The 57,671-nt window shown below is 70.4% G+C and carries 46 protein-coding genes (1 of these 46 running past the window's edge); 14 read left to right on the forward strand and 32 right to left on the reverse strand.

Annotated elements, in window-relative coordinates:
• Positions 1 to 154: 154 nt before the first annotated feature.
• The 15 genes from cysD to ABZ848_RS26870 form a co-directional block, all read right to left on the reverse strand.
• Complete coding sequence (gene cysD / locus ABZ848_RS26800; protein WP_360835896.1) at positions 155 to 1,090, reverse strand: sulfate adenylyltransferase subunit CysD; 936 nt, start codon at positions 1,088 to 1,090, stop codon at positions 155 to 157.
• Entirely contained in the window at positions 1,087 to 1,623 is a 537-nt protein-coding gene (gene cysC / locus ABZ848_RS26805) for an adenylyl-sulfate kinase (protein WP_360835897.1), read from the reverse strand. The genes cysD and cysC overlap by 4 nt, the downstream gene beginning before the upstream one ends.
• A 20-nt stretch (positions 1,624 to 1,643) precedes the next feature.
• Positions 1,644 to 2,354: a phosphoadenylyl-sulfate reductase gene (locus tag ABZ848_RS26810; RefSeq protein ID WP_360835898.1), complete on the reverse strand. Its 711-nt coding sequence runs from the start codon at positions 2,352 to 2,354 to the stop codon at positions 1,644 to 1,646.
• Complete coding sequence (locus tag ABZ848_RS26815; RefSeq protein WP_360835899.1) at positions 2,351 to 2,530, reverse strand: hypothetical protein; 180 nt, start codon at positions 2,528 to 2,530, stop codon at positions 2,351 to 2,353. Before ABZ848_RS26815 ends, ABZ848_RS26810 begins: the two co-directional genes overlap by 4 nt.
• Positions 2,527 to 4,224 (reverse strand): nitrite/sulfite reductase, encoded by a 1,698-nt coding sequence (locus ABZ848_RS26820; RefSeq protein WP_360835900.1) that lies wholly within the window; start codon positions 4,222 to 4,224, stop codon positions 2,527 to 2,529. Before ABZ848_RS26820 ends, ABZ848_RS26815 begins: the two co-directional genes overlap by 4 nt.
• Positions 4,225 to 4,353: 129 nt before the next feature.
• On the reverse strand, positions 4,354 to 4,437 hold the full coding sequence (locus ABZ848_RS26825; protein WP_313904670.1) for a putative leader peptide: 84 nt from the start codon (positions 4,435 to 4,437) through the stop codon (positions 4,354 to 4,356).
• A 127-nt stretch (positions 4,438 to 4,564) separates the two neighbouring features.
• Positions 4,565 to 5,137 carry a GNAT family N-acetyltransferase gene (locus tag ABZ848_RS26830; RefSeq protein WP_360835902.1) on the reverse strand — a complete coding sequence of 191 codons (573 nt, stop codon included), beginning with the start codon at positions 5,135 to 5,137 and terminating at the stop codon, positions 4,565 to 4,567.
• A 68-nt stretch (positions 5,138 to 5,205) separates the two neighbouring features.
• Positions 5,206 to 6,486 (reverse strand): hypothetical protein, encoded by a 1,281-nt coding sequence (locus tag ABZ848_RS26835; protein WP_360835904.1) that lies wholly within the window; start codon positions 6,484 to 6,486, stop codon positions 5,206 to 5,208.
• A 122-nt stretch (positions 6,487 to 6,608) separates the two neighbouring features.
• A complete protein-coding gene (locus ABZ848_RS26840; protein ID WP_360835906.1) occupies positions 6,609 to 7,916 on the reverse strand; it encodes a GAF domain-containing protein in 1,308 nt (435 codons plus the stop codon).
• A gap of 294 nt (positions 7,917 to 8,210) precedes the next feature.
• Positions 8,211 to 9,842 (reverse strand): acyl-CoA dehydrogenase family protein, encoded by a 1,632-nt coding sequence (locus ABZ848_RS26845; RefSeq protein WP_360835907.1) that lies wholly within the window; start codon positions 9,840 to 9,842, stop codon positions 8,211 to 8,213.
• Positions 9,843 to 9,963: 121 nt separating this feature from the next.
• Complete coding sequence (sbnA, locus tag ABZ848_RS26850) at positions 9,964 to 10,935, reverse strand: 2,3-diaminopropionate biosynthesis protein SbnA (protein ID WP_360835909.1); 972 nt, start codon at positions 10,933 to 10,935, stop codon at positions 9,964 to 9,966.
• A gap of 37 nt (positions 10,936 to 10,972) precedes the next feature.
• Entirely contained in the window at positions 10,973 to 12,004 is a 1,032-nt protein-coding gene (gene sbnB, locus ABZ848_RS26855) for a 2,3-diaminopropionate biosynthesis protein SbnB (protein WP_360835910.1), read from the reverse strand.
• A complete protein-coding gene (locus tag ABZ848_RS26860) occupies positions 12,001 to 13,002 on the reverse strand; it encodes a TauD/TfdA family dioxygenase (protein WP_360835912.1) in 1,002 nt (333 codons plus the stop codon). The genes sbnB and ABZ848_RS26860 overlap by 4 nt, the downstream gene beginning before the upstream one ends.
• A 14-nt stretch (positions 13,003 to 13,016) precedes the next feature.
• The gene (locus ABZ848_RS26865; protein WP_360836236.1) at positions 13,017 to 15,122 is read right to left on the reverse strand and encodes a non-ribosomal peptide synthetase; all 2,106 of its coding nucleotides are present in this window, start codon (positions 15,120 to 15,122) and stop codon (positions 13,017 to 13,019) included.
• 29 nt (positions 15,123 to 15,151) lie between these two features.
• The gene (locus ABZ848_RS26870) at positions 15,152 to 17,587 is read right to left on the reverse strand and encodes a Pls/PosA family non-ribosomal peptide synthetase (RefSeq protein WP_360835914.1); all 2,436 of its coding nucleotides are present in this window, start codon (positions 17,585 to 17,587) and stop codon (positions 15,152 to 15,154) included.
• 753 nt (positions 17,588 to 18,340) lie between these two features.
• On the opposite strand from ABZ848_RS26870, the gene ABZ848_RS26875 reads away from it, so the two are divergent.
• Positions 18,341 to 19,477, forward strand: a complete 1,137-nt coding sequence (locus tag ABZ848_RS26875) for a YihY/virulence factor BrkB family protein (protein WP_360835916.1) — start codon at positions 18,341 to 18,343, stop codon at positions 19,475 to 19,477.
• Positions 19,478 to 19,489: 12 nt separating this feature from the next.
• Here the strand turns inward: ABZ848_RS26875 and ABZ848_RS26880 are convergent, their stop codons facing one another.
• On the reverse strand, positions 19,490 to 20,326 hold the full coding sequence (locus ABZ848_RS26880) for an NAD(P)H-binding protein (protein ID WP_360835917.1): 837 nt from the start codon (positions 20,324 to 20,326) through the stop codon (positions 19,490 to 19,492).
• A gap of 81 nt (positions 20,327 to 20,407) precedes the next feature.
• Between ABZ848_RS26880 and ABZ848_RS26885 the strand changes: the two genes are divergently transcribed.
• Together ABZ848_RS26885 and ABZ848_RS26890 are read left to right on the forward strand one after the other, a co-directional pair.
• Complete coding sequence (locus ABZ848_RS26885) at positions 20,408 to 21,337, forward strand: AraC family transcriptional regulator (RefSeq protein WP_360835918.1); 930 nt, start codon at positions 20,408 to 20,410, stop codon at positions 21,335 to 21,337.
• Between the two features lie 81 nt (positions 21,338 to 21,418).
• Positions 21,419 to 22,099, forward strand: coding sequence for a DUF6597 domain-containing transcriptional factor (locus ABZ848_RS26890; RefSeq protein WP_360835919.1), 681 nt, complete (start codon positions 21,419 to 21,421; stop codon positions 22,097 to 22,099).
• Here ABZ848_RS26890 and ABZ848_RS26895 read toward each other — a convergent pair.
• From ABZ848_RS26895 to ABZ848_RS26910, 4 genes are all read right to left on the reverse strand, one after another.
• Positions 22,088 to 22,483 (reverse strand): VOC family protein, encoded by a 396-nt coding sequence (locus ABZ848_RS26895; protein WP_360835921.1) that lies wholly within the window; start codon positions 22,481 to 22,483, stop codon positions 22,088 to 22,090. The two genes, ABZ848_RS26890 and ABZ848_RS26895, sit on opposite strands and share 12 nt — an antisense overlap.
• A 74-nt stretch (positions 22,484 to 22,557) precedes the next feature.
• Positions 22,558 to 23,295, reverse strand: a complete 738-nt coding sequence (locus tag ABZ848_RS26900; protein WP_360835923.1) for a GAF and ANTAR domain-containing protein — start codon at positions 23,293 to 23,295, stop codon at positions 22,558 to 22,560.
• Between the two features lie 664 nt (positions 23,296 to 23,959).
• Positions 23,960 to 24,592, reverse strand: coding sequence for a VOC family protein (locus ABZ848_RS26905; protein ID WP_360835925.1), 633 nt, complete (start codon positions 24,590 to 24,592; stop codon positions 23,960 to 23,962).
• A gap of 146 nt (positions 24,593 to 24,738) precedes the next feature.
• Positions 24,739 to 25,761 carry a DUF5954 family protein gene (locus ABZ848_RS26910; protein ID WP_360835927.1) on the reverse strand — a complete coding sequence of 341 codons (1,023 nt, stop codon included), beginning with the start codon at positions 25,759 to 25,761 and terminating at the stop codon, positions 24,739 to 24,741.
• A 114-nt stretch (positions 25,762 to 25,875) separates the two neighbouring features.
• On the opposite strand from ABZ848_RS26910, the gene ABZ848_RS26915 reads away from it, so the two are divergent.
• Positions 25,876 to 26,523, forward strand: a complete 648-nt coding sequence (locus ABZ848_RS26915) for a ThuA domain-containing protein (RefSeq protein WP_360835928.1) — start codon at positions 25,876 to 25,878, stop codon at positions 26,521 to 26,523.
• Here the strand turns inward: ABZ848_RS26915 and ABZ848_RS26920 are convergent.
• The 7 genes from ABZ848_RS26920 to ABZ848_RS26950 all read right to left on the reverse strand — a co-directional run bounded on the left by ABZ848_RS26920 (position 26,520) and on the right by ABZ848_RS26950 (position 34,954).
• On the reverse strand, positions 26,520 to 27,563 hold the full coding sequence (locus ABZ848_RS26920; protein WP_360835930.1) for a substrate-binding domain-containing protein: 1,044 nt from the start codon (positions 27,561 to 27,563) through the stop codon (positions 26,520 to 26,522). The two genes, ABZ848_RS26915 and ABZ848_RS26920, sit on opposite strands and share 4 nt — an antisense overlap.
• Positions 27,564 to 27,726: 163 nt before the next feature.
• Entirely contained in the window at positions 27,727 to 29,370 is a 1,644-nt protein-coding gene (locus ABZ848_RS26925; protein WP_360835932.1) for a family 43 glycosylhydrolase, read from the reverse strand.
• Entirely contained in the window at positions 29,367 to 30,266 is a 900-nt protein-coding gene (locus tag ABZ848_RS26930) for a carbohydrate ABC transporter permease (RefSeq protein ID WP_360835934.1), read from the reverse strand. The genes ABZ848_RS26925 and ABZ848_RS26930 overlap by 4 nt, the downstream gene beginning before the upstream one ends.
• Complete coding sequence (locus tag ABZ848_RS26935; RefSeq protein ID WP_360835936.1) at positions 30,266 to 31,150, reverse strand: sugar ABC transporter permease; 885 nt, start codon at positions 31,148 to 31,150, stop codon at positions 30,266 to 30,268. The genes ABZ848_RS26930 and ABZ848_RS26935 overlap by 1 nt, the downstream gene beginning before the upstream one ends.
• A 19-nt stretch (positions 31,151 to 31,169) precedes the next feature.
• Positions 31,170 to 32,504, reverse strand: a complete 1,335-nt coding sequence (locus ABZ848_RS26940; RefSeq protein ID WP_360835938.1) for an extracellular solute-binding protein — start codon at positions 32,502 to 32,504, stop codon at positions 31,170 to 31,172.
• A gap of 288 nt (positions 32,505 to 32,792) precedes the next feature.
• Positions 32,793 to 33,878 (reverse strand): LacI family DNA-binding transcriptional regulator, encoded by a 1,086-nt coding sequence (locus ABZ848_RS26945; RefSeq protein ID WP_360835940.1) that lies wholly within the window; start codon positions 33,876 to 33,878, stop codon positions 32,793 to 32,795.
• 98 nt (positions 33,879 to 33,976) lie between these two features.
• Positions 33,977 to 34,954: a hydroxyacid dehydrogenase gene (locus ABZ848_RS26950; RefSeq protein ID WP_360836238.1), complete on the reverse strand. Its 978-nt coding sequence runs from the start codon at positions 34,952 to 34,954 to the stop codon at positions 33,977 to 33,979.
• Positions 34,955 to 35,498: 544 nt separating this feature from the next.
• Between ABZ848_RS26950 and ABZ848_RS26955 the strand changes: the two genes are divergently transcribed.
• From ABZ848_RS26955 to ABZ848_RS26985, 7 genes are all read left to right on the forward strand, one after another.
• On the forward strand, positions 35,499 to 36,848 hold the full coding sequence (locus ABZ848_RS26955) for an extracellular solute-binding protein (RefSeq protein ID WP_360835941.1): 1,350 nt from the start codon (positions 35,499 to 35,501) through the stop codon (positions 36,846 to 36,848).
• On the forward strand, positions 36,845 to 37,837 hold the full coding sequence (locus ABZ848_RS26960; protein WP_360835943.1) for a sugar ABC transporter permease: 993 nt from the start codon (positions 36,845 to 36,847) through the stop codon (positions 37,835 to 37,837). Before ABZ848_RS26955 ends, ABZ848_RS26960 begins: the two co-directional genes overlap by 4 nt.
• Positions 37,834 to 38,691, forward strand: coding sequence for a carbohydrate ABC transporter permease (locus ABZ848_RS26965; RefSeq protein WP_360835945.1), 858 nt, complete (start codon positions 37,834 to 37,836; stop codon positions 38,689 to 38,691). The genes ABZ848_RS26960 and ABZ848_RS26965 overlap by 4 nt, the downstream gene beginning before the upstream one ends.
• Before the next feature lie 33 nt (positions 38,692 to 38,724).
• Positions 38,725 to 40,251 (forward strand): glycosyl hydrolase family 28 protein, encoded by a 1,527-nt coding sequence (locus ABZ848_RS26970; RefSeq protein ID WP_360835946.1) that lies wholly within the window; start codon positions 38,725 to 38,727, stop codon positions 40,249 to 40,251.
• Positions 40,248 to 43,595, forward strand: coding sequence for a putative Ig domain-containing protein (locus ABZ848_RS26975; RefSeq protein WP_360835947.1), 3,348 nt, complete (start codon positions 40,248 to 40,250; stop codon positions 43,593 to 43,595). Before ABZ848_RS26970 ends, ABZ848_RS26975 begins: the two co-directional genes overlap by 4 nt.
• A gap of 36 nt (positions 43,596 to 43,631) precedes the next feature.
• Positions 43,632 to 44,891: an alginate lyase family protein gene (locus ABZ848_RS26980; RefSeq protein ID WP_360835949.1), complete on the forward strand. Its 1,260-nt coding sequence runs from the start codon at positions 43,632 to 43,634 to the stop codon at positions 44,889 to 44,891.
• A 137-nt stretch (positions 44,892 to 45,028) separates the two neighbouring features.
• Positions 45,029 to 46,615, forward strand: coding sequence for a carboxylesterase family protein (locus tag ABZ848_RS26985; protein ID WP_360835950.1), 1,587 nt, complete (start codon positions 45,029 to 45,031; stop codon positions 46,613 to 46,615).
• A gap of 46 nt (positions 46,616 to 46,661) precedes the next feature.
• On the opposite strand, the gene ABZ848_RS26990 is transcribed toward ABZ848_RS26985, so the two are convergent.
• Together ABZ848_RS26990 and mmuM are read right to left on the reverse strand one after the other, a co-directional pair.
• Positions 46,662 to 47,714 carry a LacI family DNA-binding transcriptional regulator gene (locus ABZ848_RS26990; protein ID WP_360835952.1) on the reverse strand — a complete coding sequence of 351 codons (1,053 nt, stop codon included), beginning with the start codon at positions 47,712 to 47,714 and terminating at the stop codon, positions 46,662 to 46,664.
• A gap of 156 nt (positions 47,715 to 47,870) precedes the next feature.
• Positions 47,871 to 48,809 (reverse strand): homocysteine S-methyltransferase, encoded by a 939-nt coding sequence (gene mmuM / locus ABZ848_RS26995; RefSeq protein WP_360835954.1) that lies wholly within the window; start codon positions 48,807 to 48,809, stop codon positions 47,871 to 47,873.
• Between the two features lie 130 nt (positions 48,810 to 48,939).
• Between mmuM and ABZ848_RS27000 the strand changes: the two genes are divergently transcribed.
• Positions 48,940 to 50,316: an amino acid permease gene (locus ABZ848_RS27000; protein WP_360835956.1), complete on the forward strand. Its 1,377-nt coding sequence runs from the start codon at positions 48,940 to 48,942 to the stop codon at positions 50,314 to 50,316.
• Here the strand turns inward: ABZ848_RS27000 and ABZ848_RS27005 are convergent.
• Positions 50,313 to 52,427, reverse strand: a complete 2,115-nt coding sequence (locus ABZ848_RS27005) for an autotransporter (RefSeq protein WP_360835958.1) — start codon at positions 52,425 to 52,427, stop codon at positions 50,313 to 50,315. The genes ABZ848_RS27000 and ABZ848_RS27005 overlap by 4 nt on opposite strands.
• A 189-nt stretch (positions 52,428 to 52,616) precedes the next feature.
• Here ABZ848_RS27005 and ABZ848_RS27010 point away from each other — a divergent pair, with 189 nt between their 5' ends.
• Both ABZ848_RS27010 and ABZ848_RS27015 read left to right on the forward strand, forming a co-directional pair.
• Positions 52,617 to 53,699 carry a glycoside hydrolase family 43 protein gene (locus tag ABZ848_RS27010; RefSeq protein ID WP_360835960.1) on the forward strand — a complete coding sequence of 361 codons (1,083 nt, stop codon included), beginning with the start codon at positions 52,617 to 52,619 and terminating at the stop codon, positions 53,697 to 53,699.
• 1 nt (position 53,700) lies between these two features.
• Entirely contained in the window at positions 53,701 to 55,110 is a 1,410-nt protein-coding gene (locus ABZ848_RS27015) for an RICIN domain-containing protein (protein WP_360835961.1), read from the forward strand.
• A 16-nt stretch (positions 55,111 to 55,126) separates the two neighbouring features.
• On the opposite strand, the gene ABZ848_RS27020 is transcribed toward ABZ848_RS27015, so the two are convergent.
• Both ABZ848_RS27020 and ABZ848_RS27025 read right to left on the reverse strand, forming a co-directional pair.
• Positions 55,127 to 56,200, reverse strand: coding sequence for a pectinesterase family protein (locus ABZ848_RS27020; protein ID WP_360835963.1), 1,074 nt, complete (start codon positions 56,198 to 56,200; stop codon positions 55,127 to 55,129).
• A 39-nt stretch (positions 56,201 to 56,239) separates the two neighbouring features.
• Positions 56,240 to 57,671 carry the 3' portion of a rhamnogalacturonan lyase B N-terminal domain-containing protein gene (locus tag ABZ848_RS27025; RefSeq protein ID WP_360835964.1) on the reverse strand. 248 nt of this gene lie beyond the right edge of the window, so only the last 1,432 of its 1,680 coding nucleotides appear in the window; its start codon lies beyond the right edge, outside the window; its stop codon occupies positions 56,240 to 56,242.

The following is a 57,671-nucleotide window of genomic DNA, read 5'->3' on the forward strand; positions in this document are numbered from 1 at the left end:
GAGGCGTGCTCGACGGCCTCCAGCTGGTCGGCGAGGACCGACTTGGAGTCGTGCAGCAGGCGGCCGACGAGGGTGGACTTGCCGTCGTCGACGGAACCGGCGGTGGCGAACCGCAGCAGGGTCGTCTCGGTGAGTTCCGTGGTCGTGCTCATGCTTAGAAGTACCCCTCGCGCTTACGGTCTTCCATCGCGGCCTCGGACAGTTTGTCGTCGGCGCGGGTCGCACCGCGCTCGGTCAGCCGGGACGCGGCGATCTCGGCGATCACCTGCTCCAGGGTCACCGCGTCCGAATCGACGGCGCCCGTGCAGGACATGTCACCGACGGTCCGGTAGCGGATGAGCCGCTTCTCGACGGTCTCCCCGTCCTTCGGCCCGCCCCACTCGCCCGCGGTCAGCCACATGTTGCTGCGCAGGAACACGTCACGCTCGTGCGCGAAGTAGATCTCGGGCAGCTCGATGCCCTCGCGGGCGATGTACTGCCAGACGTCCAGCTCGGTCCAGTTGGACAGCGGGAACACGCGGACGTGCTCGCCGGGAGCGTGCCGCCCGTTGTAGAGGTTCCACAGCTCGGGCCGCTGCCGGCGCGGGTCCCACTGCGAGAACTCGTCCCGCAGCGAGAACACCCGCTCCTTGGCCCGGGCCTTCTCCTCGTCGCGCCGCCCGCCGCCGAACACGGCGTCGAAGCGCTCGCTCTGGATCTTCTCCGTCAGCGGCAGCGTCTGCAGCGGGTTACGGGTCCCGTCCGGACGCTCCTTCAGCACACCCCGGTCGATGTAGTCCTGCACCGACGCGACGTGCAGCCGCAGCCCGTGCTTCTCGACCGTGCGGTCGCGGTACTCGATGACCTCGGGGAAGTTGTGCCCGGTGTCCACGTGCAGCAGCGTGAAGGGGACCGCCGCGGGGGCGAAGGCCTTCAGTGCCAGGTGCAGCATGACGATGGAGTCCTTGCCGCCGGAGAACAGGATCACCGGCCGCTCGAACTCACCCGCCACCTCGCGGAAGATGTGGACGGCCTCGGACTCCAGCGCGTCCAGATGGGAGAGCGCGTACGGCGAGGCCGTGCCCTCCGCCACGGTGGCAACGGTCGTCATGCCAGTCCCCTTTCGGTGAGCAGCGCGTGGACCGCGGCCGCGGACTCCTGGACGGTCTGGTGCTGCGACTCGATGCGCAGGTCGGGCGAATCGGGCTCCTCGTAGGGGTCGTCCACCCCGGTGAGCCCGGTCAGCTCGCCCGCCGCCTGCTTGGCGTACAGACCCTTCACGTCGCGTACGGAGCACACGTCGACCGGCGTGGCCACGTGCACCTCGATGTAGGGCGCCCCGCCCTCCTGATGGCGCTTGCGCACCGCCTCGCGGCTGTCGGCGTAGGGCGCGATCACCGGGACCAGCGCCTTGACGCCGTTGCGGGCGAGCAGTTCGGCGAGGAAGCCGATGCGCTGCACGTTGGTGTGCCGGTCCTCGCGGCTGAAACCGAGGCCCGCGGAGATGAACTCGCGGATCTCGTCGCCGTCGAGCACCTCGACGAGGTGGCCCTCCTCGCGCAGCCGGCCGGCCAGCTCGTACGCGATGGTGGTCTTGCCGGCACTCGGCAGACCCGTGAGCCAGACGGTGGCTCCGGTCGTCACGTGTGTCTCCTGAATCGTCGTCATCCGTGCAGCCCGCACTCGGTCTTCGCGCGCCCCGCCCAGCGGCCGGCGCGCGCGTCCTCGCCCGCCAGCACCCGGCGGGTGCAGGGGGCGCAGCCGACGGACGCGTAGCCGTCCATCAGCAGGGGGTTCGTCAGTACGCCGTGCTCGGCGACGTACGCGTCCACGTCGTCCTGGGTCCAGCGGGCGATCGGGGAGATCTTGACCTTCCGCCGCTTCTCGTCCCAGCCGACGACCGGGGTGTTCGCCCGGGTCGGGGACTCGTCGCGGCGCAGACCGGTCGCCCAGGCCAGGTAGTTGGCGAGGCCCCGCTCCAGCGGCTCGACCTTGCGCAGCTTGCAGCACAGGTCGGGGTCGCGGTCGTGCAGCTTGGGGCCGTACTCCGCGTCCTGCTCGGCGACCGTCTGCCGCGGGGTGAGGGTGATGACGTTGACGTCCATCACGGCCTCGACCGCGTCCCGGGTGCCGATGGTCTCCTCGAAGTGGTAGCCGGTGTCGAGGAACACCACGTCCACGCCGGGCATGGCCCGGGAGGCGAGGTGGGCGACCACCGCGTCCTCCATGGACGAGGTCACGCAGAAGCGCTTGCCGAAGGTGTCGGCCGCCCACTGGAGGATCTCCAGCGCGGAGGCGTCCTCCAGGTCGCGGCCCGCCTGCTCGGCGAGCGCCTTGAGATCCTCGGTCGTACGTTCTTCCTTCACCGCGGTCATGTCTCGTCTCCCCCTGCTTCGGAGTGCTGAAGGCCCCGGGCGAGCAGCCCGAGGAACTTCAACTGGAAGGCCCGGTTGCACGCGCCGCATTCCCACGCGCCGTGACCTTCCTCGGACGGGCGGAGATCCTCGTCGCCGCAGTAGGGGCAGTAGAAGGGGGCGGCCCGCTCACTCATGAGAGGGCCTCCTCGGACGCACGGGAGGCCCAGGCGGCGAACCGCTCGCCCTCCTCGCGCTCGGCCTGGAACCGCTTCAGGACCCGCTCGACGTAGTCGGGCAGCTCCTCCGAAGTCACCTTCAGGCCACGGACCTTGCGGCCGAACCCGGCCTCCAGGCCCAGCGCGCCGCCCAGGTGCACCTGGTAGCCCTCGACCTGCTCGCCCTTGTCGTTGAGGACCAGCTGGCCCTTGAGACCGATGTCCGCGACCTGGATACGGGCGCAGGCGTTCGGGCAGCCGTTGAGGTTGATGGTGATCGGCTCGTCGAACTCCGGGATCCGGCGCTCCAGTTCGTCGATCAGCTGGGAGCCGCGGGCCTTGGTCTCGACGATGGCGAGCTTGCAGTACTCGATGCCGGTGCAGGCCATGGTGCCGCGCCGGAACGGGGACGGCTTGGCCGTCAGGTCCAGCGCCTCCAGGGCCTCGACCAGCGGCTCGACCTGCGCCTCCTCGACGTCCAGCACGATCATCTTCTGCTCGACGGTCGTCCGCACCCGGCCCGAGCCGTGCGCCTCGGCGACCTCGGCGATCTTCGTGAGGGTGGCGCCGTCGACGCGGCCGACGCGGGGCGCGAAACCGACGTAGAAGCGGCCGTCCTTCTGGCGGTGCACACCGACGTGGTCGCGCCAGCGGTTGGTGGGCTCGGCGGGCGCGGGCCCGTCGACCAGCGTGCGCTTGAGGTACTCGTCCTGGAGGATCTGGCGGAACTTCTCCGGACCCCAGTCCGCGACCAGGAACTTCAGCCGGGCGCGGGTGCGCAGGCGCCGGTAGCCGTAGTCACGGAAGATGCCGACCACACCGGCCCAGACGTCCGGGACCTCCTCCAGCGGCACCCAGGCGCCGAGCCGGACGCCGATCTTCGGGTTGGTGGACAGGCCGCCGCCGACCCACAGGTCGAAGCCGGGGCCGTGCTCGGGGTGCTCGACGCCGACGAAGGCGATGTCGTTGATCTCGTGCACGACGTCGAGCAGCGGGGAGCCGGAGATCGCCGTCTTGAACTTGCGCGGCAGGTTGGAGAACTCCTTGCTGCCGATGTAGCGCTCGTGGATCTCGTCGATCGCCCAGGTGCCGTCGATGATCTCGTCCTCGGCGATGCCGGCGACCGGCGAGCCGATGACCACGCGCGGGCAGTCGCCGCAGGCCTCGGTGGTGGACAGCCCGACCGCCTCCAGGCGGTTCCAGATCTCCGGGACGTCCTCGATGCGGATCCAGTGCAGCTGGATGTTCTGCCGGTCGGTGATGTCCGCGCTGCCGCGCGCGAACTCCTGGGAGATCTCGCCGATCACCCGCAGCTGCTGGGTGGTGAGGCGTCCGCCGTCGATCCGCACCCGCAGCATGAAGTACTTGTCGTCCAGCTCCTCCGGCTCCAGGATCGCGGTCTTGCCGCCGTCGATCCCGGGCTTGCGCTGGGTGTAGAGGCCCCACCAGCGCATACGGCCGCGCAGGTCGTTGGGGTCGATCGAGTCGAAGCCCCGCTTCGAGTAGATCGTCTCAATGCGTGTCCGCACATTGAGACCGTCGTCGTCCTTCTTGAACTGCTCGTTGCCGTTGAGCGGGGTGTAGTGCCCCATCGCCCACTGGCCCTCACCGCGGTGACGGCTCACCTTGCGGCGGGGAGTCGCGGCGGCAGGGTTCTGCGGGGTGGCGGCCATGGTGATTACGTCCTTCGGGACAGGCGGAAATTCGGCTCTGACCTGCGCGTTCGGGCGCATGGGCATACGTGCGCGTCGTTGCGCCGGATGAGAGGGAATGTCAGAAGATGTCGGCTGTGCTGCGGCTCGTCAGCACGCCGGACAGATGGCGCTGGACATGCGGCCGAGGTCGACGTGCCGCCGACTCACCAAGGCAATTCCAGTTCCAGACATGACGGAAGCGTGGCACGGCAATCTGGACACAGTCCAGCTTCGTCCACGATACGGACATCCTTGTCCCGAAATGCGAGACAAGGGTGTCGTCGATCACATCGGCTGCCGAGTGTCTTGTCCATGCAGGTCAGGCGCGGTATGCCCCGGGCCAGGGACCGGGCGCGGCCACCTCTGCCTGCTCCTCGACCTTGGTGTCGAAGAGCTTGAAGCCCCGGCGCAGGTAGTTGTCCATCGCGTGCTTCCCGTCCAGGCTGCAGGTGTGCAGCCAGACCCGCTTCGTCGTGGCCAGCCCCGGCCAGCGTTCCGCGAGGTCCCAGGCGCGGGCGGCGCCGTACGACAGCAGGTGCCCGCCGATCCGGCGGCCCCGGAAGGCGGGGATCAGCCCGAAGTAGACGATCTCCACGACCCCGTCGTCCTGCGGCTCCAGCTCCACGTACCCGGCGGGCGTGCCCCGGTCGTACGCCACCCACGTCTCCACGCCCGGCCGCGCCAGGTGCTCCTCCCACTGCCCGTACGACCAGCCCAGCCGGTCGATCCAGCGGATGTCGCCGCCGACGGACGCGTACAGGAATCGGCTGAACTCGGGGGAGGGCACCTCGGAGCGGACGATCCGCACGTCCCCGTCGGGCGCGGCGGCCGGGAGGACGTCGGTCGGGGCGGTCTGCTCCAGGGACCAGGTGGTCACGGGGATGTTCGTCATGCCCGCCAGGGAATCATCCGCGCCGGAGATCTGTCGATCGCGATCTACGGAGGTCTGCCGTCCGCGCTCTAGTCCTCGTCGTCGTCCAGGGCCCGGTCGACCGAGCTCAGCGGCAGCGCGTAGAGCATCCGGCCCGACTGGGACCAGACCTCGCCGGTCTCCTCCCAGTAGGACAGGGAGCCCGCCCGGCCGCTCCAGCACTGGTTCGACTCGTCGGAGCCGCACTCGGTGGCCTGCGCCTCGCGCGAGGTCTGCCGCCAGAGTGTGCCGCGGCCGTCCCGGGTGTCGGACGCGCGGTCCAGATACCAGTTCTTCCCGTACGACAGGACACCGCTGACGCCCGTGGTCTTCGTCTCGTACGCCTGCGTCGCGACCGCGCGTCCGGCCGCGTCGGTGGCCAGCAGGCCGGCGCGGGCCGGGTCGCTGCTGAAGGCGTAGCGCCACAGCCGGGTGTGCCGGTCGCTGTCCGCGGCCACCCGCTCGCTCGCCACCAGGCTGTCCGGCGCGGTGCTGCGGTCCAGGGAGATCGCCGCGGCGCTCGGGGTCTTGCCGGTGAGCCGGTACGAGCCCACGGCCGGCAGTACGTACCGGGCGCCGTACGCCGACCAGCCGCCGCGCACCTTGCCGACCCGGCCGCTGTCCACGCCGGCCCGCTGGATGCGGTGCAGGTCGTAGACGTAGAGGCCGTCGGCCGTGGTGACCAGCAGCTTGCCCTGGTACCAGACCAGGCCGGAGACGGTGGAGGCGAGCCCGCGGTAGTCGCGGCCGCCGTCGACCGGGACGGTGAGCAGCACCCAGGTGTAGGTGAGGTGGGCGGGGTCGTCCGCGTTCACGAAGGCGACCCGGGCGAGGCCTGCGCGGCCCGCCGTCCCGGTGTCATGGGTCCAGCCGGAGAGGATCACCCGCTGCTCGCCCCAGTGGCCGTCGTCGTCGGCGTCCCCGGAGGTGGTGACCGCGCCGGCCCGCCAGCCGCGGGTGTCGGCGGCGTCCCAGCAGTACGCGCGCGTGGCGACCGGGACCACGGGCAGCGCCGAGCGGTCGGCGTTCGTGCAGTCGGCCGGGACACGCAGCGAGCGGTCGGCGTCGTCCAGCACGGCCCGCACACCGACGGGCTTGCCCATGGAGGCGGACAGCCGGTCGAGCGTGGCCTGCGGAACCAGCCGCTCCTGCAGCCGGAACCCGGCGGCGGACCCGGTGAGCTCCTTGACGCCTGCGTCGGCCTTGCTCACCGTGGCCTGCGAGGCGCTGATCATGGTGGCGGCCGCGGTGAGCGCGAGGGCCGTCCCGGCGAGGAAAGCGCGCAGCGCCCTGCCCCGCTTCTGCCGACGGTGCCGGCCACGCTGCTTCATAGGTCCTCCCGAGGCGAGCCAACTGCGTTCATTGGTCCGTGTGTTGACCAAAGGAGCAGGTGGGGTGGCCCGTAGAGGGATGCTACGGCAGTCCGGCGCCTACGGGGACGAAGACCTTGCAATTATGCGGAAGATGACGCCTCTTTGCCCCGTGATGTCACTCCGGGAGACGGGGTGGACACGCTCCGGGCGTGCGGCAGCAGGTCGTGCGGGTCGGCCGGCAGGAGCACCTCGATCTCCGCGTCCTCGGCGAAACGGTAGGGCCGGTGTTCCAGCAACCCCCCGAGATAGCGCCGTATTCGGGACATCTCGGCGCGCACGGTCACCGTACGGGCCGGGTCGCCGAACACGTCCTCGGCCAGCCCCGCCGCGCTGCGCCCGTCCCGGTGCAGGGCCAGCAGGTACAGCAACTCCGCGTGCCGGGGGCTCAGTTCGTGGCTCCAGGAGCCCGCGTACCCGGTCGCCGTCACCGACCAGCGGCGCGGCTGGGTCAGGTCGAGCACGACCCGGGTACCGACCCGCGGCGCCGGTTCGTCGCAGGCCCGGATCAGCCAGCCCTCGCCCAGCGGCTCCACCGAGCACGGCCCGAGCGGCGACAGCCACCGGCGGCCCGCCGACAGGGACTTGGGCAGGGACATCCGGTTCATGTACGGCATTCCGGTCACCGCGGCCGTCCAGCCGTCCCGGTCCACCGCCAGCGCCCGGCCGCCCAGCCGGGACAGCACCGGGGCGGCCACCGCGCGCAGCCGCTCCAGCGAGGTCAGATGCAGCTCGCGCAGCCGGGCCTCGGCGAGCTTGGCCACCGAGTCGACCCAGGCCAGCGTCGCCGGGTGCATCGTCTCCAGCGGTCCGCTGACGTCCACCACGCCGAGCAGCCGGCCGTCGCGCGGGTCCGTGATGGGGGCGCCCGTACACGTCCAGGTGGTCTGCGAGCGGACGAAGTGCTCGGAGGCGAAGACCTGCACGGGCCTGCGCACCACCGCCGGTGTACCGATGCCGTTGGTCCCGACGACGTCCTCGCTCCAGTCCGCGCCGAGTTCGAAGCCCAGCCCGTCGGCCCGGCGCAGCACCGGCGAACTGCCCTCCCGCCACAGCACCCGGCCGTCCTCGTCGGCGACCACCATGATGTGGTGGGCGACGTCCGCGACCGACAGCAGCCCCTCGCGCAGCACCGGCATGACGTGCCGCAGCTCGGTGGTCTCCCGGCGCCGGCGCACCTCGTCGGTGGACAGCAGCCCGGAGCGGCGGTCGTGTTCGGGATCGATGCCGCCGCGCAGCATGCGCTCCCAGGACTGCTCGATCACCGGGCGCGGCGCGATCGGGGCGCGCTGCCCGGCGAGGGCGGCCGACCGGACCTCGCTCAGTACCCGCGCCGCGCGCGCCGTGTCGACCACGGCGAGCTGGGCGACGTCCGTCGGCGAGAGCGCCACTGGTCCTCCCCGGAGAAGGGTTCGGGACAACCGTTTCCCGTCGTGTTTCGGACACGGGAGCCGGAGTCGGTCCTGACTGTCCGTCTCATAGTGCCTTTCGTAGCTGACGCACGGGCGCGGTCCGGCCACAGACAGCAGCAAGTTGCAACCCCTTGCAACCCTGGTGCAACGCTCACGGCTTGTTTGAATATTGAGCGACGCCGTCCCGAGCGGCGTTCGCGGCCTCGAACGGGCCAGTGGCGGGGGTGGTGCCGTGTCGGCGCAGCACCACCCCCGCACTTTCATGTCCGCAGGTCAGACCGGGCGGGCCCGCTCCACGACCGAGGCCAGGCCGAGGGTGTGCGGCAGGGTGCCGAAGGCCGCGCCCCCGTCGCCGCCCAGCCGGGCCGCGCAGAAGGCGTCGGCGACCTCGGGTGGCGCGAACCTGACCAGCAGCGAGCCCTGGAGCACCAGCGCCAGCCGCTCCGTCAGCCGCCGGGCGCGGGCCTCGATGCCCTCCAGATCGGCGAGTTCGGTCAGCAGGCCCTTGATCGCGCCGTCGAGCCGGTGGTCGGCACCGCGCGCCCTGCCGACCTCCTGCAGATAGGCGTTGAGGGCCTGCGGCTCGCGCTGCAGCACGCGCAGCACGTCGAGGGCCTGGACATTCCCGGCGCCCTCCCAGACCGAGTTGAGCGGCGACTCGCGCACCAGCCGGGGCAGCCCCGACTCCTCGACGTACCCGTTGCCGCCGAGGCACTCCGCGGCCTCGACCGTGACCGGCGTACAGCGCTTGGTCACCCAGTACTTGGCGGTCGGTACGGCGATCCGCAGCAGCGCCCGCTCCTGTTCGCCGCCGTCGTCGTAGGCGGCCGCCAGACGCAGCGCGAGGGTGGTCGCCGCCTCCGACTCCAGGGCCAGGTCGGCCAGCACGTTGCGCATCAGCGGCTTGTCGACGAGCTTCGCGCCGAACACCTCCCGGTGCGTGCAGTGGTGCACGGCCTGGGCGACGGCCTGCCGCATCAGCCCCGCCGAGCCCAGCACGCAGTCCAGCCGGGTCGCCGCCACCATGTCGATGATGGTGCGCACCCCGCGGCCCTCCTCGCCCACCCGGCGGGCCCAGGTGCCGGCGAACTCGACCTCGGCGGAGGCGTTCGAGCGGTTGCCGAGCTTGTCCTTGAGGCGCTGCAGGAGGAAGGGGTTGCGCGAGCCGTCCTCCAGGACGCGCGGGACGAGGAAGCAGGTGAGTCCCTCCTCGGCCTGCGCGAGCACCAGGAAGCCGTCCGACATGGGCGCCGAGCAGAACCACTTGTGCCCGGTCAGGGTGTACGTACCGGCCTCGGCGAGCGGGGTCGCGGCCGTGGTGTTGGCGCGGACGTCGCTGCCGCCCTGCTTCTCCGTCATGCCCATCCCGAACAGGGCGCTGGGCTTGAGGTGGGCGGGGCGCAGCTCGCGGTCGTAGATGGTGGAGGTCAGCCGCGGCTCCCACTCCCCGGCGAGGGCGGGGTCGGCGCGCAGCGCGGGGACGGCGGCGTGGGTCATCGACAGCGGGCAGAGGTTGCCGGCCTCGACCTGGGTCCAGACCAGGAACGCGGCCGCTCTGCGGACATGGCCGCCGGGGCGGTTCCAGGCGGCGGTGAGGCCCGCGGCGACGCCCTTGCCGAGCAGGCGGTGCCAGGCGGGGTGGAAGTCGACCTCGTCGACACGGTGGCCGTAGCGGTCGTGGGTGCGCAGCCGGGGCGGGTGCTCATTGGCCTGGACGCCCCACTCCTGCACCTGGGCGGACCCGGAGGCCCGGCCCAGGGCGGCGAGCTCGCCGTGCGCCTCGTCGAGGACGGGTGGCGGGAGATGGCGGTCGACGGCGGAGGTGAGGACCCGGTCGGCGGTGTAGACGTCGTAGCCGACCAGAGGCGGGGCCTGGTTCGACACGGTGTGGGTGCTGCCTGCCATGTCGCGAACGTACAGCACAGCCAGCCCGTCTGGGGGTGCCTCCTTTGGGGGAGTTTGAGGACAAGGCCCCTTCAGGGCCGATCGGGGGTCCAGGGGGCGGAGCCCCCTGGAACAGGACGGGTCACGCCGACCGGGCCATCGCGGCCGCCGGCTCGGTCTCCGTCACGTCCGCCGGCCACCCCGCCCGGTACACCGTGTCCAGATACCGCTCCCCGAGATCCGGAGCGATCGCCACCGAGACAAGCCCCGCATGGCCATGGTCCGCGAGCCACCGACCCGCACCGCTGACCACCGTGCCCGTGGACCCGCCGAACAGGAACCCCCGCGCGGCCAGCCGCCGGCAGGCCAGCACCGCGTCCGTCTCGTCCACCCGGATCAGCTCGTCCACGTAGGACTCGTCCAGCAGGGCCGGCGGGACGCTCGTGCCCAGCCCCGGGATCAGCCGCCGGCCCGGTGCCTGGCCGAAACTGACCGAGCCGACGCTGTCGACGGCCACGATCCGCACCCGGCGCCGCCACTGCCAGAACCAGCGGGCGCAGCCCATCAGCGTCCCGGTCGTGCCCGCGCCGACGAACAGCACGTCCAGGTCGGGGAAACGGCGGGCGATCGCGGGCGCGGTCGTGCGGTAGTGGGCCTTCCAGTTCCCCTGGTTGGTGTACTGGTTGAGCCAGACGTATCTGTCGTCGGACGCGCACAGCGCGGCCACATACGCCATCCGCGCCCCCAGGAAACCGCCGCGCACATCCGGCTCCTCGATGACGTGCACCTGGGCGCCCAGCGCCTCCATCAGCCGTATCGTCGGTTGGTTGCAGCGCGCGTCGGTCACGCACAGAAACCGGTATCCCCGGCTCGCCGCGATCACGCTCAGCGCCACGCCGAGATTGCCGGACGAGGACTCGACCAGCACGGAACCGGGCCGCAGCAGCCCGTCCCGCTCGGCGGCGTCCACCATCTCCGTGGCGGCCTTGAGCTTGATCGAGCCGGCGAAGTTGAAGCCCTCGCACTTCAGGTACAGCGGCAGCCCCAGCGCCGCCCGCAGGTCGACGTAGAGCTCGTTCTCGTTGAATTGAACGGGATCGGAAATGACGGGCATGCTGCCCCCCTCCTCATGCGTCACGAAGCCCGGCCGGTCAGCCGTACCGGCGCAGCTCGTGGAAGAACCCGTCGACGACATGCAACCCTCCCCTGCGGGCCACTTCGTCGTGGACGAACCTGCCGACCGCGAGGTCGAGCACCCCCAGTCCGAACGGCGAGAACACCACCGTCCGGTCGGCCGGGACGGTGGACCGCCCGGTCAGTACGTCGTTGAGCGTGCCGTCGAGGAACTCCCGCCCACCGGTGAGCTGTTCGGCCAGGTGCGGCGAGGTCTGGGCCTTGAGGCAGTGCTCCACGTCGTCCACGTAGTTCGCGGACGCCAGCAGGATGTGCGGGTCGAGGTCGCGCAGCGAGACGTGCAGGACGAGCGGGTGGTGCGCGAACCAGGACGGGTCGTGGATGTACGGCTCGGACGCGACCGTGGCGAACACGATCAAGTCGCTTGCCCGGACCAGGGATTCGGGGCTGTCGTGCACGGTGACCTTGCCCCCGGCGCCGGTGCGCTCCAGGTAGGAGCCGAAGCCGGCCGCGCTCTCCGGGGCCAGGTCGTGCACCCCCGTCTCCTCGAACTCCCAGCCCGTGGCCGTGAGATGCGTGTGGATGTAACGGGCGATCAGACCCGTGCCGATGAAGCCGACCCGCGTCGGGCGCGTCCGGGTACGGCTCAGCCGGTCGGCCGCGAGGGCCGCCGAGGACGCCGTGCGCGTCGCGCTGATCACCGAACTCTCCAGACAGGCGTACGGGTAACCGGTTTCCGGGTCGTTCAGGATCAGCACCGCCGAGGCGCGCGGCAGGCCCGACCTGGTGTTCTCCGGGAAACTGGAGATCCACTTCAGGCCGTCCACCCGCAGCGGTCCGCCCAGCGAGGCGGGCAGCGCGATGATCCGGGAGCCGGGCCGGTCCGGGAAGCGCAGGAAGTACGAGGGCGGGTTCACCGAGTCGCCCTCCCCGTGCAGCCGGTACACGGCCTCGACGAGCTCGCCGATCTCCGGCTCACGGCCACCCAGGGCCTCGACGACCTGCTCTCCGGAGACGACCGAGAAGGACGGTGCGGGTGCTGCGGTCATGCGGTCCTCACCTCGACGGTCGGTGCGCAGTCGGTCAGTCGTACGGGATCCCCGAGCGCGGCCAGCACCTCGCGCGGGCCCTCGAAGGGCTCGCGGCTGTGCGCCGTACGGATGTTGTCGACGAGCAGCAGGTCGCCGGCGCGCCACGGCTCGCGCAGGGTGTGCGCCTCGTACACCTCGTTGATCGTGGCGACGATGTCCTCGTCCAGCGGATCGCCGTTCCCGAAACGGGTGTTGAAGGGAAGCCCGTCGGGGCCGTACACGTCGACCAGGTACTCGCGGACCTCGGGGTCCATCGTCCACTCGTTCAGGAAGGCGATCTGGTTGAACCAGCAGCGCCGCCCGGTCACCGGGTGGCGGACCACCGCGCTGCGGTGCTGCCGGGTGTGCAGCGAGCCGTCGTCCTGCCAGGCGAAGTCGATCGCGTGGCTGCGGCAGTAGCGCTCGACGGCCGCCCGGTCCTCGGTGCCGAAGGCCTCGCCGACCGAGGCGCCGATCTCGTCGTTGTACGTCCGGGTCAGCAGCCAGCCCTCCCGCTCGAACCGCTCGACCAGCGCGGCGGGCAGCGCCTCCAGCACGGTCGGTCCGTCCGCGACGGCGGTCGCGCCGCCCGTCTCCGGGGCCACCAGGCACGCGAAGAGCAGCAGGCCCGGGAAGTCCAGGGAGTAGCTGAGCTCGTGGTGCATGCACATCTGCTGGTTGGGCGGCCACTTGGAGGAGGAGTACACGCCGTCCGCGTAGGAGCGGCGGGGAGCGAAGGGCTCCCGGTCGGCCATCAGGCCGTCGGTGAGGTGCCGGAACACGGCCTCCGTGGCCGCGGGCCCGGTCAGCGCCAGCCCGCGGACCAGCAGGCTGCCGTGCTCGGCGACCGCGGCCCGCAGCGCGGCGCGGTGCTCGGCGGCCCAGCTCACCGGGTCGTCGGCCGACTTCGCGTACAGGAGAGGTGGTCGGCCCGGAGCCGGTTCCACGTCCGGTAGAAGGGTCGGAGAGTGCGACATCGTGCGGGTTCCTTTCAGCTGTGCTGGTCGAGCAGCCCCGCCAGTTCGGCGAGGACCGGATGGCGGGTGACGTCCTTGAGCGTGATCGCCCGGTCCAGGGCGATCGCGAGCTTCACCGCGGACAGCGAGGTGCCGCCGCGGTCGAAGAAGTGGTCCAGGCGGCCGATGCGGTCCGCCGGAAGGCCGAGCACCTCGGCCCAGGCGGCGGCCAGCCGCCGTTCACCGGGTGTGCGGGGGAGTCCGGATCCCTCGGCCCCGTCGCAATCGAGTTGCTCCGCAAGGGAGTTGAGCGTCTTGCGGTCGGTCTTGCCGTTGGCGGTCAGCGGCAGCGCCTGTCGCCAGTGCACGACGGCCGGAACCATGTAGGCGGGCAGCGAGGCGGCCAGCCGCTCCCGCACCGCGTCGGCCGCCACCGGCTCGGGGCCGGAGCAGAACGCCACCAGCCGCGCTCCGCGTACGACGACGACCGCGCCGTCGCGCACCCCGTCCACCCGCAGCAGCGCGTTCTCGATCTCGCCGATCTCCACCCGGAAACCGCGTACCTTGACCTGGCTGTCGCGCCGGCCGAGGAACTCCAGCTTCCCGTCCGGCAGCCAGCGCCCGTGGTCGCCGCTGCGGTACAGCCGCTCGCCGGGCCGGTACGGGTCGTCGGTGAAGGCCGCCTTGGTCCGCTCGGGGTCGTTGACGTAACCACGGCCGACACAGACGCCGGAGAAGACGATCTCGCCGGTGGCGCCCAGGGGTACGGGGACCAGGTCCTCGTCGACGACGTACACCCGGACGTTCGCGATCGGCCGCCCCAGTGGCACCCGGTCGCCGTCCGGCGCGCGGTCCATGACCTCGTGGTTGGTGTCGTCCGAAGTCTCCGTCAGGCCATAGGCGTTGACGAGCCGGATGCCGGGCTGGGCCATGAACCAGCGCTGCACCAGCTCCTTCTTGACCGCCTCGCCGGTCACCGACACACAGCGCAGGTCGGGCAGTTCGCGCGGGCGCTGCCCCAACTCGGCGAGCACGGCCTCCAGATACGACGGCACGACCTGCAGCACGTTCACCCGGCCCCGCACGATCGTGTCCACGAACCGCGGCACGTCCAGGATCGTCTCCTGCCCCACGATCAGCGTCCGCCCGCCCACGACCAGCGCGGAGACCAGCTGCCACAGCGAGATGTCGAAGCACTGGGGCGCGGTCTGCGCGACCGTCCGCCCGGCGCCGACGCCCAGGTCGGAGATCTTCGCGAGGACGTGGTTGAGGAAACCGGCGTGCTCGCACATCGCCCCCTTGGGCTCGCCGGTGGAGCCGGAGGTGAAGTAGATGTACGCGAGCTGGTCGGGCCAGACCGGCAGCCGCAGGTCGTGGTCGGGGTGGCCCTCGGCGTACGCGGTGTCCGCGAACACCTTGCGGACCGCGCCGCCCACGTGCTCGTCGCTGCCGCGCTCGGTGAGCACCAGCCGGCACTCGGCCCGCTCCAGGGTGCGGGCGATCCGGTCGGCCGGGAAGTGCGGCTCGACGGGCAGATAGACGCCGCCCGCCTTGAGGACGCCGAGCACCGCCGCCAGCCAGTCGAGGTCGCGCTCCATCACCACGGCGACCACGCCCTCGCGGCGCAGCCCGCGGGCGAGCAGCGCCCGGCCGATGCGGTTGGCGCGGGAGTTGAGCTCCGCGTACGTCCACTGCCCCGCCTCGGACACGGCGGCCACCGCGTCCGGGTGCAGCAGCACCCGCTCCTCGAACAGCTCGTGCACCCGCCGGTCCGGCAGCTCCCGCTCCGGGCCCGCCAGGTCGTCCAGCTGGAGCCGGAGTTCCTCCTCGGAGAGCAGGGTCGCGCGGTCCGGGTCGGTGAGCGCGGTGAGGTGGTAGCCGGCGATACGGGCCGCTGCGTCGGCGTCCAGCAGGTCGGTGCGGTAGTGCAGCCGCAGAGTGCCGTGGCCGGTGAAGGCGACGTGCAGCCCGGCGTCCTCCAGGCGGGCGGCCACCGCGGGGCCGCCGGTCAGCGCGGCCAGCACCTTGGTGTGCGCGGCGGCGAGGGCGGAGGGCTCCTTCGACACGCCCTCGGGCAGCGGCAGTTCACAGTCGGCGACGCCCGGTGTCGGAGTGAGCGTCCACCGCGGGATCGTTTCCATCATTTCCCCCTGTTGTGCTTCTCTTGCTGTCAGCCGTGCCGCGGTGCGACCGCCGGGTTGCCTCCCCAGTGCGACCCGGGCGGCATCTCCTCGCCCTTCATCAGGAAGGAGTCGGGCGCGAGCACGGCGCCGTCGCCCATCGAGACGCCGTAGTGCACGAGCGATCCGGTGCCGAGCGTGCAGCCGGCGCCGATCGTGATGTGGTCGGACTTGAAGGTGCCGTCCTCCTGCGAGTGGGCCTGCACCTTGGTGTGCGCGGCGAGCGTGCAGTCGTCGCCGATCGCGGCCAGCGTGCGGTCGGTGATGTAGCAGCCGTCGTCGAAGACCCGGCGCCCCATCCGCACACCGAGCAGCCGCCAGACGAAGCTCTTGAACGGCGTCCCGTTGAACACGACGAGGTGGTTGTCGGGCACCTTCCACAGGCGCTCCACCCACCAGAAGTGCGGGTCGTAGATCGACACCAGCCGCGGCCTGAGCGGCCGGAAGCGGGTGATCAGCCGCTCCACCAGCACGTAGTAGCCGGTGGAGAACGCCAGGCCGACGATCAGGGACGCGCCGATCAGCAGACCGCCGAGGACGCCGTGGGCGCCGTACAGGTCGAAGGCGGCGAAGCCGAGCACGCTCAGTGCGAACCAGTGCAGCCAGCGCACGAACAGGAACAGGCCCATGGAGCGCAGGTTGTAACGGTTCTTCCGGGCCAGCCGGTCTCGCAGTTCGTCGCCCTCGCGCAGGTGGTCGAAGCGGCTGTCGCGCTCCACCGAGCGCGGGATCTCGAAGGCGGGCGAGCCGAGGAGACCCACGCCCTCGCGGACCTCGCCGTCCAGCGGGACCATCACCTTGGTCGCCAGCAGGACGTTCTCGCCGGTACGGCCGCCGCTGGGATAGGCGATGTTGTTGCCCAGGAAGCTGTGCGCGCCGATCGTCGCCCGCGAGACCCGGAAGGACGTGCCGGAGAAGTCGGCGTTCACGACCGAGAGTCCGTCGGCGACCATCGTGCCGCTGCCCACGCTCACCAGGAGCGGAGTCTCGTGCTGCACCTCGGTGCCGAAGTTGGAGCCGGTCTGCTCGACGTGCGAGAGGTCGTAGCCGATCGACCGGAGGTAGTGGACGATGTACGAGCTGTCGCCGCACAGCCACTTGAAGAACTTGACGTTGCTGATCCGGGCGATGGCGCGCTGCACCGAGTAGTGCGGACCGTAGAGCGGGTAGACCCGGTCGGGGCGCAGCAGCGGGCTCAGCAGGCGCGGCAGCAGGGACACGGCGGCGAAGCCGAGGACCACGAAGCCCGCGTAGGCGGCCAGCGAGAAGCCGAGCGCCTCGCCGTAGAAGGCGGCCGAGCCGAGGTCCTGGGAGCTCGGGTCGAGGAGGGTGTCCAGGGCGGGGACCACCGTCAGCAGCAGGTAGGTTCCGCCGACCGCGACGGGCACGTACACGACCAGCATCTGCAGCAGGCCCCCGAGGCCGTACACGGCCCTGCGGAGCGTGGAGACGCGGGCGGGCGGGATGCGGACGTAGTCGACGTCCGTGCGCACGGCCGGGGAGCCGTGCCACCGCCCGCCCGCCGGGACCGACGCGCCGCCGTACAGCGCGGAGGAGTGGCCCAGCTGCGAGCCGTCGCCCATCGTCGTGCCGATGTCGAGGACGGTCTTCTCACCGACGTACACGTCCCTGCCGAGCGTCACACGGCCGGTGCGGATGCGGCCCGCTTGCGCCTGGTAGCACAGGAAGTAGGAGTCCTTGCGGATCACCGAGCCGGATCCGACCGTCAGCAGGTCGGTGCAGACCGGCACCGAGTGCGACAGGATCGTGACGCCCTTGCCGATCCTCGCGCCGAGGGCCCGCAGGTACAGCACGTACAGGGGGCTGCCGGCGAACAGCAGCAGCGGGTTGGCGTGCAGCAGCGCCTTGACGGTCCAGAAGCGGACGTAGGCGAGGCTCCAGACGGGGAACTCGGTCTCCTTCCACCGGCCGACCAGCAGCCACTTGGCGGCGACCGGGAGCACGCAGGCGCCCGCGAACACCGCCGCGCCGAAGACCAGCGAGCGCACATAGATGGCGACGACCCCGTCCACGGCGGAGATCCACTCGTAGCCCCGGCCCATGACGATCCCGGCGAGCGCGCAGTAGGCGGCGAAGACCAGGAACTGCAGCGCGCCGCACAGGAGATGGCGCGGGGTGCTGCCGGGCTCGGGCGCCGGGGCCGGCGGCTCGGCGGGGGCCGGGGCCGGTGCGGTGTCCAGGGCGGCCGCGAGGGACCGGATCGTCGGGTTGCCGTAGACGTCCTTCATCGAGACCGAGGGCAGATCCGGGCGTTTCCTGACCCGGGCGCAGAAGTGGGCCATCACCAGGGAGTTGGCGCCGAGATCGTCGAAGAAATGGCTGTCGACCGGTATGTTCTCCACCTTGACCACACCGGCCAGAACCTCGGCCAGGACATTTTCCGTGCCGGTGTCGATTTTTCCCACCACGTGCGCTCCTTACGGGTTTTACAGGCTTTACGACTTATGCGGCTTGTCCGGTTGCGGTGATCGCCCGGTTGTTGCACCGCGCGGACATTCCGCGGCCCGGCGCACGAATTTCGCCCCAGCCGCCACAGAAATTCCCAGCGGCCCCCGGCTCAACATGCTGCCCACGGCCCCGAGCGGCGCGGCGGCCGAGCCGAGGACCGGGTCGCCGTGGGAGGGCGGCTCGGGCACAGCGCCGTACACATGGAGGGAGGGCATTCCGGGCAGTGCGGGTCCGCGGACCGCGTCCACTCCCGCGATTCGTGGCACAGGTGAATCCGCGCCGCCTCGGTGGGCCTGTGACGGCGTATGCGTCAACGGGTGCGGAGCAGGCATGAGAATTCCCCCGAGATGAATACGGTCGAATCCCGTTCGCTGTTCACGCGGGTATTCGAAATGGTGCGGAAATGAGCGAGAGTTGTGGGAGTGGTCCCCTGAAGTCCCCCGTGTCATGTGCGCCTGAGCCGGTCTCGGCGGGCACAAGAATGCAGTCCGAATTCTTTCGGAAATCTCATGAACGCTTCAAGGGCGTTTCAGTCATTGGCGATTTCCGGATCTCCCGGAACGCGTGATCAGGGCCCCGACGTGTGCCGTTTACAAAGAAGGGGAAATGAGTTGTAGAACAATCCGGCCAACGCGGACATGACAGAAAAATGGGACGTGCCGACCGGGCGGGGGATGAGTGCACTCAGGTACGGCGGATACCTTTAGGTCGTGCAGCAGGCAAGTGAATCCCCGCAGCGGTCCTCAGGCCGCCTCCACCGAGCGCGTGCCCTCTACCGGAACGTCTCGAAGCGCAGGACCGCCTGGCTGTTGCTGAAGGACACCGTCAACTCCTGCATGGAGTACCGCATCCTGGGCCTCGCCGCCGAGGCCGCGTTCTTCACGCTGCTGTCCGTGCCGCCGCTGCTGCTCAGCCTGATCGGTCTGCTCGGCTACGTCGACGACTGGACCGGCACCGACACCATCAGCAGCCTCCAGAGCAACATCCTGGACGCCTCCCGCACGGTCCTGTCCGACAAGGGCGTCACCGAGATCGCCCAGCCGATCCTGCACGACGTGGTCAAGGGCGGCCGCCCCGACGTCATCTCCATCGGCTTCGTGTTCGCCCTGTGGTCGGGCTCCCGCGCCGTGAACGTCTTCATCGACACCATCACCGTGATGTACGGCCTCGACGGCGTGCGCGGGATCGTCAAGACGCGGGTGATGTCGTTCCTGCTGTTCGTCGTGGCCCTGCTGATCGGCTCGATCGCGCTGCCGCTGATGGTCGCGGGCCCGGACGCGGTGGTACGGATCGTGCCCTGGTCGGAGACGCTGGTGCAGGTCCTGTACTGGCCCGTGGTCATCATCCTGTCCGTCGTCTTCCTGACGACGCTCTACCACGTGTCCGTGCCGGTGCGCTCGCCCTGGATCGAGGACGTGCCCGGCGCCCTGGTGGCGCTGGCCATGTGGGTGCTCGGCAGCTTCCTGCTGCGCATCTACATCACCAACACCATCGAGGGCGCCACCATCTACGGCTCGCTCGCCGCCGCCGTCGCCGTGCTGCTGTGGATCGGCGTGTCCGCGTTCGCCGTGCTCGTCGGGGCCGCGGTCAACGCGGCGATCGACCGGGTGTGGCCCGCCGCCGCGACGGCCGCGGCCCGCGCCGCCAACGAGCGGGTGCGCGAGGCACAGCTGGCCGAGCACGTGGCCCGCACGGCCGCGGGCCAGGAGACCGACCCGGGCGACCCCGACATGCCCTCGGAGTTCCCCGAGCGCTGGTCGCGCTTCCTGCCGCCGGAGGACGTCACCTCACGCCTGCGCACCCATGTGAAGAGCACGCACCCGCCGCACAAGCCGGAGAGCTCCTGAGAGCGAATCCGCTCAGACCTTCCAGGTCCCGGCGGCCGCCGCCTCCCGCGCGAACTCCGTGAAGTCGCGCGGCTCGCGCCCCAGGACCTGCTGAACACCGTCCGACAGATACGCGTTCCGCCCGTCGAGCAGCGACTCGAACAGCTCGACCAGGAACGCGACCTCCTCCGGCGGCACCCCGAACCCGGCCAGGTTCTCCCCGTACTCACGCGCCGACACGGCCGTGTACGTCAGCTCACGCCCCGTCGCCTTCGCGATCTCCGCGACCGCCTCGCCCCAGGTCAGCAGCCGCGGCCCCGAGACGGCGACCGCCTGCCCCGCGTACCGCTCACCCGCGGTCAGCACCCCCACCACGACGTCCGCGATGTCCCGCGCGTCGATGAACGGCTCGCGCACCTCACCGCCCGGGAACACCAGTTCCCCGCTCAGCCGGAACCCCTCCACCAGCGGCCCCTCGCTGAAGTTCTGCGCGAACCAGGCGGCCCGTACGACCGTCCACTCCGCCCCCGACTCGCGCAACGCCTCCTCGGCCGGCCGCGCCCGCTCCTCGCCCCGCGACGACAGCAGCACGAGCCGCCGTACGCCGAGCGAGACCGCCTCCTGCGCGAGCAGTCCGATCGCCCGGGCCGCGTCCGGCGCGCCGATGTCCGAGGGGTGGGCGAGATACGCCGCGTCCGCGCCCCGCAGCACGTCCGCCCACGTCGACCGCTCCGCCCAGTCGAAACCCTGAGCCCGCGAGGCCGCCCGCACCGTCAGCCCGGCGGCCTGCGCCGCCTGGGCCACCCGCCGACCCGTACGACCGGTCGCCCCGGTCACCACAACCGTCGTGTTCCGCGTGTTCCGTGTCATGCGGGCCAGTCAACTGCCGTGCTCCCCAAGGGACCATCGCTGAACGGCTCATTCCCATACGCCCGCGTCTACGCTGGTCGCATGGACGCCCTTGCAGGCCTTCTGGAGGGTCCACGCGCGCGTGGCGCCTTCATGATCCGCGCGTGCTTCGACCCGCCCTGGGCGGTGCGCATCGAGGACCGGGCCCCGCTCACCGTGATGCTCATGGTGCGCGGCGACTCCTGGATCACGCCGGAGAGCGGAGAGCCGGTGCTGCTGCGGGCCGGTGACCTCGCGATCGCGCGCGGTCCGGGCCCGTACACGTGCGGTGACGATCCCGGTACGGTGCCGCAGGCGCTGATCCTGCCGGGTGCGGAGTGCGTGTACCCCGACGGACGCTCCCTGAAGGGCTCCATGGACCTGGGGGTGCGCACCTGGGGCGACAGCCCGGGCGGTTCCACGGTGATGCTGATCGGCACGTATCTGATGCAGGGGGAGATCAGCGGGCGGCTGCTGGATGCCTTGCCGCCGCTGCTCACGCTGACCGCTGACGTGTGGGAGTGCCCGCTCACGCCGCTGCTCATGGAGGAGGTCGTACGGGACGAGCCCGGGCAGGAGGTCGTCCTGGACCGTCTTCTCGACCTGCTGGTCATCGCGGCGCTGCGGGCGTGGTTCTCGCGGCCGGAGGGGGAGCCGCCGACCTGGTACCGGGCGATGGCGGACCCGGTGGTCGGGCGGGTGCTGCGGCTGGTCCAGGACGATCCGGCGCACCCGTGGACGGTCGCCTCGCTGGCGGCGAAGGCGGGGGTGTCGCGGGCGGCGCTGGCTCGGAGGTTCACGGAGCTGGTGGGGGAGCCGGTGATGACGTACCTGACCGGGTGGCGGCTGGCCCTGGCCGCGGATCGCCTGCGGGACTCGGACGCCACGTTGGACGCGATCGCCCGGCAGGTGGGGTACGGGAGTGCGTTCGCGTTGTCCAGTGCGTTCAAGAGGGTTTACGGGGTGAGTCCGCAGGAGCATCGGGCGGGATAGGGCCGTTGCGGGCTGCGGGTTGAGTGTGGCTGGTCGCGCAGTTCCCCGCGCCCCTTAAGGGGCGCGTTTACGCTGGTCTATGTGTACACGGAGAGGGCGTCACGGTTCCGGGACGCGGTCGTTTGGCGGAACGCGCCGGCGGGCGTCGGCGGCGGTCGGGTCCTGCCCGACGGGTGTATGGATCTGTTGTGGCACGACGGGCGGTTGCTTGTTGCCGGGCCCGATACCCGTGCCTACGTCACCCAGGGCTCGGGCGGTGTGTGGGTCGGAGTGCGGTTCTACCCCGGCACCGCGCCCGCGCTGCTCGGTGTGCCCGCACACGAGTTGCGGGACCGGCGGGTCGAACTCGCCGACCTGTGGCCCGCCTTGGCCGTCCGGCGGCTCACCGCACGCGTGAACGCGGCCGGCGATCCCGAAAGCGGCCTGGAGGAACTGGCGTTGAGCCGCGCGGCCGACACCACACCACCGGATCCTCTGCTACGACACCTCGTGTCGGCCCTCGACTCGGGTCGCGCCGTGGGTGCGGTCGCCGACGAACTCGGGCTCGGCACCCGGCAGTTGCACCGTCGCTCCCTGGCCGCCTTCGGCTACGGACCCAAGACGCTGGCCCGGGTGCTGCGGCTCCAGCGGGCGCTCTCGCTGGCCCGGAGCGGGGTGTCGTACGCCGAGACCGCGGTGCTTGCCGGGTTCGCCGATCAGGCCCATCTCGCGCGGGACGTCAAGGAGTTGGCTGGGCTGCCGCTCGGCCGGCTACTGGGCTAGGTGCGCGAACAGGTCGACGCCGTTGCCGTCCGGGTCGTGCACCACCGCGTACCGCATGCCCCAGAAGGCGTCCCACGGCTTGAGCTCGCCGTGGTAGCCGGCGCTCACCAGATCCTCGTACACGGAGTCGACCTCCGCGGGGGACGCGCACTTGAAGGCCAGCGCGGTCCTGCCGCCGGTCGTGGGCGGCTGCCAGGCGGCGTGGAACGAGCGGATGGTCGCCTCGGTGTCGAGGGCGAGGGTGAGTCCGCCGGGGAGTTCGGCCTCGACGTGCGGCTGGTCCTCGGCGCCCTCGGGGAAGACGAGTCCGAGGCGGCGGTAGAAGGCGAGCGAGGCGGCCAGGTCGGAGGCGACCAGGCCGATCACGGCGAATCGTGGAGTCATGCCGTCACCGTAGGCAGGGGGTGGTGGGTGGTCTTGAAGGAATCGGACAGGCCGGGGCTGGGGGCGGCGGTCGGTCAGGGGGAAGGGTTGAGTTCGTTCGGGCCTGCGCCCTCGGCGATCTCGGCGGCCAGCACCGTGAGCCGCCGGCCCTGGGAGCGGGCGTGGGCGCGCAGGCGTCTGAAGGCCTCGTCGACGGAGATCTGCAGGCGCTCGGCCAGGATGCCCTTGGCCTGCTCGATCACTATGCGGCTCTCCAGCGCCTGCTGGAGCTGACCGACCACCACCTGCTGGCCCTGCAGCCGCCTTTGGTGCAGCAGCGAGGAGGCGGCGACGGTGGCGAGCGACCGGGCGATGCGCAGGTCCGGGGCGGACGGCAGGGGCGGCCGGGTGGAGAACAGGTCGAGTGCGCCCAGCCGGTGGTCGGGCACCCGGAGGGGTACGGCCGCCACCGCGATCACGCCCAGCGCACGGGCCCGCGCGCCGAAGCGCGGCCAGCGCAGTCCGTCGGGGCCGGTCTCCCGGAGCGCGACCGGGCCGAGCGGGTCCTCGCGGCCGACGCTGTCCGGGCCCGGTCCCTCGCCCAACTCGGTCTGGCTCGCTTCCAGTTGGCGGGCGAGCTCATCGGAGGCGATGGTGTAGGCGACCCGGCCGTCGTCGTCCAGGAGCGTGACGCCGGCGCACTGCAGGGGCAGCAGCGCCAAGACGTGGGTGGTGAGGTCGTGCAGGAGTTGCGGGGCGTCGAACTCCACCGCGTGCCGGGCGAGATCGCTCACGGCCTCGGCGATGCCGGCCTCGCGTTCGGTGGTTGGCATGACAGGACAGCCGTTCAGCCGGTCCCGCGTCCGCGGCGATGGGCGTGGTCTGGGCACACACCCGGAGGGGAGGGTGGGGTGGTTGCCTCATGGGCCGGAGACGGCCGCACGGTGCAAGGGCTCACGCTAGCGCGCCCGGGGCCCGGCGGGCGGGAACTTCCACCGAGGCTGATGGGGGATCAAGTGACTCGGGAAGTCGGCTGGTTGGGACACCGGAGGCGGCGCCGGGGACACTTGGAGGCGGCCGCCGTCCTGTGTCGGCGAGGACGGCGGCCGCCTGCACGGGGCACTCGCGTCTTCCCAGGGCGCGAGGGCCCCGCGCGGGATCGTCCTCACGGCACCGGGGGCGAGCGGGAGTTCGCCCCTGACGCAGGGGCCGGAGGACGGGGGACCGGGGTCCGCGAATCGTTCGCGGGATGTGCGGACTCCGGGTATCCCCAGCGGTTCGGTGGTCACTCCGCGCCCGGGACCGGGGGCCGGATGAGGGGCTCGCTGGCGCGGGCCTGCCGGTTCCACGTACTTCACGAAGAGGAACCGGAACGTCTGCTCGAATCCTAGAGGGTGGCGGGCGCGTTCGACACCTCGCGATCCGGTCCGCTTCGGCCGGGCCCGGCGTTCCCCCGGTGGTCGAGGACCCGCTCACGGTACGGCCGTGAGCCCGCGCTCAGCCGAACGTCACAGGTCCCCGTGGGGTTCGCACCGTGAACGTGAGCCCCGTCGGCCCCTCGGACAGGGCGAGTTCGGTGCCCACGGCGGCAAGGAGCGGACGGATCTCGTCCGGTTCGGGGGCGCTCGCGGACAGCTCCAGCAGCGGGGTCTCCGGCAGCCCCGACGCGCTCGGATGCACGGCCGAGCCCCAGTCGATCAGGAACGGCACCAGACCGGAAGGATGCTGGGTGTCCCCGTCGGTCAGCCGCCACTCCAGCAGCGTGCCGTCGGGCCGCCGACGGCTCATCGGGCGTACGCCGCCCGGGTCGTAGCCCCGCGCCCGGGCGTTGGCGACCGCCTGGTCGAGGTCGGGCGGGCTGATCGCCCAGGTCACCGTCCGCGCGGCGGCCAGCTCGTCGACCGTGAACGGGCGCGGGCCCTCGGGCTGCGACTGTTCCGGGTCCGGCCCGATGATCTCCAGATAGCTGGAACCGCCCAGCGAGACAAGGCAGTTGCGGGTGCCGAGCCCGACATGCGCACCGCCGGGCGCGGGCGTCACACCGGTGCGCCGGGTGAAGTCGGCGACCGTCGCCGCCAGATCCGGGGTTGCGAGGACGAGGTGGTCCAGATGTGCGGGAATGGCGTTCATCCCGGTCGAGGCTACGCGGCGCCGCCGCCGCGATGGAACACCTGTGCGGAATGCGGGGTGGCCCGGCGTGTCGGCCGCGGACGCCCGTCGTGACGCCTGTGGTGACGCTGGTGGTGTCAGTCGTCGTGGGCTCATTCGTCGTGGGTTCATTCGTCGTGGGTGAGGTTGCCGTCCTCGTCCATGGTCGGGTGCATCTTCATCGGCCCGTACTCGTCGACGTCCGAAGGGCGCGGCGGCTCCGGGCCGTCCGGCCCCATCCGCAGCATCCGCTCCACCCGGCAGATCCGGAACAGCCGGTCGTCGACGCGGAACTCGTCGGCGCGCCCGAGCGCCCGGAACTCCTCGGCCGCCTTCGCGTACCGCGCCTTGGTGGTGTCGTCGAGCCGGTACAGCAGCGCCCACATCTCGGCCAGGCCGTCGTAGAGCAGCCGCCGGGCGTCGTGCGGGGTGTTCATCATCGCGCCGCACGGCCGCCAGCCGCCGCCCTCACCGCGCTCGACGACACCGAAACCCGTGGGCAGCAGCACGAGCCCGGGGTGCGTGCCGACCGCGCGCTCGGAGTCCGCGCGCACGTCCGCGGGGAACCGGGCGCCGGCGTACGCGAAGTCCCGCAGCCCCAGCTTCAGCGCGCCCGCCGCCGGACCGTCCGCGTGCCCCGGATCGAGCACGAACCCGGGGTCCCGGGACTTGGTGTCCCGCGTCCCGCGCCCCCACTTCCGCTCGACCGGCTCCGCGTCCGTCGGCCGGGGCGGCTCAAGACCGTCCGCGCCGCCCCGTGCGAACTCGTCCCCGCGCACCACGCGGTAGCGCACCCCGCACGCCGTGACCTCGTCCACCGCCTCGCGTGTCAACACGTCGACGGCCGCGAGCAGTTCACGCCGTACGGCCCGGTCGTCCGTGTCGTCCTTCGCGGTGAAGAACAGATGCGACTGCAACCCGTCCCGCGCCATCTGCGGCATCCCGTCGGTCACCGGCTTCAGCAACCGCCAATCCGGCCCGAACCCCGGATCCTGTACGGCGACCCCGAACACCGGCCCCCGCAGCGCGAATTCGGGATACCGCAGCGCCCCTTCCACCGCGTCGGCCTCCCGCACCCAGGCGGTGGGGTCGTCGCGGTGTACCAACGCCTCGTGGAGCGCGTCGATCTGTTGCCGCCAGTCATCGTCCATGCACGCATTGTCGCGACCGCGGTGCGGGGACGGACCCGAACCGGTCCAACAGCCGGGGTTGTTGGGTGGTGCGAACGCACCGCCGAGCGCCCCTTCCGATCTAGGCTGGCGGACATGGCACCTCGACTCCTCGTCTACACGCGCACCACCGCCTACCGTCACGACTCCATCCCGGCCGCCGTGACCGCGGTCCGCGCCCTCGGCGCGTTCGACGTCGACCAAACGGAGGACCCGGCGGCCCTGGAAGCACCCCTCGACGCCTACGCGGCCGTCCTCTTCCTCTCCACCAGCGGCGAGGTCCTCACCCCGGCCGGCCGGGACCGACTGTCGGGGTACGTCGAGGCGGGCGGCGGCTTCGTCGGCGTCCATGCGGCAGCCTGCACGGAGTACGAATGGCCGTACTACGGCGAGCTGTTGGGCGCCCGCTTCGACCGTCACCCCGCCTACCAGCCCGGCAAGGCGATCATCGAGGACCACACCCACCCCGCCACCCAACACCTGGCCGCCGTCTGGGACTTCACCGACGAGTGGTACGACTTCCGCACCAGCCCCCGCGGTTCGGTACGCGTGTTGGCCTCGGCCGACGAGACGTCGTACGAAGGCGGCGGAATGGGCACCGACCACCCCCTGGTCTGGTGCCGCGAACAGGGCGAGGGCCGCGTCTTCTACACGGCCCTCGGGCATGCCGCGGAGGCCTACGAGGACCCGGACTTCCGGGCCCATCTGCTCGGCGGGATCAATTGGGCGGCGGGGCTCGGCTAACCGCGCGGGCGGGCCGTGCTCGCGCGTTCCACCAGGCGGGTCGAGAGTTCCGTGCGGGTGCCTTCCGGGCGGTCGCCGTCCATCATGCGGACCAGGAGGTGCAGGGCCGTTGCCGCCATCTCCGAGAGGGGCTGGCGGACGGTGGTGAGGGCGGGGGAGATCCAGCGGGACTCGGGGAGGTCGTCGAAGCCGACGACGCTGATGTCGTCGGGGATCCTCAACCCCCGCTCGGCCAGCGCCTCGTAGACGCCCAGCGTCATCCGGTCCGAGCAGACGAACACCGCCGTCGGCGGCTCGCGCAGATCGAGCAGGTCCAGCATCCGGCGGTGGGCCACGGACTCGTCGAACCCGGCGTGCCGGACGTACTCGGCGCGGTGGCGGACGCCTGCCGACGCGAGCGCCGAGCGGTAGCCGGCCACCCGGGCGCTGCTGCACATCTTGCGCTGATGACCCGCGATGACCGCGATCCGCTCATGGCCCAGGGAGAGCAGGTGCTCCGTCGCCGTCACCCCGCCCTGCCAGTTCGCCGCGCCGACCGACACCACCCCCGGCGGCGGCTCCAGCACCGGGTCGATCAGGACGTACGGGATGCGGTGCTGGTCCAGCCAGCCGTACTGGGACGGCGTCAGCTCGGCCAGGTTGAACAGCACCCCGGACGAGCCCCGCGCGATCAGCTTGTCCAGCCAGCCCCGCTCCGGCCGCGCACCCCGCGTCCGGTTCAGCCCGGCCGAGACCACGACCTCCAGGCCCGCGTCGTGCGCCGCGGCCTCCACCCCGTGCAGCACCGCCCCCGACCAGGAACTGTCGAGCGAGTGCACCACCAGGTCCACCAGACCGGGTACCTTCGCCGCGTCGAACCGGGGTCTGCGGACATAACCGAGCCGGTCCAGCGCCTCGGTCACCCGGCGGCGCGTCTCCGGCGCCACGTCCTCGCGGCCGTTGACCACCTTCGACGCGGTCGGCACGGACACCCCGGCCTCACGGGCCACCACGGCCAGCGTCGGACCGGCGGCCACGCTCGCACTCCCGGTACGAACCATGAAAACCACCTCTCCGGCCCGCCCGAGGGCCGTCGAAAGTTTCGACCAGCACGGAAACAGTAAGCGCTTCCTACCCTAGGTTCACCGCCGGGTGCCGGGAAGAGGTCGGACTTCGCAGGCTCGATCGATCCGGGACTTTCGAAACTTCGAACGCGGTCGGCGGCTAGCGGCAGGTCAGCCGGAACGCCGTGAAGTCGGCGTGGAATCCGGCATCGACCAGGTCCACGGTATGGATGCCCGCCATCGCCCCGGTGAAGCGCAGCTTGGAGCCGTGGTCGTCGGACAGCCGCGTGAAGTCGAGGGGCGGGCCGACCTGCGTACGTACGCCGTCCCGTACGTACCAGAAGCGCGCCTCGGCGCCGTCGATCGTCGCGCCCAGGGTGAGCGGGGCGTCGGTCCCGATCTCGACCAGCGCCGCCTGCCGGGTGCCGTCCTCGTCGCGCTCCGTCAGGCTGAGCACGGTGCGCCCGGCCCGGGGGCCGTGCCACTGCTGGCCCTGCTGCCGTTCCCCCTCGGGCTCGGCCCAGGCCACGTCGAGGCTCAGATACGCCTCGGTGTTGTACCAGAGGATCAGCCCGGCGGCCTGGGTGAACGTGCGGGGCGAGGCATCGACGGTGACCTCCGCCTCCGCGCGGTGCTCGGTGATCCGCTGGGCGAGCAGACTGTGCGCCCACCGCGACTCGGGCCCGTGCCGGCCGCGCAGCCGGATCCAGCCGGGGCGGGTGGTGGTGTCGGCCCAGGAGGGGTCGGGGGCCACACGGAGGGTGCTCCACGGCCAGCCCAACGGCTCGGCGGGAGTGGTCGGTTGAGGACCTGGTCGGGGCGGTGCCACTGGTGTCGTCCGAGTTGTTGACAGGCCGATTGCTGGTACGTCGGTTGTTGGTACGTCGACCTCGACCGCCGGATGATGACCGCCGTGCGCCAACCGGGGCCACCCGTCCGCGTCCCAAGTGACCGGCTGGATCGCGGTCTCCCGGCCGAGGGTGCAGCGCGGTCCCGCCGGGGTGTGCAGCGGGCGGGCCGTGAGATGGCTCAACACCCAGTGTCCGGAGGGGGTTTGGAGCAGTTCACCGTGTCCGGCCTTCTGCAGCGGCAGCGACGGATCGTCCCGTGAGGTCAGCAGCGGGCGGTCGTCGAGCTCGTACGGGCCGGTGAGCGCTCTGCTGCGGGCGACTCGTACACCGTGCTCGAAACCGGTTCCGCCCTCCGCGAGCACCAGGTAGTACGAGCCGTCCTTGTGCAGCAACTTCGGCCCCTCGATGAGGCGTTCGTGCTGGAGGAGGAGGTGGGTGTCACCGACGGGCGCGAGTGTTCCGCGGTCCAGTTCGGTCAGGACGATGCCGGCGAAACGGCTGCCGCCCGGGCGGTGGTCGTTCTGCAGGTTGAGCAGCCAGAGGCGGCCCTCGTGGTGGAAGAGGGCGGGGTCGAAGCCGTGGCTCGGGATGCGGCGCGGGGCTGTCCACCTGCCGCTCACATCGGTGGCCGTACTGACGTACACGTCCGTGTCGAAGTACGGCGTCCCGACCGAGCGCACGATCGCGTACACCACCCAGAACCGCTCGCCGTCCCAGCTCAGCGAGGGTGCCCAGACGCCGCCCGAGTCGGGGACCCCGGCCAGCGAGTCGCCGGGGGCCGCGCCCTGGACATGGCCCGCGTACTCCCAGTGCGCGAGGTCCCGGGAGCGGTGGACCGGGATCGTCGGGAACCACTCGAAGGAACTGGTCGCCACGTAGTACCGGTCGCCGACCCGGACCATCGAGGGGTCGGGGGCGAAGCCGCGGATGACGGGGTTGTGCAGCAGCGTCACTTGAGGGCTCCGAGCGTGACGCCGGTGCGCCAGTAGCGGCGCATGGCGACCATCATGATCGCCATCGGGACGATGGAGAGCAGCGCCCCGGTCAGGACGAGGCTGGTGAGGTCGACACCGGATTCGAGGCGTTTTCCGGACCAGTTGTACAACCCCAGGTTGAGGGTCCAGTTCTCCTCCCCGCGCAGCACCGTGAGCGGGAGGAAGAAGGCGTTCCAGGTGTTGACGAAGGCGAGCAGGAAAACGGTCGCGCCGCCCGTCGTCATCATCCGCAGCACGATGCTGAAGAAGATGCGCAGTTCGCCGGCGCCGTCGATCCGGGCGGCCTCGAGAAGCTCGTACGGGATCGTCGCCTCGGTGTAGACCTTCGCCAGATAGACGCTGAACGGGTTGATCAGGCAGGGGATCAGCATCGCCCAGGGCGTGTCGACCAGGCCGATCTCCGAGAACAGCAGATAGAGGGGGAGCGTGAGCAGGGCGATCGGGATCAGGAACGAGCCGACCACGCACGCGAACACCAGGTTGCGGCCCGGGAATTGGAAGCGGGCGAGGCCGTAACCGGTTGCGAGGGCGAGCAGTGTGCCGCCCAGGGAGCCGACTCCCGCGTACAGGAGGGAGTTCGCGGTCCAGCGGAGGAAGATGCCGTTCTCGTAGGTGAACAGCTGGTGCAGGTTGTCCCAGAGGTGCCAGCCGGAGAACCAGAGGCCGTTCGACTGGTACAGCCCCGTGCGGTCCTTGGTGGCGGCGACGATCAGCCACCAGACCGGGAACAGGCTGTAGACGCTCGCCAAGGTCAGGCCGAGGAGCAGGAAGCGCTGGCCGCCGCGGCCGGCCGGATCGGGGCGGGTGAGACGTCGTACGGTGTGCGGCTTGGTGCGCTCTTCGGTGAGCGTCATCAGTCGGCCTCCCTCGAAGTCAGCCGGTAGAAGAGGAAGGAGGCGACGCCGAGTATCAGCGCGAGCAGCACCGAAAGGGCCGCCGCGTAGTGGTAGTTGCCGGCGTTGAACGCCTGGTTGTAGATGATCATGATCGGGGTGAAGCTGTCGCTGACCGTCTGCGGGGTGATGTTCCGGAACAGCGCGGGCTCGTTGAAGATCTGCAGCATCTGGATGATCGACAGCATGCCGGTGAGGACCAACGCGCCGCGCACGTAAGGGATTTTGATGCTGAGCGCGATCCGCCGCTCGGACGCGCCGTCCAGCCGCGCCGCCTCGAACAGCTCGCGCGGGACGCCCTGGAGCGCCGAGTAGATGATCACCATGTTGTAGCCGACCCCGTGCCAGGTGAGCAGGTTGCCGATGGACGGCCACACCATGGACGGCGCGAAGAAGTTCCAGTCGAGGCCGAAGACCTTGCCGAGCGGCGTCAGCGGGCCGACGTCCGGGCTGTACAGGTTGATCCAGACGAGCGCGGCGACCACGCCGGGGATCATGTACGGCACCAGGAGGAGGATGCGGAAACGGCCCGCGACCTTCGAGGTGAGCGCGTCCAGGAACAGGGCCAGCGCGAGGCTGATGAGCAGCATCACCGGGATCTGCACGCACGCGAACAGCACGACCCGGAGCACCGAGCCCATGAACGCCGAGTCGGTCAGGCCCTGTTGGTAGTTGTCCAGCCCCGAGAACCTCTCCGTGGAGCCGCTGAGCCCGAGGCCGGACTGCTGCTCACGGTAGAGGGACTGGTAGACCGCGTACCCGATCGGAAGCAGGTACAGGAAGACGAAGCCGAGCTGGAAGGGCACCGTGAACGCGGCGCCCTTCCAGCGCAGTGAGCGGGTCATCGGTTCTCGTCCCCGGCCTCTAGCCCTCGACGCTGATGCCGCGGGACTTCAGGTCCTTGACCGTCCACTCCTGCATGTGCGCCAGCAGGTCGGTCACCTTCTGCTGCTTGTTGACGACCTTCGCCCAACCGGCCTGCATCTCCGTGAACATGGCCGTCCAGTCCGGGCCGAAGGTCCAGTCCGTGGTGACCGTGCCCAGGCTGTCGGTGACGATCTTCTGGGCCGGCTCGTAGTTCTTGCCCAGCAGCTTGTCGGAGATCGCGTCCGCGACATACGAGTTGCTGTTCTTGAGGGCCGGCATCACGCCGTTGCCGGTGGTCGGGCTGGCCATCGTCTTGACCGCGCCCGTGTCGGTGGACATCCACAGGGCGGCCTCGGCGGCCTGCTCGACGTACTTGCACTGCTTCGTCACCAGCGTCACGCTGCCGGTCAGGTTGGTGCCGGCCGGGGTCTTCGCCGCCTCGCCCTGGAACGTCGGCCAGGGCGAAAGCGCCCACTCGCCGAAGGACTTGGTGAAGTTCTGCACCATGCCCGCCATCTGCCAGGTGGAGATCTGCCGGGTCGCGGTGCCGCCGTTGTCGTAGTTGCGCTGCACGGCCGCGTAGTCCGCGAACGACAGCTTGGAGTTGAGGTCGTTGTCGATGATCTCCTGGATCACCTTGGCGGCCTTGAGGGTGCCCGCGTCCTGGAAATCCACCTTCCAGGAGTTGCCGTCGATCGAGTACCAGTGGGCGCCGGCCTGCATGGCGAGCACCTCCAGGGTGCTGGGATCCTCACCGGCGTAGTTGGTGATCTTGACGCCGTGCTTCTTGAGCACCTTGCCGGCAGCTATGAACTCGTCCCAGGTGGTGGGGGGCTTGACGCCGTACTTGGTGAAGATGTCGGTGCGGTAGATCGTGAAGTTGGGGGCCGAGCTGGTGGGAACGCCGTAGCTCTTGCCCTGCACCTGCGCGCTCGCCCACGAACCGGCGTTGAACTTGTCCTTGCTCGCGTCGACGTACTGGCTGATGTCGGCGAGCGCGCCCTGCGAGACCCAACTCGTCACGTACTCGGCGGTGTTCTGCACCAGGCACGGCGCGTTGCCCGCCTTGACCGCGTTGGTCAGCTGCTTCTGCATCGTCAACTGGTCGGTGACCTTGGTGTACTTCAGCTTGACGTCCTTGTGCGAGGCGTTGAACGCCTTGACGACCGCCTCCTGGCCGTTGGCCCAGCCCCAGAAGGGGAGGGTGACCGGGCCGGAGGACTTGGCGCCTTCTCCCGAGTCCGAACCACCGCAGGCGGTGAGCAGACCCGTCAGCGCGAGACCGGCGACGGCGGCTTGGGCGAACCTTCTCCGGGGGCTGGTGAAGTTCATCTGACCCTGTTCCTTCGGGGATCGGGCGTTCTCAGAACGAGAGGACGGCGGCTCGGAGGCGCTGGCCGGAAACGGCGGCCGGACAACCGGTCGGCACGCGGTTGCGGAGAACCGGCCAAGCGGAAGATGTAGTAAGCGGTTGCCGTGAAGGTAGGCGGTTCTGTCCGGCTTGGGCAAGGGGTGTGCCGGAAATAATTACGTCACGGGTGGAAATGCGCTGGTGAGGAGGAGAAAACGGTTACGAAACGAGACGCAGGCCAACTGTCGCGGAGGGGATGGAGGGCGCGGTCAGCCCCTCGGCGGTGGCTGAACCGAGTTGCGTACGACCACATGCGTGCCGAGGACCAGGTGGTCGCCGTCGGCGCCCTTGCGGCGGCCCGCGCCGCCCTCGCGCCGGTCGGCCACCGCGCGCAGCGCCACCCGGCCCATCTCCTCGTACGGGACGTGCACGGTGGTCAGTTGGGGTGTGAGCTGGGACGCGAGCGGGATGTCGTCGTAGCCGACGATGGAGACGTCGTCGGGCACGCGCAGTCCCGCGGCCCGCAGTGCCTGCATCGCGCCGGCCGCCACGACGTCCGTCCCGGCCAGGACGGCCGTGAAGTCCGGGGTCTCGTGCAGGGCGGTCTCGACGGCCCTGTAGCCGTGCTCGTCGTCGTAGGAGCCGTGCCGCACGAGGCCCGGATCGAAGGGCACGCCGTACGCCTCGAACGCCCGCTGGGCGCCCCTCAACCTGCCCTGCGCCGTCGTGAGTTCGGCCGGTCCGGGCAGGATCAGCACCCTGCGGTGGCCGGCCGACAGGAGGTGGCTGGCCATGGCGTAGGCGCCGCCCTCGTTGTCGTAGTCGACCGTCGTGGCGGGCACGTCGCCCTCCAGCGGCGGGCGGCCGACCAGGACGAGGTGGGAGCCCGCGGCGTCGAGGGAGCGGGCGAAGCGGGCCATCCGGAGCTGGTACTCGTCGTAGTCGTAGGCGCCGCCCAGGAGGACGACGGCCGCCACGCCCTGCTGGCGCATGAGGTTGACCAGAGCCAGTTCGCGCTCCGGGTCGTCGCCCGTCGTGCCGACCAGTGACAGCCAGCCGCGGAGCGTCGCCGCGCCCTCCACACCCTTCGCCACGTGGGCGAACGCCGCGCCGGTGATGTTGTTGATGAGGATCGCGACCGTGGGAGTACCGCCGCCGGCCAGGGAACGGGCGTGGGCGTTGGTGACGTAGTCCAGGTCCCGGACCACCTTCATCACCCGGCGGCGCAGGTCCTCCGACACCGGGTAGTTCCCGGACAGCACGCGCGAGACGCTGGCCACGGAGACGCCCGCGCGCTCCGCGACGTCGCGGATGGTGGCGCGGGTGGTGTCGCCGGGCGTCTTGCGCTGACTCACCGGGGGCTCCTTCGTCGGGCGGGTTGGAGAGTGGGGGAACCGTATCCCAGATTGTTTCTCGCAGGCCTGGCCTGTGGATAAGGGTGCCGCCCCTGCCGTCATGCCACACGGGCCATGTCCGCCTGCCGTACCTCGTGCAGCAGCGGCAGAGCCGAGCCCAGCCGTTCCAGCTCTTCCGCGACGATGCGGCCCAGGCGCTCCAGTTCGGTGCCCAGGGAGCCTGCGATGTGGGGGGTGAGGAAGACGTTGGGGAGGCGGTAGAGGGGGGAGCCGGCGGGGAGGGGCTCGGGTTCCGTAACGTCCAGGACCGCGTGCAGGCGGCCCGAGACCAGCTCGGCGGTGAGTGCTTCCGGGTCGATCAGGGCGCCGCGTGACGTGTTGATCAGGACGGCGCCGTCCCGGATGAGCGCCAGGCGGGGCGCGTCCAGCATGCGGTAGGTCTCGGGGATGTCGGGGGCGTGCAGGGTCACGATGTCGCTGTGTTCGAGCAGGTCGTCGAGGGGGACCAGCTCGGCGCCCAGGGCTGCCGCCTCGGTGGAACTCACATACGGATCGTGCAGGAGGACCGTGAAGTCGAAGGGACGCAGCAGGTCGAGGAGGCGGCGGCCCACCCGGGAGGCTCCGATCACGCCGACGCGGCGGCCCACGTTCCCCGTGGTCGAGGTCTCGGCGGGGGAGGGGTAGGTGTGGGTGACGCGGAAGCGCTCCCGGTGGGCGAAGGTGTCCTTGCCGGTCAGCAGGATCATCGCGAGCGTGTACTCGGCGACCGGCAGGGCGTTGCCCGTCACCGCGCTGGAGACGGTGACGCCGTGCTCCCACAGGGCCTCGCCCACCAACGCCCGCACCGAGCCGGCGGCGTGCAGGACGGTGCGCAGGCGCGGGGCGGCGGACAGGACCTCGGCGTCGAGGCGGGGGCAGCCCCAGCCGGTGATCAGCACCTCGGCGGTGGCCAGGGCCTTCGCGGCCTCCGGAGTGGTGAAGTCCCGTACCACCAGCGCCGGGTCGAGCTCGGACGCCAGCTTCAGCCGCGCCATCACCGGCGGCGGGAAGAGGAGGGGCAGGTGCACGGGGTCCATCGCGAACACTGCACGCGGAGGGCGAGGGGTGGCGGCCGCCTGCGGATGGGGGTGCGGGTGCGGGTGGGCATGGGGCTGCTCGTGGGGGTTGGGCATGGCTCTCCTGTGGCGCACTGGTGACAGGGGCGTGGAAACAGTTTCTGAAAGCGCCTTCTACCGTAGATCTGCGGTGAAGCGACGGTCAATCGGTAGGTGGAGGGCTGGGTGGAGGAGGGGCTGGGAGGCCTTGGTGCTCTCCTGGGCCGCTCCTGGTGGCCTTCGGGCGAAATCGCTTACCGAGGTTTCTGGTGGGGGTCGGCCTCGGAGCGGCGTCATCGGCAACCGGTTGCCGCACTGACCAGCACCGTAGCCACATGACCCCCCTCCGCTCGCCCCACCCACTGTTTTCGAAAGTTCGTCAGGCCCCTTGACGTGCGATGCACTCGGACGGAAGCTCCCTGCCACACGGGTAGCAACCGGTTCCCGAAACACACGCACGTCGCATCCACCTCCCGGCGCGTGCCCGAGTTCCGTCATCCATCTCAGCGAAGAGAGTGGGTAGTTCATGCGCACCCAGGCCGGTGCTCCGTTGAACCGCCGCCGGTTTCTCGCCCTCTCGGCGGCCGGTGCCACGGTCGGCGCGGCGTCACTGAGCGGCTGTGCGATGCAGGTGTCGAGCGGGGTGAGCGGTTCCGGCGAGACCGTCACGGTCATGGCCAAGGGCGACGACCTCTCACCGGAACTGATCAAGCAGGCCCAGCAGGACATCGGCGTCAAGATCAACACGGTGCTGTTCAGCACCAGCAAGCTGATCGCGATGATGACCAACGGCAATCCGCCGGACCTGGTGCGCGGCATCGGCGCAGTGGACGCCCCGTACTACGCGGCCCGAGGGGTGATGGAGGACCTGGACCCGTACTTCGCCAAGAGCTCGGTTCTCCGGGTGGACGACCTGGATCCGGTCAACGACCTGTGGCGTTACGACGGCCGCACGCAAGGCAAGGGCCCGCGCTACGGCATGGCGAAGGACTTCTCGCAGGACTCCATGTTCTGGTACAACACCGCGCTGTTCGACCAGGCGGGCGTCGGCTATCCGCCGGAGCTGGAGCCGGTCACGTACGAGGACTGGCTGGACACGGCCAAGCGGCTCACCCGGCGCAAGAACGGTCAGACGACCGTGTTCGGCGGCAGCTACAACGGTGTGTCCACGCTCAACATGCTGGCCGGCCTGACCGTTTCGGCCGGCGGCAGTCTCTTCAACGACGACTTCTCCAGGCTCGACTTCACGAGCCCGGAGGCCCGCAAGGCGCTCGGCTGGTACATCGAGTACTGCCGGACCAGGGTCGGCCCGAGCATCGTCCAGCCCGACCCCAACGCCTGGGACGGCCCCACCTTCCAGGCCGACCGGCTGGCCATGTCCAACTCGGGCTACTGGCTGGGCGGCCTGATCAACGCCGACAAGAAGCTGGCGCCGCTGGCCCGGCTGGCCCCCGCCCCGGTGTTCGAGGGCGGCAGGCGGATCAGTCCTTGTCAGGCCGGTACCGGCTTCTGGATTCCCAGCAAGTCCCACAACAAGGACGCCGCCTGGCGGGTCTTCGAGTGGTTCTTCGGCGAGGCACCGGCCAAGGCGCGGGCCTCCGGCGGCTGGGGCATCCCGACGCTGAAGTCGTTGCGGTCGCTGATGCCTGCTCAGGAGAGCTATCAGCAAGGGGAGTTGAAGGTTCAGGAGGCCGAGCTGAAGCACTACTCGGTGATCGCCTTCACGCCGTACGCCACCGCCGACTCGCTCCTGGGCCTCTTCAACCAGATCGCACCCGCCGCCATGAACGGTGCGATGTCCGTCGACACCCTCGCGCGGCGCCTGAACTCGGCCATGAACGATCAGCTCAAGCGCGGTAAGGAGCAGGTGGGATGACGGTCGATCAGATAACTACGGTCGCCGACCGGCGCGGCTCCGTTCCGGCCGCGGGCCAGGCCCGGGGACGGCCGCGGACGTCGATCGCCGTGCGCAGGCATCGGGCGTTCTACATGTTCGCCTCGCCCTGGATCGCCGGCTTCGTGCTGCTGACCATCGCCCCGATGGCGTACGCGCTGTGGCTGAGCTTCACCACCTTCGACGGGATCTCGCCCAGGTGGCACTACGTCGGGTTCGGCAACTACCGGGAGCTGTTCACTGACTCGCAGACCTGGAAGTCCCTCGGCCGTACAGGGCTGTTCGCGATCACCTCGGTGCCGTTGTCGATCGTCGCGGGGCTCGGGCTCGCCGTGCTCGTCAACCGGCCGGTCAAGGCGCGCGGGCTGTTCCGCACCCTGCTCTATCTGCCGGCCGTGGTGCCGCCGGTGGGCGCGGGCATCGCGTTCAAGCAGCTCTTCGACCAGAACTCCGGTGCCACCAACGGGGTGTTGAACCTCTTCGGCATCGACGCCCTGGGCTGGCTCGCCGATCCGTACGCCCGCTACGTGCTCATCATGACGGTGCTCTGGACGGCGGGGAACATCATGATCATCTCGCTGGCCGGGCTCCAGGACATTCCCCGGGAGCTGCTGGAGGCGGCCCGCATCGACGGTGCGAGCGCGTGGCGGAGCTTCCGGAGCATCACGGTGCCGCTGCTGTCGCCGGTGCTGCTGTTCCAGACCGTGACCGGCGTCATCGCCTCGGTGCAGACCATCATGCCGCTGCTGCTGGCGCCCGACCCGACTCCGGCCGGAATCACCGCCCTTCCGCAGTCCAACTACCTCTACATGATGCATGTGTTCGCGGAGTACTTCGCGTTCGGCCGCTACGGCTACGCCTCCGCGCTGCTGTGGGTGCTCTTCGTCCTGATCCTCGTCGTGACCGGACTGATCTTCAGGGTCACGTCCGGCGTGGTGTTCTACAACGTCGACCCGGAGGCGAAGAAGTGACCGCCACCAGCCCGATCGCCAGGTCCGCGCCCCGGGTGCGGGTGAACCGTCTCGTCCTCTACACCGTCCTCGTAGTGATCACGGGACTCTTCCTGGGCCCGTTCGGCTGGCTGGTGCTCTCCGGCCTGAAGACCCCCGCCGAACTCGCCGCCTCACCCGTCCACTGGCTGCCCGCCCACGTCCAGTGGCACAACTTCGCCGACGCCTTCAACCTCATCGACTTCCTCGGCTACGCCCGCAACTCCCTGGTCATCGCCCTCATTTACGCCACCCTCGTCACCCTGAGCTCCGCCTGGGTCGGCTTCGGCTTCGCCCGGCTCGAAGCCCCCGGCAGGAAGACCCTTTTCGGCATCCTGCTCGGCTCGATGATGCTCCCGCAGATGATCACCCTGCTGCCGACCTATCTGATCTTCGCCAAGCTCGGCATGGTCGACACGTACTGGCCGTGGGTGCTGTGGGGCCTGTCCTCCGCCCCCTATCTCGTCTTCCTCTTCCGGCAGTTCTTCGCCGGACTGCCGCGTGAGCTGGAGGAGGCGGCGATCGTCGACGGCTGCGGCTACGCCGGGATCTTCTGGCGGATCTTCCTGCCGCAGTCCTGGCCGGTCCTCTCCGCGAGCTTCGTCATCGCCTTCACCTGGACCTGGGGCGACTACATCGCCCCGCAGCTGCTGCTGTCCACCGACCGCACCACCCTCGCCGTCGCGGTGATGTCGACGTACGTCACCTCGGCCGGCACGCCGGTCACCAACCTGCAGGCCGCCGCCTCGGTCATGTACGTCGTCCCGATCCTCCTCATCTTCCTCGTCGCCCAGCGGGGCTTCGTCGCCGGCATGTCGACGTCCGGTCTCAAGTAGCCCTCCCCACCGACCTGTTGCAAGGAGTCACCCATGAACACGCCCTTGTCGCGCCGCGGCGCCCTGCAGGCCGCCGGTGCCACCGTGCTCGCCGCCGGCCTCTCGGGCGGCCTGACCGCCACGGCCGCCCACGCGGACGACACCAACTCCGCGCCCAAGTTGGTCACTTACCCCCGGCCGTCCACCATGCCGACCAACACCAGCTTCAAGGTACGGGTGCGCACCGCCCCGGACGGCGACTGGCAGACCCTGGACATCTACCGGCCGCAACTGGAGGAGATCAACCCGAGCACCGGCTCCGGCAAGGTCTACAACTCCTCGATGGTGTACTTCGACTTCCAGGGATCCGTCGAGATCGAGGTGACCTACCTCAAGGGCGGCACCACCAAGGCCCGGGTGAGACCGGACTCGTACGGCATCAAGCTCGAACTCGGCGGCGACACCCTGGTGTTCACGCTCGACGAGCCCAAGGACCTCGTCGTCCAGATCAACGACGAGATCTTCGACTGCCTGCACATCATCACCAACCACGTCGAGCGCCACGCGTGCAGCGCCGACGACCCGGACGTCATCTACTTCGGCCCCGGCGTGCACACCGTCACGGGCAACGTCCTCACCGTCCCGAGCGGCAAGACGGTCTACCTCGCGGGCGGGGCCGTGCTGCAGGCGCAGGTGTTCTTCAAGAACGTGGAGAAGGCGGCTCTCAAGGGGCGCGGCATGCTCAACGCCGGTCCCGGCGGGATCCTCTGCGAGGGAAGCAGGAACATCCGCGTCGAGGACGTCATCATCATGAACCCGAACGGCTACGCGGGCACGTTCGGCATGAGCGAGAACGTCCACGTCAGGAAGGCACGTGCCTTCAGCTCGAAGGGCAATGGAGACGGTTTCGACGTCTTCTCCTCGACCGGGATCGTCTTCGACGGCTGTTTCATGCGCAACTCCGACGACTGCTTCGCCATCTACTGCCACCGCTGGGACTACTACGGCGACACCCGCGACATCACCATCCAGAACTGCACCCTGTGGGCCGATGTCGCCCACCCGATCAACGTCGGCACGCACGGCAACAGCGACGCCCCCGAGACGCTGGAGAACCTGGTCATCAGGAACATCGACGTCCTCGACCACCGCGAGCCCCAGATGAACTACCAGGGCTGCATCGCCCTCAACCCCGGCGACTCCAACCTCATCAAGAACGTCCACATCGAGGATGTCCGTATCGAGGACTTCCGCTGGGGCCAGGTCATCTACATGAAGGTGATGTTCAACCCGAAGTACAACACCTCGGTCGGACGCGGTGTCGAAGACGTTTACGTCAAGAACCTCAGCTACACGGGCACGCACGCCAACCCGTCGCTCTTCCTCGGCTACGACGCCGACCACGCCATCAAGAACGTCACCTTCGAGAACCTGGTGATCAACGGCGTCGTCATCGCGGACTCGATGAAGAAGCCCAGCTGGTACTACACGACCGACGCCATCCAGTGGTTCTACAACGAGCACGTGACGAACCTGAAGTTCATCACGACCGCCGAGGCCGAGGCGGCCACCGCGTCATGAGCCTCCCCGTCACGAGCCGCCGGGGCTTCCTCGGCGGCACGGCGGGCCTGCTGCTGGCGGCGCGCGCGAGCGGACTGCTCGCGCCCGGCCGCGCACAGGCCGCCGAGAACGAGAACGACACCGGTACCAGGGCCTTCACGCACCCCGGCCTCCTCCACACCGACGCCGACCTCGCGCGCATGAAGGCGGCCGTCGCCGCCAGGCAATCGCCGGTCTACGACGGCTACTTGGCGCTCGCCGCCCACGCTCGCTCGCAGTCGACGTACACCGTCCAGAACACCGGACAGATCACCTCCTGGGGTCGCGGCCCCGCCAACTTCCAGAACCAGGCCGTCGCCGACTCGGCCGCCGCCTACCAGAACGCCCTCATGTGGGCCGTCACCGGCAACCGCGCCAACGCCGACAAGGCACGCGACATCCTGAACGTCTGGTCGGCCTCGCTGACCATGGTCACCGGCGCCGACGGCCCGCTCGGCGCCGGACTTCAGGCCTTCAAGTTCGTCAACGCGGCCGAGCTGCTCCGCCACACCGGTTACGACGGCTGGGCGGATGCCGACATCGCGAGCTGCGAGCGGTCGTTCCTGGACGTCTGGTATCCGGCCGTCTCGGGCTACATGCTCTACGCCAACGGCAACTGGGACCTGACGGCCCTTCAGACCACCCTGGCCATCGGCGTGTTCTGCGAAGAGCCCGTTCTCTTCGAGGATGCCCTGCGCTTCGCCGCGGCCGGCGCGGGCAACGGCAGCATCCCGCACCGCGTCGTCACCGACGCCGGCCAGGGCCAGGAGGCCGGCCGCGACCAGGGCCACGAACAGCTCGCCGTCGGCCTCACCGGCGACATCGCCCAGGTCGCCTGGAACCAGGGCGTCGACCTGTGGGCCTACGACGACAACCGCATTCTCGCCAACTTCGAGTACACCGCCCGCTACAACCTCGGCGGCGACGTCCCCTTCACCCCCGACCTCGACCGCACCGGCAAGTACATCAAGAAGACGGTTTCCGCGACCGGCCGCGGCACCCTGCCGCCCATCTACGAGATGGCCTACGCCCACTACACCGGCGTCCGCGGCCTCGATGCCCCCTACACCAAGGCCGCCGTCTTCCGCGGCACCGGTGGCACCCGCGTCGTCGAGGGCAGCAACGACGACCTGCCCAGCTGGGGCACCTTCACCTACGCCGGCACCACGGCCCCCGCGCCGACCGCGCCCACCGCCCCGGCCGGCGTCACCGCGACCGGCATCGACAAGTCCGTCACGGTGAGCTGGCTGCCGTCCGCCTGGGCAAGCACGTACACCGTCCGGAGGGCGAGCAAGCCCGAGGGCCCGTACGAGGAGATCGTCCGCGGTCTCGACAAGCCGACGTATGCCGACCGTGACGTACGCCCGGGCCGGACGTACCACTACACGGTCACCGCCGCCAACTCCCAAGGAAGCAGCGGGGATTCAAGAGCCGCGTCGGCCGCCGCCGGCCTCCCCGCCCCCTGGTCCACCCAGGACCTCGGCGACGTGCAGATCCCGGGCTCCGCCGCCTTCGACGGCGAACGCTTCGTCCTGGAGGCGAGCGGCACCGCCGACAACTACCGCCTCGCCCACCTGCCACTGCGCGGCGACGGCACGGTGACCGCGCGGATCGTGTGGCCGCTCAGCTCGCAGTACTCCAAGATCGGCGTAACCGTGCGCGACTCGCTCGACGCCGACGCGCCACACGCCGCCATGCTGATCCAGGGGCTGCCGCTGCACACCTGGAGCGGGGTGTGGAGCGTACGGGCGTCGGCCGGGGCGGACGTCTCGAACACCGGCAGCACACCGGTCCCGCCCTCCCAGCAGGACGCGATCACCGTGAACGCGTCCTTCCCGATCTCCAGCCTCGGCACCCTCCCCGAGTCGGCGACCCCGCTGGAGGCCCCGTACGTCGAGGGCGCGGGCGACGGCTATCGCCTTCGGGCGCCGTACTGGGTGCGGGTGACCCGTAAGGGCCGCCGCTGCAGGGGCGAGATCTCCCCGGACGGCATCCGGTGGACCGAAGTCGGCTCCACCGAGGTCGAGTTGGGGCGCACGACGTACGCCGGACTGGTCCTCACCTCGTGCCTCGGCGTCGACGAGGAGTACGCCGAGACCGGCACCGGCGCCTTCGACAACGTCACCGTGACGTCGGCCGCGGGGGAGGTGTGGTCAGTGCCGCGCCCCGCCGTTGCCGCCCCCGACCTCACCGCGACCGTTGGTGCGGATGCGGTGGAGCTGGCCTGGACCGATCCGGACCTGTCCGCCCGCTTCAAGGTCCTGCGGGCCGAGGGCGCGGGCGAGTCGTTCCACACCATCGCCACCGGCATCGGCGCCGTCGGCTTCGGCACCCGCGTGCGGTACACGGACGCCACGGGCACGCCCGGGACGACGTACCACTACGCCGTCGCGAAGACGAACAGCGGCGGGCGCGGCCCGCTCTCGGAACCCGCGGCCGCACGGATGCCGACGCCGACCACACCCCAACTCGCCTCCGCCGCAACGGCCTTCGCCAACAAGGGAGTCCCCTTCCGGCACCTCCTGCGCGCCACGCACGAGCCCGTCCGCTTCACCGCCGACGGCCTCCCCGACGGACTGCGCCTCGACAGGCGCACCGGCCTGATCTCCGGAATCCCGCGCGAGACAGGCGAGTTCACCGTCACCACCACCGCCGGCAACGCGGCCGGAGACGGCACCGCCACCCTCACCCTCACTGTCGGCACACCGCCACCCGTCCCGTGGACCTACGGCGACCTCGGCGACGTGATCCTCGACGACCGCGCCTACGGGACGCTCGGCGTGGTCGCGATCCGCACGCCGGGGAGCACGTCGTACGACGGCGGGGCCTTCACCGTGCGGGGCGCGGGTGTGGATCTGGCCGTCAACAACCAAGGAATGACAGGGCAGTTCGTACGGCGGCCCGTCAGCGGCGACTGCACGGTCACCGCCCGGCTCGTCTCCCGCACCGGAGCCACCGCTGACCGGGTCGGGCTGCTGATGGCCAAGTCGCTGTCGCCCTTCGATCAGGCCGCCGGAGCGATAGTGACCGGCGGGACCAGCGCACAGCTGATGCTGCGCAAGACCGTCGCCGGAGCCTCCGCCTTCTCCGGCGCGGCGACCGGCACCTCCCTCCAACTGCCCCTGCTGTTGCGGCTGAAGCGCACCGGGACCGTCTTCGCCGCGGCCGTCTCCACCGATGACGGCGCCACCTGGACCGACCTCGCCACAGGCGAGATCCCCGGCTTCGGTGACGCCCCCTATCACGTGGGCCTGGTGGTCTGCTCGCGCAACCCCCTGGCCCTCGGCACCACCGAGTTCGACGAGGTGAGCATCAACCCCGACTGATCCCCCCTGATCCCCCCACGGATTGGAGTCGCACCCATGAGCCGCACATCTCCCCACCAGCCCACCGAGACGGGCGAGTTGAGCCGCCGCGGTCTGCTGAGGACCGCCGGTGGACTCGGCGCCGCACTCGCCCTCGGCGGGTCCGCGGCGGCGCTGGCGGGCAGCACCGCCAGCGCCGCGCCCGCGACCTTCACCCACCCCGGCATGCTCCACAACGCCGGCGACATCAACCGCGCCAAGGTCAAGGTCGCCGCCGGCGCCGACCCCTGGCTCTCCGGCTGGAACAAGCTGACCGCCAACTCCCACTCGCAGTCCACCTGGACGCCGAACCCGCAGGCCACGATCATCCGCGGCGGCACCGGCGAGAACTACGGCATCCTCTACAACGACATCGCCGCCGCCTACCAGAACGCCCTGCGCTGGAAGGTCGGCGGCACGGCCGCCAACGGCGACACCGCCGTGAAGATCCTCAACGCGTGGTCGTCCACCCTGACCACCCTCACCGGGAACGCCGACCGGTTTCTCGCCGCCGGCATCTACGGCTGGGAGTTCTGCCAGGCCGCCGAACTCATGCGCGGCTACAGCGGGTTCGACCTCGCCGCCTTCCAGGACATGATGGTCAACGTCTTCTACCCGCTCAACAACAGCTTCCTGACCAACCACAACGACGCCTGCATCACCAACTACTGGGCCAACTGGGACCTGTGCAACATGGCCTCGGCCATGGCCATCGGGATCCTCACCGACGACGCCGCCAAGTACGACCAGGCCGTCACCTACTTCACGTCGGGCGCCGGAAACGGTTCCATCGAGCACGCGGTGCCGTACCTCTACACCGACTCGGACGGCTACGCCCTCGGCCAGTGGCAGGAGTCCGGCCGCGACCAGGGGCACACCGTCATGGGCATGGGCCAGATGGGCGCGATCTGCGAGATGGCCTGGAACCAGGGCGACGACCTGTACTCGTACGACGACCGCCGCTTCATGAAGGCCGCCCAGTACGTCGCCAAGTACAACCTCGGCCAGGACGTCCCCTACACCACCTACACCTGGGGTACCGGGCAGAACTGCGCCCAGTCCTCCCAGACGGTGATCGGCTCCGGCTCCCGCGGCCAGATCCGGCCCGTGTGGGCGATGCTCCACTTCCACTACAACCGCCGCCTGTACCTCGACGACAAATACATCTCCGCCATGTACTACGACCTCGTCGCCCCGGAGGGCGGCGGCGGGGACTACGGCTCCACCAGCGGCGGCTACGACCAGCTCGGCTTCGGCACGCTGATGTACGCGAAGTAACGCCGCGTAATCGGTTACCGAGAGTAGTCGATTACTTCGAGCGGCGGCCGAATCGTGCTCTGCACCGGAATACCGGAGCGACCTGTGGTGCTCTGTTGTTACCGGTGCACGAGCGCGGTGAGGAGGCTGGTGGGCGTATGACGACAGCAGTCCAGGCGGACCCCGTGGTGAGCACGCCGTACGGAGCGGTACGCGGCCGGTACGAGCAGGGGATCGCGGTGTTCCGGGGCATCCCGTACGCCGCGCCCCCCTTCGGCCCCCGCCGCTTCCGGCCGCCCGTGCCGCCCGAGCCCTGGGACGGGGTGCGCGACGCCGGTTCCTTCGGGCCGACGCCGCCGAAACCGCCGTACTCCGAAGCCTTCGAGAAGTACCTGTCCGACCCGGTGATCCCCGGTGACGACTGCCTCAACCTGAACGTGTGGACGCCGGAGCCGGGCCCCGCGGCCCGGCTCCCGGTTCTCGTGTGGTTCCACGGCGGCGCCCTGACCCGGGGGTCCAGCGCCGTCCCCGTGTACGACGGATCGGCCTTCGCCCGCGACGGCGTGGTCCTCGTCTCGGTCAACTACCGCCTGGGCGTGGAGGGTTACGGCCTCTTCCCGGACGCCCCGGCCAACCCCGGCCTGCGTGACCAACTCGCCGCCCTGCGCTGGGTGCACGAGTCGATCCTGGCCTTCGGCGGCGACCCGGACCGCGTCACCCTGGCCGGCCAGTCGGCGGGGGCGATCAGCATCGGCGCCCTGCTCGCGGCCCCGCAGGCGCGGGGGCTGGTGCGGCGGGCGGTCCTGCAGAGCGGGCCGCCCGAGGCGTTCGAGCGGGACAAGGTACGGCGGATGGTGCGCCGTATGGCCACGCGGCTGAAGATCCCCGCCACCGCCGCGGCCTTCGCCGAGGTCGATCGCGAGCTGCTGCTGCGCACCCAGGCCGACGTCGGCCGGCTCAGCAGCCCGGTCCTCGGCGGTCCCTCCTTCGGCATCGTCGTCGACGGCGACCTCGTCCCGCGCGACCCGCTGGAGGCCCTCGTCGAGGGCGGCGCGGCCAAGGACGTCGACCTGATGCTCGGCTGGACCAGCGAGGAGTACCGCCTCTGGCTCGTCCCCGGCGGCCTCCTGGAACGTGTCGACCGCCTCGGCCCGGTCGCCCTCGCCGGCGCGATGGCCCGCTGCCACTGCGGCACCGAGGTACCCCGCGGCTACCGCGCCCTCCACCCGGAGGCCGGCACCGCCGAACTCGTCGGCCAGATGGTCACCGACCACCTCCTGCGCCTCCCGCTCCACCGCCTGGCCGACGCCCGAGCCGACACCTCGTACGTCTACGAGTTCGCCTGGCCCTCCACCCTCCCTGACCTGGGCTCCTGCCACGCCTTGGAACTCGGCTTCGTCTTCGACAGCGGCGACGCACCCGAGTCCCGCAAACTCGCCGGCGACGGCGCCCCGCGGGAACTGGCCGACGCGATGCACGGGGCGTGGGTGCGCTTCGCGACAGACGGCGATCCCGGCTGGCAGCGCTGGGACGAGACGCACCCCGTGCGGATCTTCGACGCGGGTGAGCCGCGCGTCGCGCACGGCCCGCGTGACGCGGAACTCGCCCTGTGGGCCGCGGACAGCGCCAAGCTCCCGGAGCCCGACCCGACGTCGATCCAGACCGCCGGCCCCCTCGCGCGCGGTGTCGAACTGCGGTCCGTGGTACGGCGGTTGCGCCTGCCGGGCTCGGTCCGCCGCGAGTAGCCACGGGCTCCCGACACACCTCCACCGCCGGCGATGACCAGCGCGGCTACTCCACCGCCGCCACCGAGTCCCGTACGACGACATGCGTGCCCAGCAGCAGATGCTCGTCCGGGGTCTGCGGGGTGCGTCCCAGCGCGGTGCGGACGGCGAGGCGGCCCAGTTCCTCGTACGGGACGTGGACCGTGGTGAGCGCGGGGTGGAGGTCGCGGGCGAACGGAATGTCGTCGTAACCGGCCAGCGAAACATCGCCCGGCACGTCCAGACCGGCCTCGTGCAGGGCGGTCAGCGCGCCCGCCGCGACCATGTCGGTGGCGGCGACGACGGCCGTGAACTCCAGCCCCGCGCCGAGCGCTTCACGCATCAGCCGGTGCCCGGAGTCGCGGGTGAAGTCGCCGTGCAGCACCAGGGCGGGGTCCGGTTCGAGCCCACGCGCCCGGTGCGCCGCGAGGTAACCGCGCTCACGCCCCTGCGCTGTGGTGTGGTCGGGTTTTCCGCCGAGGAACAGGACACGCCGGTGACCCTGCGCGAGGACGTGGGCGACCAGGGCGTAGGCGCCGCCCTCGTTGTCGTACTCGATGACCGTGACAGGTGCCCCGGGCCCGAGCGGCGGCCGCCCGCACAGCACCAGCCGGGAGCCGGCCGACGCGAGCGAGTCGGCCATACGGCGGGTCCGCTCGCGGTACTCGGCGGTGTCCGCGGCACCGCCCACGAGGATCACGGCGGCCGCCCGCTGGGCCCGCATCATCTCCACGAACTCCAGCTCGTGCCGGACGTCCCCCTCGGTACTGCACACCAGACACAGATGCCCGAGCCGAGTGGCCTCCCGCTCCACCCCGTGGGCCATGTGCGCGAAAGAGGGCCCGGTGATGTCCTCCAGCACGAAGGCGAGCGTGGGCGTCCCCACCCCCGCAACGGCCTTGGCCCGGGCATCGGCGACGTAATCCATCTCGCGCACGGCCCGCATGACGCGAGTACGGGTCGAGGCACTGACCGGATACACCCCACCCAGCACCCGCGAAACGGTCGACGCGGAAACCCCGGCCCGCGCAGCGACATCCCGAATGGTGCTACGACCAGCGACTTCGCTCTTCCGAGTCATCCAACCCCCGCCCGCGGACACCAGTGGAAAACCCCGGCAACCGGTTTCCAACGGGCGAGATTAGCGCCCCGTCAGGCGCGCGGGGAACTGCGCGAGCAACCAAACGAGACCCGCAGTCGCCATCCACCGAACCCCTACGGCGAAGAGGCGAACCCCTCACGCCCCGCCACTCAAAACCCCGGCGATCTCCGAGATCGCCCCCGGCCCCACCCGACAGCACCCCCCGATCAACCGAGCCCCACCGTCCCGCCACCCCACAACCTCATCCGCGGCAAAGGACGACCGCCCCCGCCAGGCCCGGGCCTCCGCGTCCCACGCCTCCCCACTGTTGGGATAGACGACAACGGGCTTCCCGGTGACCCGCGCGGCAACAGCAACAGCCCCATCCACGTCCTCGGGCGCACAACAGTTCACCCCCACCGCGATCACCTCGTCCACATCCGCGGCCAGAGCGAACGCCTCCTCCAGCGGCTGCCCCGCCCGCGTCCGATCCCCCGCGATGCTGTACGACAGCCAGACCGGCACCCCCACCCCCCGCACCGCCCGCAACAGCGCCGCGGCCTCGTCCACGTCCGGCACGGTCTCCAGCGCCAGCACGTCGGGCCCGGCCGCAGCCAGCACCTCCACCCGTGGCCGATGAAAAGCCTCCAGTTCGGCGACGCTCAGCCCGTACCGCCCCCGGTACTCGGACCCGTCCGCGAGCATCGCCCCGTACGGCCCCACCGACGCCGCCACCCACAACGGCCGCGTCACCCCACCCGCCTGCGCCCGCCGAGCCGCCTCACGGGCCGACTCCACGCTCAGCGACAGGAGTTCGGCCGCCCGATCGTGCCCCACGCCCCGCTTGGCGAAGCCCTCGAACGTGGCCTGATAGCTCGCGGTGATCGCCACGTCCGCGCCCGCCTCGAAGTACGCGAGGTGCGCCTCGGTGATCGCCTCGGGCGACTCCATGAGCAGCCGGGCCGACCACAGCTCGTCGCTCAGGTCGTGCCCGGCGGACGCGAGCTGGTTGGACATACCGCCGTCGAGCACGACGGTGCCGGCGGCGAGGGCCGCGGCGAGGGAGGAAGCGGTTCCCGAGGCGTTGCTGGTCATGACATGACGCTAATCGAAGCCGCGCCGAACGGCCGAGTGTGTCCAGTAAATGAACAGATCGCCCAGCATGTGGGACGCGAGGTTACGATCACGGCCATCCCCGTCTCCACCCATCCGCACAGGAACCACCATGACTGCCCCCAGCCCCACCGAGGCCCCCGCACCCGAGCCCGCCCAGGTCGACACCGCCGCTCCCCGCCGCCGCACCTTCGGCCTCGCCGCCGCCACCGCCCTGGTGATGGGCAACATCATCGGCGGCGGCATCTTCGCGCTGCCCGCCGCCGTCGCCCCCTACGGCACCGTCAGCCTGGTCGCCTTCGTCGTGCTGTCGGTCGCCGCCGTGCTGCTCGCCCTGCTCTTCGGCAAGCTCGCCCGCCGCAGCCCTGTCACCGGCGGCCTCTACGTCTACCCCCGCGACGCCTTCGGCCCCTTCGCGGGATTCCTGTCGGCATGGTCGTACTGGACGATGTGCTGGGTCAGCATCGCCGCGCTCGCCGTCGCGGTGGTCGGTTACGTCGACGTCCTGATCCCCCTGCACGGCAATCACGCCCTCGAAGGCCTCGTCGCCCTCGCCGCGCTGTGGCTGCCGGCCGCCGCGAACTTCGCCGGCACCCGCTGGGTCGGCGCGGTCCAACTGGTCTCCACCGTGCTGAAGTTCGTGCCGCTGCTCCTGGTCGCCACCATCGGCCTGTTCTTCGTCGACGCCGACAACTTCGGCCCGTTCAACGCCTCCGGCCAGAGCGCGCCCGGCGCGGTCGCCGCCGCGGCCGCCCTGCTCCTCTACAGCTTCCTCGGCGTGGAGTCGGCCGCGGTCAGCGCGGGCGAGGTGGAGGACCCGGAGCGCACCGTCGGCCGCGCGAGCGTCCTCGGCACGCTGGCCTCCGCCGTGGTGTACATCCTCGGCACGGTCGCCGTCTTCGGCCTGGTCCCGCACGACAGGCTGGTGAACTCCGGCGCGCCGTTCGCCGACGCCGTGAACGCGATCACCGGCGGCTCCTGGGGCGGCACCGCCATCGCGCTGGTCGCCGTCGCCTCGATCACCGGCTGCCTCAACGGCTGGATCCTCATGGCCGCGCAGATGCCGTACGCCGCCGCCCGCGACGGACTGTTCCCGAAACCCTTTTCCAAGGTCGGCAAGGGCGGGGTCCCCGCTTTCGGCGTCTGGGCGGTGGCCGTCCTCGGCAGCGTCCTCATCGCCCTCAACTACACGGCGGGCCCGGACACCACCTTCCGCGTCCTCGTCCTGATCACGACCTTCACCGGCTGCGTCCCCTACCTGCTGTCGGCCGCCGCCCAGCTGTACTGGCTGGTCCAGGGCACCCGTGAGCGGGTCCGCCCGGCCGGCCTGGCCCGCGACCTGACGGTCGCCGCGCTCTCCTTCGCCTTCTCCTTCTGGCTGATAGCGGGCGCCGGATACGCGGCCGTCTACCAGGGCGTGCTGTTCCTGTTCGCGGGGATCCCGGTGTACGTCTGGCTGCGGGGACGCCAGAAGGAGACGACGGCCTAGCCCTGCGCCGCGTGCCGTCCGCCTTTGCGCGGGCCGTCATCTCGCCCCCGCCGCACCGCCGGCACCACCAGCCCGATCAACAGCCCCACCGCGAGCACGTACGGCCACCAACCCAGGCCGCTGCTCGCGGTGTTGGCGGTGCGCGGGTCGGCCGCGGCGGGCGCATCGGATGCCGTACGAGGACGATCCGCCGCCGGTGAACTGCCCGCGGTCGTCGCCGTGAGGACGACGTCGTTCCCGTCGCCGCCCTTGTAACTGATCCGGTAGGCCGTGTCGGCGAGCTTCACCCGGGCGCCCTCCATCAGGCCCTCGAACGCGCCCGTCGTCTTCGCCCGGCCGGTGTGGTCGAGGACGGTGATCTCGCGGGCGGACGCGCTCCCCGCCGCCGCGAGGTCGAGTTCGCCGGCCAGCCGTACGGCCCCGCTCACCTTCAACGGCCGCTCTCGCAGCACCAGTTCACCGTCCGCGGTCTGCGCGTAGTCGCCGGACACCGTCACCCCGCCCGCGACCACACCCTCGTTGGTCACGGAACCCTTCACCGTGCCCTTGCCGCTCAGCCCGCCCGTCACCCGCAGCCCGGCCGTCCCCGTGTCCAGCCGCGACCCGGCCGAGGTGAGCCGAATCCCCTTGGTGCGCGCGAGAGTTGCCCCGCCGCGCAGGGCCAGCGTGCCCTTCCGCACCGTCGTGGTCCCGGTGTACGACACCGCGCTCCCCGTCAGCGTCGTCGTGGCGGCACCCGACTGGACGAGCGAGCCCGAGCCGCTGATCCGGGACAGGGACACGGCAGTTGTGGCGTTCTGGACGACCAGCGTGCCGTCGTTCACCACCCGGCGGCGCTCCGTCCCCGTCATCAGCGAGCCGTCGCCGCTCGCGCCCGATCCGAGCCCGAGCCGCAGCACCGCCCCCTTCTCCACGGTCGTCGAACCGTCGTAGTACTGCTTCGCCGCGAAGGTCACGTCGTTCCCCCGCGTCCCCGCGATCACCACGTCCCCGGCGCCGGGCGCGGCCAGCGTGTCGTGGTAGCGGCCGCCCCCGATCGGGGCGCCGAGGGTGACGGGGCCGTCGTAGTCGAAGGTCAGCTTCGAACGGCGGCCGCTCGCCTCGTGCAGGTTGACGTATACGGTTTCCTTCGTGCCCGGCATGAAGATCCTGTGCGTCGTGCCGTCGCCCCACTGCACGTCCGCGCCCTCGATGTTGGTGCCCCGCTTGTTCAACTGGTGCGGTATCGCACGCCAGTTGAGGTCCGGGTCGCTGAGCGAGGGGTTCGTGTCGCCGCCCCGGTCGCTGTAGCTGTACTGCCCGGTGAGTACGACCTTGCTGCCCGGCCGGGTGTGGACGTTGACGTCACTGCCGTACTCGCGCTGGTAGAAGTCCTGCCGCAGCGTGATCGTCTGGTACAGCGGGGTGTCGATGATCCAGGAGCCCTGGTTGAGGATCGCGCGCGCGTTCGGCAGCGCCACCGGGTACTCGGGGCGGCCGACCGCCATGCCGGTGCCGTTGCCGATGACGCCGGAGAAGGGGTGTGTGCCGGCCAGGTCGAGGGTGCCCCACATGTTGCGCGGCTGGGTGACCAGCCCGGAGCCGCTGATCGTGCCGATGTTGAAGGTGCGGGTGAGGGAGAGGCGCAGGGTGCCGTCGACCCGGACGTTGAGCTGGTTCAGCCGGTAGCCGGGGGTGTTGTACGGGAAGTGGCCGATCAGGCCGGTGCCGCCGCCCGCTCCGTACTGCAGCGTCGCCCCGCGCGCGACCGTGATCGCGGGCGGGTCAGGGTTGGTGACCGTGGTGTACGGGTGGTTGCCGCCCCGCGTCCGCACCACCTGCCGCTGCCGCGACCCGGGCAGCGTGAAGTCGCTGTCCCTGGTGAGGACCAGCGTGCCGCTCCCACGCACGGTGAGCGTGCCCTCGCCGCGAAAGACGCCGTCGTACGTCGTCGTCCCGGACGGCACCGTGACCACCGTGTCGCCGGTCAGCGTGACGTCCCGGCCGGCGAGGACGTCCGCGGTGACGTCCCGGGCGCCGGCCGCCGCCGCGGGGGAAGCGGTTACGAGCAGGGCGGCGACCGCCGCTAAGGCTCCGGCGGCCGCTGCTGTCTTGTGGGTTTGGGTGCGCACGCGAGTGGAGACGGGCGGGGCGCCGGTTGGATAACAGAAACTCCCGGACCAGAAAGCGCCTTCTTTTCTCACGCGCGACCCGTTGACCTCCTGGTTACCCAGCCTTACCTTTCGGCTGTTCGCAATTACAACAGATGTTCTCAATATCGAACATCGCTCTCAGGACCCCCCATCCGAGAGGCAGTGCGCATGAGCCGCGCCCCCGACATCCCCCATCGACGACTGCTGCTGAAAGGCGCCCTGGCCGCGGGCGCCCTGGCAGTCACCCCCACCCCAGCCGCCGCCGCGCCGAAAGCATCCCCGTTCGTGAACCCCCTCGTCCGGCAGCGTGCCGACCCCTACATCCACCGGCACGCCGACGGCCACTACTACTTCACCGCCACCGTCCCCGAGTACGACCGGATCGTCCTGCGCCGCTCCCGCACCCTGGGCGGCCTTGCCACGGCTGCCGAGTCGGTGATCTGGACCAAGCACGCCACCGGCGTCATGGGGGCGCACATCTGGGCGCCGGAGATCCACCGCGTCGGCGGCAAGTGGTACGTCTACTTCGCCTCCGCGCCCGCCGAGAGCGTCTGGGACATCCGCATCTGGGTGCTGGAGAACGCCAACGCCGATCCCTTCAAGGGGACTTGGGTGGAGAAGGGCCAGGTGAAGACCGCCTGGGAGACCTTCTCCCTGGACGCCACGACCTTCAGCCACCGCGGCACCCGCTACCTCGTCTGGGCCCAGCACGAGCCCGGCATGGACAACAACACCGCCCTGTGGCTCTCGAAGATGGCGAACCCGTGGACCCTGACGGGCCCTCAAGTCCGGCTGTCCACACCGGAGTACGACTGGGAGTGCGTCGGCTACAAGGTCAACGAGGGCCCGGCGGTCCTCGCCCGCAACGGCCGCCTCTTCCTGTCCTACTCGGCCTCGGCCACCGACCACCACTACTGCATGGGCCTGCTGACCGCCGACGCGGACGCCGACCTCATGGACCCGGCGAACTGGTCCAAGTCCCCGACGCCCGTCTTCACCAGTAACGACACCACCAAGCAGTACGGCCCCGGCCACAACTGCTTCACGGTCGCCGAGGACGGGCGCAGCGACGTCCTCGTCTACCACGCCCGCCAGTACAAGGACATCACCGGCGATCCCCTGAACGACCCCAACCGCCACACCCGGATCCAGAAACTCGGCTGGCACCGAAACGGCACCCCGGACTTCGGCATCCCCGTTGCCGACACGGCCACCGCCACGATGGCCGACTCCGCGAAGGAGAGTGCGTGAGATGAGACGTGCGTACGCGGTACTGCTGGCCCTCTGCCTGGGCCTGTTCGGCGCCCTCGCGACCGCGGGACCGGCCCAGGCGGCGGCCTACACCGTCACCAACGGCACCCAGTTCACCGACACTTCGGGCAACGCCGTGCACGCCCACGGCGGCGGGGTCATCAAGGTCGGCTCGTACTACTACTGGTTCGGTGAGGACCGCAACTCCGACAACACCTTCAAGTACGTCGACGCCTACCGCTCCACCGACCTGAAGAACTGGGAGTTCCGGAACCACGTCCTGACCCAGTCCTCGGCCTCCGAGCTGGGCACCGCCTACATCGAGCGCCCGAAAGTCATCTACAACGCTTCCACCGGCAAGTTCGTGATGTGGATGCACAAGGAGAACGGCGTCGACTACAGCGAGGCCCGCGCAGCCGTCGCCGTCTCCGACACCGTCGACGGGAACTACACCTACCAGGGCAGCTTCCGGCCGCTCGGCCAGTACATGTCCCGGGACCTCACGACCTACGTGGACACCGACGGAACCGCTTACATGGTCTCCGCCGCCAACGAGAACTACGACCTGCACATCTACAGGCTGACCTCCGACTACACGGCCATCGACAGCCTGGTCGCCAATCCCTGGGCGGGCGGCCACCGCGAGGCCCCGGCCCTCTTCAAGCGGGGCAGCGTGTACTTCATGCTGACCTCGGGCGCGACCGGCTGGAGCGCCAACCAGCAGCAGTACGCCACCGCCACCAGCCTCTCCGGACCCTGGACCTCGTGGACCAACGTCGGGGACTCCACGGCGTACAACTCCCAGACGGCGTACGTCCTCCCGATCACCGGCACCTCGGGCACCTCGTACCTCTACATGGGCGACCGCTGGGGCAACTCCTTCGGCGGCACGGTCAACGACTCCCGCTACGTCTGGCTGCCGCTGACCTTCCCGACCTCCACCTCCATGTCGATGTCCTGGTACCCCGAGGTCACCGTCGACACGGCCGCCGGCACGATCAGCGGCACCAGCGCCACGTACAACACCCTGATCTCGCGCAACAGCGGCAAGTGCGCGGACGTCCCGAGCCAGTCGCTGTGGCAGGGCGTCGCGATCAGCCAGTACACCTGCAACAGCGGCACCAACCAGAAGTGGTGGTTCAAGGACCTCGGAACCGGTTACTACGAGCTGATGGGCCGAGGCAGCTCGCTCTGCCTCCAGGAGAACGACACCAACGTCACCCAGGAGAACTGCACCGGCGCCACCACCCAGCAGTGGAGCCTGACCACCTCCGGCAGCTACGTCCTGGTCAAGGCCCGCACCACCGGCGAGTGCCTGGACGTGTCCGGCGCGTCCACCGCCAACTCCGCCGCGATCATCACCTACACCTGCAACGGCGGCACCAACCAGCAGTGGACACGCGGTAGTTGACCCCTGCGGTCTCCTGCTAACGGACCGGGTTCCAGCCGTCCGTGCCCGCCAGGTACTTCTGGGCCGTGTAGTTCGCGGCCTGGGAGTCGGTGAGCTGCGGGCGGTTGGAATTCACCGTGGCGCCCGCGCCGGTGTTCCTGTACTCGAAGAAGCGGGCGTTCTTCCAGGAGTAGCCGCTCATGTCCGTCCAGGGCCCGGCGACCTTCACGGCGGCGGGCAACGAGGTCTGCCTGATCACCAGTTGGCCGACCGCGTCCGAGGTCGGATGCCAGGGGCGGCCCAGGTAGTACGTGTTGGCCGCCGCCGAGCTGGTCACCGAACTGCCGGTGACGAGGATGCCGTAGGTCTTGGCCGAGCTGGTGTTGGGCGCCGACAGGAAGCCGTTGAGACCGCCCGCCGCGGCACCGGAGTTGCGCAGCTGGATGTTGACCCGGTCGTAGACGGCCGTGGCGTTGCCGAAGATGAAGTCCACGTCCCCGGAGATGAAGGACGAGTAGAAGTACTGCCGGTACTGCCCGGCCGAGGACGGCGACCAGTTCAGGACCGTGTCCTGGCGGCTGATGAAACGGTCGTTGGTGAACGTCTGCCGGTCGCCCTGCGCGGTGACCGCGACGGCCTGCGTGTCCGTGATGTCGGGGTGCGCCGCCTTGTCGAAGGTGTTCTGCACGGTGATCCCGCTGACGGTGAGACCGCTCGCCGAGAACGTGGCGACCGAACTCCCCAACGTCCCGTACTTGTTGCCGTTCGCGTCGGTGTAACCGGCCGCCCGGTCATAGGTGATGACGACGTCCTCGGCGTTGCCGGTGGCCCCCTGGATCGTCAACCCGGTCTTGCTCACGGGCACGTTGACGATCTCGTTGTACGTCCCTGTCCCGACGGAGACCGTGTCGCCGGCCGCAGCCGCGTTCACGGCGGCCTGCACGGTCGTGTACCGGCCCGAACCGTCCTTGGCGACGGTGATGACGGTGGCGGCCCGCGCCGGGGTCACCAGCGGCACCACGGCCAGCCCGAGGGCGGCCGCGGTGCCCGTCGCCACGGCCACGGCGAGGCGCTGGGAGGGGGAGCGGCGATGTGCGTTCGGTTCAGTCATGCCCTCTGGTCGCCGCTCCCCGTACGGAAGTTGCCGCCCCTAGGCCAGAAGGTCGATCGCGTCGATCGCCGTGCCCGCGCTCAGGAAGGAGGTCGTCCCCGAACCGCTCGCCACGTAGATCTTCAGCGTGTTGTAGGCGCTGGTGTCCGTCAGCCAGGCGGACGCCGGCACGCTGTAGCTGAACGTGTAGTTGTTGCCCCGGTAGGAGCCCACGGTCAGCGACCGGGTGCTCGGCTGGGTGGGCGGCGAGGGGACGGCCGAGGTCCAGGTGTCGTTGACGACGACCTGCGGCCGGCCGTTGGCGTAGGCCGTCGTCACGCCGATGCGCAGGGTGTGCGCGGCGGCGGCCTGGGCCGCGGTCAGCTTGAAGTACACGATGATCCCGCTGTTGACGTCCTTCCACAGATAGCAGGGGAAGGCGGAGGTCTCGGTGCCGCTGCCGACGACCACGTTCCCGGTCCAGGACGCGGCGCGCACGTCCGACGGATGCGCGTACGTCATCAGGTCCGCGTTCTTGAACCCGCTCGGCGAACCCGTCCAGTTGCCGATCCGCCAGATCGCGCTCGCGTTGCTCGGGTCGTTCGAAGACGGGATCGCGATCGTGTTGAGGGTGGTCGTACCGCCCGCCGTGACCGTCACCGAGCTTGTGTAGACCGCGAGTTCGTCCTTGAAGACGGTCAGCGTGTACGTCCCCGGCAGCACGCCCGGGATCGAGAAGTAACCGTCCGAGGCCCGGGCCGAACCCCAGTACTGCGCCGCCGAGCCCGCGAGCCCGACCGTGTACGGGTACGCCGTGTCCCGCCCGCTGATCCCGACCCCGGCGACCCGGCCCCGCCCGCTGGCGGCGACGTACCCCGAGATGCCGAGCGAATCCGCCCAGGAGGTACTGATGTTGGCGTGGTACAGCGAGGACGAGGGCGCCCCGCCGTCGGTGAAGGCGATGACGTACGGGCCCTGGAGTCCGAAGCGCTGGGACTCCGTCTGGTTCTCGCCGTAGTACAGGATCTCGTACAACCCGCCGCCGTCGGCGCTCTGGTGGCGCAGCAGGGAGCGGTAGAAGGGCCCGCCGGAGGCCTTCTCGTGGTTGGAGCGGACGACGTACAGGCCCACGCTCCCGGTGGTCCAGCCGATGTAGTCGTAGTCGATGACCCGCTTCTTCGAGTAGTGCTTGGAACGGGTCTGGCCGTCGGACTTCTCGAAGACGTCCGAGGCCTCGATGGTGGTCGGCGCGTAAGTGTAGGAATCGGGCTCGTCGTTGAGGAACAGGCCCGCCTTGACGCGCACGATGTAGCGGGTCGCGCTGACCGAGTCGTCGGCCTTGTTGGTCCACAGATAGACGTTGTTCTCGCCGCTGCGGGCCGCGTAGTAGTGCTTGAGCGTGCCGTACGTGACCGAGACCAGGATCGTCGATCCCGACTGACCGATCGTCACCGTCGAGGTTCCCAGGCCGGATTCGACGTGCGAGTTCTTG

Source organism: Streptomyces sp. NPDC047081 (assembly GCF_040643775.1).
Lineage (GTDB): Bacteria > Actinomycetota > Actinomycetes > Streptomycetales > Streptomycetaceae > Streptomyces.

Coding starts and splice junctions, on each gene's coding strand:
- ABZ848_RS26880 (WP_360835917.1), bottom strand. CDS start 20,326: ATGACACGGAACACGCGGAACACGACGGTTGTGGTGACCGGGGCGACC.
- ABZ848_RS26865 (WP_360836236.1), bottom strand. CDS start 15,122: ATGGAAACGATCCCGCGGTGGACGCTCACTCCGACACCGGGCGTCGCC.
- ABZ848_RS26935 (WP_360835936.1), bottom strand. CDS start 31,150: ATGACCCGCTCACTGCGCTGGAAGGGCGCCGCGTTCACGGTGCCCTTC.
- sbnA (WP_360835909.1), bottom strand. CDS start 10,935: ATGCCCGTCATTTCCGATCCCGTTCAATTCAACGAGAACGAGCTCTAC.
- ABZ848_RS26985 (WP_360835950.1), top strand. CDS start 45,029: ATGACGACAGCAGTCCAGGCGGACCCCGTGGTGAGCACGCCGTACGGA.
- mmuM (WP_360835954.1), bottom strand. CDS start 48,809: ATGACCAGCAACGCCTCGGGAACCGCTTCCTCCCTCGCCGCGGCCCTC.
- ABZ848_RS26910 (WP_360835927.1), bottom strand. CDS start 25,761: ATGGACGATGACTGGCGGCAACAGATCGACGCGCTCCACGAGGCGTTG.
- ABZ848_RS26915 (WP_360835928.1), top strand. CDS start 25,876: ATGGCACCTCGACTCCTCGTCTACACGCGCACCACCGCCTACCGTCAC.
- ABZ848_RS26975 (WP_360835947.1), top strand. CDS start 40,248: ATGAGCCTCCCCGTCACGAGCCGCCGGGGCTTCCTCGGCGGCACGGCG.
- ABZ848_RS27010 (WP_360835960.1), top strand. CDS start 52,617: ATGAGCCGCGCCCCCGACATCCCCCATCGACGACTGCTGCTGAAAGGC.
- ABZ848_RS26885 (WP_360835918.1), top strand. CDS start 20,408: ATGGACGCCCTTGCAGGCCTTCTGGAGGGTCCACGCGCGCGTGGCGCC.
- ABZ848_RS26900 (WP_360835923.1), bottom strand. CDS start 23,295: ATGCCAACCACCGAACGCGAGGCCGGCATCGCCGAGGCCGTGAGCGAT.
- ABZ848_RS26810 (WP_360835898.1), bottom strand. CDS start 2,354: ATGACCGCGGTGAAGGAAGAACGTACGACCGAGGATCTCAAGGCGCTC.
- ABZ848_RS26955 (WP_360835941.1), top strand. CDS start 35,499: ATGCGCACCCAGGCCGGTGCTCCGTTGAACCGCCGCCGGTTTCTCGCC.
- ABZ848_RS26970 (WP_360835946.1), top strand. CDS start 38,725: ATGAACACGCCCTTGTCGCGCCGCGGCGCCCTGCAGGCCGCCGGTGCC.
- ABZ848_RS26980 (WP_360835949.1), top strand. CDS start 43,632: ATGAGCCGCACATCTCCCCACCAGCCCACCGAGACGGGCGAGTTGAGC.
- ABZ848_RS27020 (WP_360835963.1), bottom strand. CDS start 56,200: ATGACTGAACCGAACGCACATCGCCGCTCCCCCTCCCAGCGCCTCGCC.
- ABZ848_RS26960 (WP_360835943.1), top strand. CDS start 36,845: ATGACGGTCGATCAGATAACTACGGTCGCCGACCGGCGCGGCTCCGTT.
- ABZ848_RS27000 (WP_360835956.1), top strand. CDS start 48,940: ATGACTGCCCCCAGCCCCACCGAGGCCCCCGCACCCGAGCCCGCCCAG.
- ABZ848_RS26820 (WP_360835900.1), bottom strand. CDS start 4,224: ATGGCCGCCACCCCGCAGAACCCTGCCGCCGCGACTCCCCGCCGCAAG.
- cysD (WP_360835896.1), bottom strand. CDS start 1,090: ATGACGACCGTTGCCACCGTGGCGGAGGGCACGGCCTCGCCGTACGCG.
- ABZ848_RS26895 (WP_360835921.1), bottom strand. CDS start 22,483: ATGACTCCACGATTCGCCGTGATCGGCCTGGTCGCCTCCGACCTGGCC.
- sbnB (WP_360835910.1), bottom strand. CDS start 12,004: ATGACCGCAGCACCCGCACCGTCCTTCTCGGTCGTCTCCGGAGAGCAG.
- ABZ848_RS26950 (WP_360836238.1), bottom strand. CDS start 34,954: ATGGACCCCGTGCACCTGCCCCTCCTCTTCCCGCCGCCGGTGATGGCG.
- ABZ848_RS26930 (WP_360835934.1), bottom strand. CDS start 30,266: ATGACGCTCACCGAAGAGCGCACCAAGCCGCACACCGTACGACGTCTC.
- ABZ848_RS26835 (WP_360835904.1), bottom strand. CDS start 6,486: ATGAAGCAGCGTGGCCGGCACCGTCGGCAGAAGCGGGGCAGGGCGCTG.
- ABZ848_RS26825 (WP_313904670.1), bottom strand. CDS start 4,437: ATGTCTGGAACTGGAATTGCCTTGGTGAGTCGGCGGCACGTCGACCTC.
- ABZ848_RS26990 (WP_360835952.1), bottom strand. CDS start 47,714: ATGACTCGGAAGAGCGAAGTCGCTGGTCGTAGCACCATTCGGGATGTC.
- ABZ848_RS26845 (WP_360835907.1), bottom strand. CDS start 9,842: ATGGCAGGCAGCACCCACACCGTGTCGAACCAGGCCCCGCCTCTGGTC.
- ABZ848_RS26905 (WP_360835925.1), bottom strand. CDS start 24,592: ATGAACGCCATTCCCGCACATCTGGACCACCTCGTCCTCGCAACCCCG.
- ABZ848_RS26860 (WP_360835912.1), bottom strand. CDS start 13,002: ATGTCGCACTCTCCGACCCTTCTACCGGACGTGGAACCGGCTCCGGGC.
- ABZ848_RS26815 (WP_360835899.1), bottom strand. CDS start 2,530: ATGAGTGAGCGGGCCGCCCCCTTCTACTGCCCCTACTGCGGCGACGAG.
- ABZ848_RS26940 (WP_360835938.1), bottom strand. CDS start 32,504: ATGAACTTCACCAGCCCCCGGAGAAGGTTCGCCCAAGCCGCCGTCGCC.
- ABZ848_RS27015 (WP_360835961.1), top strand. CDS start 53,701: ATGAGACGTGCGTACGCGGTACTGCTGGCCCTCTGCCTGGGCCTGTTC.
- ABZ848_RS26920 (WP_360835930.1), bottom strand. CDS start 27,563: ATGGTTCGTACCGGGAGTGCGAGCGTGGCCGCCGGTCCGACGCTGGCC.
- ABZ848_RS26830 (WP_360835902.1), bottom strand. CDS start 5,137: ATGACGAACATCCCCGTGACCACCTGGTCCCTGGAGCAGACCGCCCCG.